Origin of the sequence: Segatella copri (assembly GCF_009494835.1) — a bacterium.
Lineage (GTDB): Bacteria > Bacteroidota > Bacteroidia > Bacteroidales > Bacteroidaceae > Prevotella > Prevotella copri_F.
On record NZ_VZBE01000024.1, the window covers coordinates 1 to 48,617 of the forward strand.

The 48,617-nt window shown below is 46.6% G+C and carries 50 protein-coding genes and 1 tRNA gene; 16 read left to right on the forward strand and 35 right to left on the reverse strand.

Annotated features, from left to right (window positions below; genetic code table 11):
• Positions 1-71 precede the first annotated feature (71 nt).
• Positions 72-1,085 (reverse strand): GGGtGRT protein, encoded by a 1,014-nt coding sequence (locus tag F7D47_RS04205; protein ID WP_022121816.1) that lies wholly within the window; start codon positions 1,083-1,085, stop codon positions 72-74.
• 15 nt (positions 1,086-1,100) lie between these two features.
• Complete coding sequence (locus F7D47_RS04210; RefSeq protein WP_006849036.1) at positions 1,101-1,802, reverse strand: iron-sulfur cluster assembly scaffold protein; 702 nt, start codon at positions 1,800-1,802, stop codon at positions 1,101-1,103.
• 241 nt (positions 1,803-2,043) lie between these two features.
• Here F7D47_RS04210 and F7D47_RS04215 point away from each other — a divergent pair, with 241 nt between their 5' ends.
• From F7D47_RS04215 to F7D47_RS04260, 10 genes are all read left to right on the forward strand, one after another.
• On the forward strand, positions 2,044-2,553 hold the full coding sequence (locus F7D47_RS04215) for a DMP19 family protein (protein WP_119227298.1): 510 nt from the start codon (positions 2,044-2,046) through the stop codon (positions 2,551-2,553).
• 25 nt (positions 2,554-2,578) lie between these two features.
• Entirely contained in the window at positions 2,579-3,058 is a 480-nt protein-coding gene (smpB, locus tag F7D47_RS04220) for an SsrA-binding protein SmpB (RefSeq protein WP_006849038.1), read from the forward strand.
• Between the two features lie 3 nt (positions 3,059-3,061).
• Positions 3,062-5,845 (forward strand): methionine synthase, encoded by a 2,784-nt coding sequence (gene metH / locus F7D47_RS04225; protein ID WP_153086523.1) that lies wholly within the window; start codon positions 3,062-3,064, stop codon positions 5,843-5,845.
• Between the two features lie 35 nt (positions 5,846-5,880).
• Positions 5,881-6,501 carry an HAD family hydrolase gene (locus tag F7D47_RS04230; protein ID WP_153086524.1) on the forward strand — a complete coding sequence of 207 codons (621 nt, stop codon included), beginning with the start codon at positions 5,881-5,883 and terminating at the stop codon, positions 6,499-6,501.
• Between the two features lie 108 nt (positions 6,502-6,609).
• Positions 6,610-7,470, forward strand: a complete 861-nt coding sequence (gene map / locus F7D47_RS04235) for a type I methionyl aminopeptidase (RefSeq protein ID WP_153086525.1) — start codon at positions 6,610-6,612, stop codon at positions 7,468-7,470.
• A 16-nt stretch (positions 7,471-7,486) separates the two neighbouring features.
• Positions 7,487-8,512 carry a tRNA (adenosine(37)-N6)-threonylcarbamoyltransferase complex transferase subunit TsaD gene (tsaD, locus tag F7D47_RS04240; RefSeq protein ID WP_006849042.1) on the forward strand — a complete coding sequence of 342 codons (1,026 nt, stop codon included), beginning with the start codon at positions 7,487-7,489 and terminating at the stop codon, positions 8,510-8,512.
• A gap of 5 nt (positions 8,513-8,517) precedes the next feature.
• Positions 8,518-9,030: a CinA family protein gene (locus F7D47_RS04245; protein ID WP_022121811.1), complete on the forward strand. Its 513-nt coding sequence runs from the start codon at positions 8,518-8,520 to the stop codon at positions 9,028-9,030.
• Positions 9,031-9,177: 147 nt separating this feature from the next.
• The gene (gene rpmB, locus F7D47_RS04250; protein ID WP_006849044.1) at positions 9,178-9,441 is read left to right on the forward strand and encodes a 50S ribosomal protein L28; all 264 of its coding nucleotides are present in this window, start codon (positions 9,178-9,180) and stop codon (positions 9,439-9,441) included.
• A gap of 5 nt (positions 9,442-9,446) precedes the next feature.
• Positions 9,447-9,635 carry a 50S ribosomal protein L33 gene (gene rpmG, locus F7D47_RS04255; protein WP_006849045.1) on the forward strand — a complete coding sequence of 63 codons (189 nt, stop codon included), beginning with the start codon at positions 9,447-9,449 and terminating at the stop codon, positions 9,633-9,635.
• Positions 9,636-9,678: 43 nt separating this feature from the next.
• The gene (locus tag F7D47_RS04260) at positions 9,679-9,837 is read left to right on the forward strand and encodes a DUF4295 domain-containing protein (RefSeq protein WP_006849046.1); all 159 of its coding nucleotides are present in this window, start codon (positions 9,679-9,681) and stop codon (positions 9,835-9,837) included.
• A 206-nt stretch (positions 9,838-10,043) separates the two neighbouring features.
• Here F7D47_RS04260 and hrpB read toward each other — a convergent pair whose 3' ends face one another.
• From hrpB to F7D47_RS04320, 12 genes are all read right to left on the reverse strand, one after another.
• The gene (gene hrpB, locus F7D47_RS04265) at positions 10,044-12,620 is read right to left on the reverse strand and encodes an ATP-dependent helicase HrpB (RefSeq protein ID WP_153086526.1); all 2,577 of its coding nucleotides are present in this window, start codon (positions 12,618-12,620) and stop codon (positions 10,044-10,046) included.
• A 6-nt stretch (positions 12,621-12,626) separates the two neighbouring features.
• Positions 12,627-13,400 (reverse strand): hypothetical protein, encoded by a 774-nt coding sequence (locus F7D47_RS04270; protein ID WP_153086527.1) that lies wholly within the window; start codon positions 13,398-13,400, stop codon positions 12,627-12,629.
• A 63-nt stretch (positions 13,401-13,463) separates the two neighbouring features.
• Positions 13,464-14,606 (reverse strand): glycosyltransferase, encoded by a 1,143-nt coding sequence (locus F7D47_RS04275; protein WP_153086528.1) that lies wholly within the window; start codon positions 14,604-14,606, stop codon positions 13,464-13,466.
• Positions 14,607-14,681: 75 nt separating this feature from the next.
• Positions 14,682-15,839, reverse strand: a complete 1,158-nt coding sequence (gene lysA / locus F7D47_RS04280) for a diaminopimelate decarboxylase (RefSeq protein WP_022121799.1) — start codon at positions 15,837-15,839, stop codon at positions 14,682-14,684.
• Positions 15,840-15,978: 139 nt separating this feature from the next.
• Positions 15,979-17,301: an aspartate kinase gene (locus F7D47_RS04285; protein WP_117586361.1), complete on the reverse strand. Its 1,323-nt coding sequence runs from the start codon at positions 17,299-17,301 to the stop codon at positions 15,979-15,981.
• A gap of 27 nt (positions 17,302-17,328) precedes the next feature.
• Positions 17,329-18,045, reverse strand: coding sequence for a cell division ATP-binding protein FtsE (locus F7D47_RS04290; RefSeq protein ID WP_022121797.1), 717 nt, complete (start codon positions 18,043-18,045; stop codon positions 17,329-17,331).
• 31 nt (positions 18,046-18,076) lie between these two features.
• Positions 18,077-18,724 carry a bifunctional phosphoribosyl-AMP cyclohydrolase/phosphoribosyl-ATP diphosphatase HisIE gene (hisIE, locus tag F7D47_RS04295; RefSeq protein WP_117728361.1) on the reverse strand — a complete coding sequence of 216 codons (648 nt, stop codon included), beginning with the start codon at positions 18,722-18,724 and terminating at the stop codon, positions 18,077-18,079.
• A 44-nt stretch (positions 18,725-18,768) separates the two neighbouring features.
• Positions 18,769-19,548 carry an imidazole glycerol phosphate synthase subunit HisF gene (hisF, locus tag F7D47_RS04300; protein ID WP_118140298.1) on the reverse strand — a complete coding sequence of 260 codons (780 nt, stop codon included), beginning with the start codon at positions 19,546-19,548 and terminating at the stop codon, positions 18,769-18,771.
• A 60-nt stretch (positions 19,549-19,608) separates the two neighbouring features.
• Positions 19,609-20,325: a 1-(5-phosphoribosyl)-5-[(5-phosphoribosylamino)methylideneamino]imidazole-4-carboxamide isomerase gene (gene hisA, locus F7D47_RS04305; protein ID WP_153086529.1), complete on the reverse strand. Its 717-nt coding sequence runs from the start codon at positions 20,323-20,325 to the stop codon at positions 19,609-19,611.
• A 16-nt stretch (positions 20,326-20,341) separates the two neighbouring features.
• Positions 20,342-20,980, reverse strand: a complete 639-nt coding sequence (gene hisH / locus F7D47_RS04310; RefSeq protein WP_117586359.1) for an imidazole glycerol phosphate synthase subunit HisH — start codon at positions 20,978-20,980, stop codon at positions 20,342-20,344.
• 229 nt (positions 20,981-21,209) lie between these two features.
• Positions 21,210-21,746, reverse strand: coding sequence for an FHA domain-containing protein (locus F7D47_RS04315; RefSeq protein ID WP_006846465.1), 537 nt, complete (start codon positions 21,744-21,746; stop codon positions 21,210-21,212).
• A 99-nt stretch (positions 21,747-21,845) separates the two neighbouring features.
• Positions 21,846-22,994: an SPOR domain-containing protein gene (locus F7D47_RS04320; RefSeq protein WP_153086530.1), complete on the reverse strand. Its 1,149-nt coding sequence runs from the start codon at positions 22,992-22,994 to the stop codon at positions 21,846-21,848.
• A 106-nt stretch (positions 22,995-23,100) separates the two neighbouring features.
• Between F7D47_RS04320 and rfbC the strand changes: the two genes are divergently transcribed.
• Positions 23,101-23,655: a dTDP-4-dehydrorhamnose 3,5-epimerase gene (gene rfbC, locus F7D47_RS04325; protein ID WP_153086531.1), complete on the forward strand. Its 555-nt coding sequence runs from the start codon at positions 23,101-23,103 to the stop codon at positions 23,653-23,655.
• Positions 23,656-23,700: 45 nt separating this feature from the next.
• The gene (locus F7D47_RS04330) at positions 23,701-24,504 is read left to right on the forward strand and encodes a DUF4738 domain-containing protein (protein WP_153086532.1); all 804 of its coding nucleotides are present in this window, start codon (positions 23,701-23,703) and stop codon (positions 24,502-24,504) included.
• 120 nt (positions 24,505-24,624) lie between these two features.
• Here F7D47_RS04330 and F7D47_RS04335 read toward each other — a convergent pair whose 3' ends face one another.
• The 5 genes from F7D47_RS04335 to F7D47_RS04355 all read right to left on the reverse strand — a co-directional run bounded on the left by F7D47_RS04335 (position 24,625) and on the right by F7D47_RS04355 (position 30,823).
• Entirely contained in the window at positions 24,625-25,773 is a 1,149-nt protein-coding gene (locus F7D47_RS04335; protein ID WP_022121790.1) for a sodium ion-translocating decarboxylase subunit beta, read from the reverse strand.
• A gap of 123 nt (positions 25,774-25,896) precedes the next feature.
• Positions 25,897-26,382 carry a biotin/lipoyl-containing protein gene (locus F7D47_RS04340; RefSeq protein ID WP_153086533.1) on the reverse strand — a complete coding sequence of 162 codons (486 nt, stop codon included), beginning with the start codon at positions 26,380-26,382 and terminating at the stop codon, positions 25,897-25,899.
• 5 nt (positions 26,383-26,387) lie between these two features.
• On the reverse strand, positions 26,388-27,416 hold the full coding sequence (locus tag F7D47_RS04345; protein ID WP_153086534.1) for an OadG family protein: 1,029 nt from the start codon (positions 27,414-27,416) through the stop codon (positions 26,388-26,390).
• Positions 27,417-27,639: 223 nt separating this feature from the next.
• The gene (locus F7D47_RS04350) at positions 27,640-29,334 is read right to left on the reverse strand and encodes a putative transporter (protein ID WP_153086535.1); all 1,695 of its coding nucleotides are present in this window, start codon (positions 29,332-29,334) and stop codon (positions 27,640-27,642) included.
• Positions 29,335-29,575: 241 nt separating this feature from the next.
• Complete coding sequence (locus F7D47_RS04355) at positions 29,576-30,823, reverse strand: phosphoglycerate kinase (protein WP_022121786.1); 1,248 nt, start codon at positions 30,821-30,823, stop codon at positions 29,576-29,578.
• Between the two features lie 324 nt (positions 30,824-31,147).
• Here F7D47_RS04355 and radA point away from each other — a divergent pair, with 324 nt between their 5' ends.
• The 3 genes from radA to F7D47_RS04370 all read left to right on the forward strand — a co-directional run bounded on the left by radA (position 31,148) and on the right by F7D47_RS04370 (position 34,541).
• Entirely contained in the window at positions 31,148-32,632 is a 1,485-nt protein-coding gene (gene radA / locus F7D47_RS04360) for a DNA repair protein RadA (RefSeq protein ID WP_153086536.1), read from the forward strand.
• Positions 32,633-32,684: 52 nt separating this feature from the next.
• Positions 32,685-33,338 (forward strand): 7-cyano-7-deazaguanine synthase QueC, encoded by a 654-nt coding sequence (gene queC / locus F7D47_RS04365; RefSeq protein ID WP_022121784.1) that lies wholly within the window; start codon positions 32,685-32,687, stop codon positions 33,336-33,338.
• A gap of 78 nt (positions 33,339-33,416) precedes the next feature.
• The gene (locus tag F7D47_RS04370; protein ID WP_153086537.1) at positions 33,417-34,541 is read left to right on the forward strand and encodes a TlpA disulfide reductase family protein; all 1,125 of its coding nucleotides are present in this window, start codon (positions 33,417-33,419) and stop codon (positions 34,539-34,541) included.
• Between the two features lie 80 nt (positions 34,542-34,621).
• Here F7D47_RS04370 and F7D47_RS14870 read toward each other — a convergent pair whose 3' ends face one another.
• The 5 genes from F7D47_RS14870 to F7D47_RS04395 all read right to left on the reverse strand — a co-directional run bounded on the left by F7D47_RS14870 (position 34,622) and on the right by F7D47_RS04395 (position 42,127).
• On the reverse strand, positions 34,622-36,046 hold the full coding sequence (locus tag F7D47_RS14870; protein WP_228113441.1) for an HU family DNA-binding protein: 1,425 nt from the start codon (positions 36,044-36,046) through the stop codon (positions 34,622-34,624).
• Positions 36,043-36,333 (reverse strand): HU family DNA-binding protein, encoded by a 291-nt coding sequence (locus F7D47_RS04380; RefSeq protein WP_006846479.1) that lies wholly within the window; start codon positions 36,331-36,333, stop codon positions 36,043-36,045. Before F7D47_RS04380 ends, F7D47_RS14870 begins: the two co-directional genes overlap by 4 nt.
• 57 nt (positions 36,334-36,390) lie before the next feature.
• The gene (gene rimO / locus F7D47_RS04385) at positions 36,391-37,692 is read right to left on the reverse strand and encodes a 30S ribosomal protein S12 methylthiotransferase RimO (RefSeq protein ID WP_022121781.1); all 1,302 of its coding nucleotides are present in this window, start codon (positions 37,690-37,692) and stop codon (positions 36,391-36,393) included.
• Positions 37,693-37,695: 3 nt separating this feature from the next.
• Positions 37,696-38,649 carry a signal recognition particle-docking protein FtsY gene (gene ftsY / locus F7D47_RS04390; RefSeq protein ID WP_006846481.1) on the reverse strand — a complete coding sequence of 318 codons (954 nt, stop codon included), beginning with the start codon at positions 38,647-38,649 and terminating at the stop codon, positions 37,696-37,698.
• Between the two features lie 244 nt (positions 38,650-38,893).
• Positions 38,894-42,127: a S41 family peptidase gene (locus F7D47_RS04395; RefSeq protein ID WP_153086539.1), complete on the reverse strand. Its 3,234-nt coding sequence runs from the start codon at positions 42,125-42,127 to the stop codon at positions 38,894-38,896.
• 241 nt (positions 42,128-42,368) lie between these two features.
• On the opposite strand from F7D47_RS04395, the gene F7D47_RS04400 reads away from it, so the two are divergent.
• Positions 42,369-42,443 (forward strand) — tRNA-Arg (locus F7D47_RS04400).
• A gap of 317 nt (positions 42,444-42,760) precedes the next feature.
• Here F7D47_RS04400 and F7D47_RS04405 read toward each other — a convergent pair.
• The 11 genes from F7D47_RS04405 to F7D47_RS04455 all read right to left on the reverse strand — a co-directional run bounded on the left by F7D47_RS04405 (position 42,761) and on the right by F7D47_RS04455 (position 48,616).
• Positions 42,761-43,201 carry a ribonuclease H gene (locus F7D47_RS04405; RefSeq protein ID WP_153086540.1) on the reverse strand — a complete coding sequence of 147 codons (441 nt, stop codon included), beginning with the start codon at positions 43,199-43,201 and terminating at the stop codon, positions 42,761-42,763.
• Positions 43,202-43,203: 2 nt separating this feature from the next.
• Positions 43,204-43,884, reverse strand: a complete 681-nt coding sequence (locus tag F7D47_RS04410; protein WP_153086541.1) for a DNA alkylation repair protein — start codon at positions 43,882-43,884, stop codon at positions 43,204-43,206.
• Positions 43,885-43,895: 11 nt separating this feature from the next.
• Positions 43,896-44,654: a carboxymuconolactone decarboxylase family protein gene (locus F7D47_RS04415; RefSeq protein WP_153086542.1), complete on the reverse strand. Its 759-nt coding sequence runs from the start codon at positions 44,652-44,654 to the stop codon at positions 43,896-43,898.
• Positions 44,655-44,755: 101 nt separating this feature from the next.
• A complete protein-coding gene (locus F7D47_RS04420) occupies positions 44,756-45,646 on the reverse strand; it encodes a helix-turn-helix domain-containing protein (protein WP_153086543.1) in 891 nt (296 codons plus the stop codon).
• A gap of 97 nt (positions 45,647-45,743) precedes the next feature.
• On the reverse strand, positions 45,744-46,259 hold the full coding sequence (locus F7D47_RS04425; protein WP_153086544.1) for a pyridoxamine 5'-phosphate oxidase family protein: 516 nt from the start codon (positions 46,257-46,259) through the stop codon (positions 45,744-45,746).
• Positions 46,260-46,261: 2 nt separating this feature from the next.
• Positions 46,262-46,930, reverse strand: coding sequence for an AlkZ-related protein (locus F7D47_RS04430; protein WP_153086549.1), 669 nt, complete (start codon positions 46,928-46,930; stop codon positions 46,262-46,264).
• 41 nt (positions 46,931-46,971) lie between these two features.
• Entirely contained in the window at positions 46,972-47,712 is a 741-nt protein-coding gene (locus F7D47_RS04435; RefSeq protein WP_089542680.1) for a YczE/YyaS/YitT family protein, read from the reverse strand.
• Positions 47,713-47,952, reverse strand: coding sequence for a hypothetical protein (locus F7D47_RS04440; RefSeq protein WP_228113443.1), 240 nt, complete (start codon positions 47,950-47,952; stop codon positions 47,713-47,715).
• Between the two features lie 32 nt (positions 47,953-47,984).
• Complete coding sequence (locus F7D47_RS04445; protein ID WP_153086546.1) at positions 47,985-48,167, reverse strand: YccF domain-containing protein; 183 nt, start codon at positions 48,165-48,167, stop codon at positions 47,985-47,987.
• Positions 48,168-48,191: 24 nt separating this feature from the next.
• Positions 48,192-48,491: a thioredoxin gene (gene trxA / locus F7D47_RS04450; RefSeq protein ID WP_022121765.1), complete on the reverse strand. Its 300-nt coding sequence runs from the start codon at positions 48,489-48,491 to the stop codon at positions 48,192-48,194.
• Between the two features lie 2 nt (positions 48,492-48,493).
• Positions 48,494-48,616: a DUF1653 domain-containing protein gene (locus tag F7D47_RS04455; RefSeq protein WP_153095753.1), complete on the reverse strand. Its 123-nt coding sequence runs from the start codon at positions 48,614-48,616 to the stop codon at positions 48,494-48,496.
• Position 48,617: the final 1 nt, after the last annotated feature.

Genomic DNA, 48,617 nt, shown 5'->3' on the forward strand with positions numbered 1-48,617 from the left:
AGGTCGGAAAACGAAAGTAGGAGGAAAACTACTTCGTTTTCCTCCTACTCGATTTTTGTATCTCAAAGAAATTACTTCTTGTTGATAGCGAGGTCGATAGCTACGGCGATAGCAACAGTAGCACCTACCATAGGGTTGTTACCCATACCGAGGAAGCCCATCATCTCTACGTGAGCAGGAACTGAAGAAGAACCTGCGAACTGAGCATCTGAGTGCATACGACCCATAGTATCAGTCATACCATAAGAAGCAGGACCTGCAGCCATGTTATCTGGGTGCAAAGTACGACCTGTACCACCACCAGAAGCTACAGAGAAGTATGGCTTACCAGCAGCAATACGCTCCTTCTTGTATGTACCAGCTACTGGGTGCTGGAAACGTGTAGGGTTTGTAGAGTTACCAGTGATTGATACGTCTACATCCTCGCTCCAGTTGATAGCAACACCCTCGCGAACGTCGTCAGCGCCATAGCAGTTAACCTTAGCACGTGGACCGTCGCTGTAAGCGATGCGGTTAACAACCTTCAACTCACCTGTATAGTAGTCGAACTTTGTCTGTACGTATGTGAAACCGTTGATGCGGCTGATGATCTGAGCAGCATCCTTACCAAGACCGTTCAAGATAACGCGCAATGGGTTCTTGCGAACCTTGTTTGCCATCTCAGCAATCTTGATAGCACCCTCAGCAGCAGCGAAAGACTCGTGACCAGCCAAGAAAGCGAAGCACTGAGTCTCCTCACGGAGCAAACGAGCAGCCAAGTTACCGTGACCGAGACCAACCTTACGGTCGTCAGCTACAGAACCAGGGATGCAGAAAGCCTGCAAACCGATACCGATAGCCTCAGCTGCATCAGCAGCAGTCTTAACACCTTTCTTGATAGCGATAGCAGCACCAGCTACATACGCCCACTTAGCGTTCTCGAAGCAGATACGCTGAGTATCTTCACACATCTGATAAGGGTCAACACCTGCGTCTTCGCAGATTTGATTAGCCTCTTCCAAGCTCTTGATACCGTTAGCATTAAGAGCAGCAAGAACCTGCTTCTCGCGACGTTCCTGACTTTCGTAACTTACTTTTCTAATCATATCTGTATCTCCTTATTATTCTTTACGTGGATCAATAGCTTTAACAACACCCTGCTCAGCAGTTGTACGACCGTAGCTACCTGTGAACTTCTTGACAGCCTCGTTAGCGTCCATACCGTTCTTGATAGCTTCCATCATCTTGCCGAGGTGAACATACTCATAACCACAAACCTGGCTGTCCTTATCGAGGAACTGCTTTGTGATGTAACCCTCTGTCAACTCGAGGTAACGTGTACCCTTAGCTACAGTACCATAGAGAGTACCAGTCTGTGAACGAAGACCCTTACCCAAGTCCTCAAGACCTGCACCGATAACGAGACCGCCCTCAGAGAAAGCGCTCTGGCTACGACCGTAAACAATCTGGAGGAAGAGCTCGCGCATAGCTGTATTGATAGCATCGCATACGAGGTCAGTGTTCAAAGCCTCAAGAATAGTCTTGCCTGGGAGAATCTCAGAAGCCATAGCAGCTGAGTGAGTCATACCAGTACAACCGATAGTCTCAACAAGAGCCTCCTGAATAACGCCTTCCTTGATGTTCAAAGAGAGCTTGCAAGCACCCTGCTGAGGAGCACACCAACCCACACCGTGAGTATAACCAGAGATGTCTTTGATCTCTTTTGCCTGAATCCATTTTCCCTCTTCAGGAATTGGAGCTGGTCCGTGGTTAGGACCCTTAGCGACAACGCACATGTTGTCTACTTCTTTAGAATAGATCATATTCGCTAAATTTTATATTAATGAATATTATAAGTATAAAGTTCTGTACTTAATTCATATTGTTTTGCTGAAACATCGGTGCCATCACCTCAATTCCGAGCACAAAAGTACAAAAAAAATCCGGAAAATACCTAAAAATGGGTATTCTTTTTAACTCTTTAACCTAATATTTAGATTTTTTCTTGGGTTTATGCACAATTTCATGTATCTTTGCAAACTGAAAATTGCAATTTTGTAGATTATGATCGAAGTAAAGATAAACGATGCCAAGCTTCAGCAGGCTGCCGAGGCAGGCATGGATGAATTCGTAAAGGCTTTCGTGGATGCCATCCGCGAAGCGATTGGTGGCGAACTGACAGCCGAGACCATGGCGCAGCTCAACAGCGACCAGATTACTCTTCTGGCTTGGGATATCCTGCATGAGGAGATGATGGATGGCGGAATGGTTCAGCTCATACATAACGGTTACGGTGCTTTCCTCTGGAAGAACCCTACCGACAAGGCGTTTAAAAACTGGGGATTGACAGAACTCGCCAAACTCATCAAGAAGAGTCATTTCCTGTATAAAACAAACCATGAGGAGATTGAGCGCGATCTGACCGATGAGGAGTTTATGGCGCTCTACGAAAAATTTCCTGAGTTTGATGATTTTGACGATGAGTTCGTTGAGAACGAAGAAGAGTGGACCAGCAAGGTTGCCTTCTACATCGATGATCATATCGACAATTTCTGCGAAATTGTCAAACTATAAACTTATAATACATTATTATATATATATGAACAAGCAAGAACAGGAACTCCGTAAGAAGAGTCCGATACAGATACGCAACAAGAAGGCTTCGTTCGAGTACTTCTTCGTTGACACATATACCGCAGGCATTGTGCTTACGGGAACAGAGATTAAGTCAATCCGTGGCGGAAAGGCTTCGCTGGTAGATTGTTATTGCGATTTCTATCAGGGCGAACTTTGGGTCAAGGGAATGAACATCTCTCCTTATTTTTATGGTTCTTTCAGCAATCATGAGGCTCGCCGCGACCGCAAGCTTCTTCTCACCAAGCGCGAATTGCGCCGTCTTGAAGAGGACAGCAAGCAGCCTGGTTTCACCATTGTTCCAACCCTCATCTTTATCGATAATCACGGAAGAGCCAAGGTGGATATTGCTCTCTGTAAGGGAAAGAAGGAGTATGACAAGCGCCAGACTCTGAAAGAAAAGGAAGACAGAAGAGAGATGGATAGAGCAATCAAGCACTTTTAGACAATGAAGAATTTAAGAGAGATTGTAAAGGAGAAAATTCTGATTCTCGATGGTGCCATGGGTACTGAGATTCAGAAGTATAATCTTACAGAAGAAGACTTCAGAGGCGAGCGGTTCCGCGATTTGCCGGGTATGATGAAAGGCAACAACGACATGCTCAACATTACTCGTCCTGATGTGATATCTGATATTTACCGACGCTACCTGGAGGCTGGCGCCGATATTATTACCGCGAATACTTTTTCGTGCCAGCGCATTTCGCAGGCTGATTATCACCTGGAGAACTGCGCCCGCGAAATGGCATTCGAGGGTGCCCGACTGGCACGTATCGAATGCGATAAGTTTTCTACGCCTGATAAACCACGCTTCGTTGCAGGAGATGTGGGACCAACCAACAAGACTTGCTCCATGAGTCCGGACGTCAGCAATCCTGCCGCCCGCGAGATTACCTACGATGAGCTTTTCACCGATGTATGCGAACAGGTGGACGGACTTATCGAAGGCGGTGCTGACGTGATTCTCATCGAAACCATCTTTGATACACTCAACTGCAAGGCGATGATAGATGCAGCGCTCACCATGATGAAGAAACATGGAGTAGAGTTGCCTGTCATGATCAGTCTTACGGTAAGTGATCTGGCGGGCAGAACGCTCAGCGGTCAGACCGTAGATGCTTTCCTTGCTTCGCTTTCTCCTTATCCTATCTTCTCTGTCGGCATGAACTGCGCCTTTGGTGCTCCTCAGATGAAACCTTTCATCGAGCACATGGCTCAGGTTGCACCTTATTATATTAGTGCGCATCCTAATGCCGGTTTGCCTAACGAAATGGGCGAATATGATGAGACAGCCGAATCGATGGCTCCGCAAATAGCCGAATTCATCGATGAAGGCATCGTGAACATCATAGGCGGATGCTGCGGTACAAGTCCTGAATTCATCGCTAATTACGCCCGTATCGCTGAGGGTAAGAAGCCGCATCAAGTGGTAGAGAAACCTAAGTATATGTGGCTTTCGGGATTAGACCTTCTGCAGGTCGATGATTCCGTACATTTGCCGGTTGACGCCAGCCGGTTTGTCAACGTGGGTGAACGCTGTAACGTAGCAGGTAGCAGGAAGTTCCTGCGTTTGATTAACGAAAAGAATTATGAAGAAGCCATCGGTATTGCCAGAAAGCAAGTGGCTGATGGAGCGGCTGTCGTTGACGTGAATATGGACGATGGTTTGCTCGATGCGAAAGCCGAGATGGTTAACTTCCTGAATATGATTGCTGCCGAACCAGACATTGCGAAGGTTCCGGTGATGATCGACTCTTCCAAATGGGACGTCATCGTGGCTGGCTTGAAGTGCTGCCAGGGCAAGTGTATTGTCAATTCCATCAGTTTGAAGGAGGGTGAGGAAGTATTCCTTTCTCATGCCCGCGATGTGTTGCGCTATGGTGCGGCAGTCGTTGTGATGTGTTTTGATGAGGTAGGACAGGCTACCACTTTCGAGCGCCGCATCGAGATAGCAGAACGTGCTTATCATCTTCTGGTAGACAAGTTGGGCATGAATCCGCTCGATATCATCTTCGACCCGAACGTACTTGCCATAGCTACCGGTATGGAGGAGCATGATAATTATGCCGTTGAGTTCATCCGCGCAACGGAGTGGATTCATCAGAATCTGCCTGGTGCACATGTCAGCGGAGGTGTCAGTAACCTCTCGTTCTCATTCCGTGGCAATACTTATATCCGTGAGGCTATCCATTGTGTTTTTCTGCATCATGCCCAGCAGGTAGGTATGGACTTTGGTATTGTAAATGCCAAAGCCAGAATGGATTACAATAAAATTCCTGAAGAACAGCTTCGGCTCATCGAGGATGTGGTGCTGAATAGGAGAAAAGGTGCAGCTGATGAACTCATCGAGCTTGCGGCAGAGATAAAAGCCCAGGCTGATGCTGCCAAGGCTGCAGCTAAGGCAGGCGGTGTTGCTCCCAAGAAACCGGCTGCTCCTGAATGGCGAAAGGAGAGTGTGGAAGAACGTCTGAAGTATGCGCTGCGCAAGGGAATCACCGATTTCCTGCAGCAGGATATTGATGAAGCACTTGCCAAATATCCTCATGCAGTAAACGTAATTGAGGGTCCTCTGATGGACGGCATGAATCTGGTAGGCGAACTTTTTGGAAAAGGCGAAATGTTCTTGCCGCAGGTTGTCAAGACGGCTCGCACGATGAAATCGGCAGTTTCTATCCTTCAGCCTCATATCGAGGCAGAAAAACAGGGTGGAGCAACAACTGCCGGCAAGATTCTGATGGCAACCGTGAAGGGCGATGTTCATGATATCGGAAAGAACATCGTCTGCGTGGTTATGTCATGTAACAATTACGAAATCATCGACTTAGGTGTGATGGTTCCAGCCGAACAGATTGTACAGAAAGCTATCGATGAAAAGGTAGATGCAATCGGTTTGAGCGGACTTATCACCCCTTCGCTTGAAGAAATGGTTCATGTGGCCCGGGAAATGCAGAAAGCTGGTTTGCGCATTCCTATCATGGTAGGTGGGGCAACGACGAGCGAACTGCATGTGGCTCTGAAGATTGCACCTGAATATGACGGACCGGTCATCTGGGTGAAGGACGCATCGCTCAATGCCGGAATATGTGCCCGCTTCCTCAACGAGACTGAATGTCCTAAGTTTGAGGCGGAACTGAAGGAACGCTACGAGAAACTTCGCCAGAACTATCATGAAGAGCAGGCTAAGATAGCCTCGCTCTCAGAGGCAAGAAAGAACAAGCTGGAGCTGTTCTGACAAGATAAAGAATACAACGTTTTTAGGATAATTATATGATTAAAACTGTGATTTTTGATATGGGTGGTGTCATCATCACCCTCGACGAGAGTGAGGCAGGCAAACGTTTCATTGAGTTGGGTATGAAGGAGTTTGCGGAGAAGATGGACCCTTATAAGCAGGTTGGCTTAAACGGTCAGCTGGAAGAGGGCAAGATTTCCGAGGAGGAATACCGTCGGGAAGTGTGCAAGAAGATTGGCCGCGAGGTAACCTTCGAGGAACTGCAGCATTGCTGGCTGGGCTACATGAAGGAAATTCCAGAACGCAATCTGGTTACTCTCCGCAATCTTAAGAAGCAGGGCTACCGTGTAATCTTGCTCAGCAATACCAACCCTTATGTATCAGCCTGGGTAGACAGCGAGGCATTCTCTGCCGACGGTCATCCTATCGGCGATTATTTCGATGCGATGTATCGTTCTTATGAAGTAAAGTATATGAAGCCGGATGAGAATTTCTTCCGATATGTCCTTTCTCAGGAGCAGATTATGCCAGAGGAGTGTCTGTTTATTGATGATGGTCCCCGTAACTGCTGTGCAGCCTCTGAACTGGGACTGTTTACTTATTGTCCGCAGAATGGCGAAGACTGGTGCGATAAGATTTACGAGCATTTGAAGTAATTATTTGTGGTGATTATTTGCACTAAAATGCAAATAATTGCCATTTTATTTTGTGCTCTGCAATAAAAAATGTACTTTTGCAGTCGCAAATATTAAATACATAATACAATGGTTAAGAAGAAAAGATGGCATTGCTTGCCAGGTCAGCCTCTTACAGAGCTCGACAAGCAGGTAATGTTTTGGGAAAACAAGGGTAAACTTGTTCCTACCCGTGACTTGATTAAAACTCCAGAACAGATAGAAGGCATCCGCAAGAGTGGTGTCGTAAACACCGGTTGTCTTGATGCGGTAGCCGAGATGATCCGTCCGGGAATCAACACCCAGGAGATTGATGATCTCTGCATGCAGTATTGTAAGGATCATAATGCCATTCCTGCGTGTCTCAATTACGAAGGCTATCCTAAGAGCGTTTGTACCTCTATCAACGAAGTGGTTTGCCATGGTATTCCTAAGGAAGAGGATGTGCTCGAAGAGGGCGATATCATCAATGTGGACATGACAACCATCGTAGATGGCTATTACGCTGACGCCAGCCGTATGTTCATCGTTGGCGGCAAGACTACTCCTGAAAAGGAGCAGCTGGTTCGCGTAGCCAAGGAATGTCTGGAAATCGGTATGGAGGTTGCCAAGCCATACTCGTTCGTAGGTGATATCGGTCATGCTATCGAGAAGCATTGCAAGAAGTATGGTTATGGTGTGGTTCGCGATCTTTGCGGTCATGGCGTAGGTTGCCAGTTCCATGAAGAGCCTGAGGTTCTTCACTATGGTCATAAAGGCACGGGCATGCTGCTCGTTCCGGGCATGGTGTTCACCATCGAGCCAATGATCAACATGGGCACCTGGCAGGTATTCCTCGATGCGGACGATCCGTACGGATGGGAAGTAATCACTGGCGATGAGAAACCATCTGCGCAGTGGGAGCACACGCTTGTGATGACAGAGACAGGTGTGGAGGTTTTGACATATTAACGTTAAATGTTAAGAAATGAAGGATATATATATATTAGGTATAGAGAGCAGCTGCGACGATACCTCTGCAGCAGTGCTCAAGAATGGTGTGCTGCTGAGCAATGTAACCGCCTCTCAGGAGGTTCACAAAGCTTACGGCGGTGTTGTTCCGGAGTTGGCTTCCCGTGCCCACCAGCAGAATGTGGTTCCTGTCGTTGACCAGGCCATCGCGCGTGCCGGCATCAAGAAGGAAGATCTTTCTGCCGTAGCCTTCACCCGTGGTCCGGGTCTGATGGGCTCGCTTCTCGTGGGTGTAAGTTTTGCCAAGGGATTCGCCCGTTCGCTCAATATTCCGATGATTGATGTAAACCATCTGCAGGGTCATGTGATGGCTCATTTCATCAAGGAGAGCGATGATGACCAGAGTGCACCTCCATTCCCGTTCATCTGTCTTCTCGTGAGCGGTGGAAATTCGCAGATTGTAAAGGTGAATGCCTACAACGATATGGAAGTGCTGGGACAGACCATCGACGATGCGGCTGGCGAGGCTATTGACAAGTGCGCCAAGGTGCTGGAGTGGGGCTATCCTGGTGGTCCTGTCGTAGATAAGTATGCACGCCAGGGCAATCCGAAGGCTTTCAGTTTCTCTGAGCCTCATATTCCGGGTTTGAACTACAGTTTCTCAGGCTTCAAGACCAGTTTCCTCTACAGCTTGCGCAAATGGGTGGCTGCTGATCCTGATTTTGTTGAGAAGAACAAGTACGATCTGGCTGCCAGCATAGAGTTTACCATCGTTGATATTCTGATGAAGAAACTCCGCATGGCTGTCAAGCAGACCGGTATCAAGCATGTGGCTGTAGCTGGAGGTGTGAGCGCCAATAATGGTTTGCGCAACGCTTTCCACGATCATGCCAAGCGCTTCGGCTGGACTATCTACATCCCAAAGTTCAGCTATACTACCGATAATGCGGCGATGATAGGCTGCGTGGGAACCTTCAAGTATCGTGATGGCGAGTTTGCAACCATCGACTTGCCAGCCTATAGTAAAGTAACATTTAAGTAAGAAATATGGAATTTGAAACAAAGATATTGAGCAAGGGCATCCAGGAGATGCTCTACAATAGTGACAAAACAGTAGGCACAGCAGAGAGCTGCACAGGCGGTCGTATCGCCGAGGCGCTGATTTCTTTGCCAGGTGCCAGCAATTACTTCAAGGGTGGTGTAGTAAGCTATACCAACGAGGTAAAGGAGAATCTTCTGGGCGTGAGCCATGAGGTTCTGGAGGAGCAGACTGCCGTTTGCGAAGAAGTGGCAAGGGAGATGGTGCTCGGCACAATCAAGACCCTGAATGTAGACTTCGCCATTTCAGCAACGGGTGTGGCTGGTCCAACGGGTGGAACTCCAGCCATTCCTGTGGGTACAATCTATGTAGGTTATGGCGATAAGAACGATGTTCGCGTGGTAAAACTCACCGAAGATTTCGGACGCGACATCAACCTTGCAATTGCCACAAATACAGCGCTTAAAGGCATGCTCGAATTCTTGAAAGAACATGCTGAAGAACTTAAAAAAGAGGCTTAAATTGCTAATTTAAGGCTATCAAATATTAATAATCCTTAAAAGACAGCGTTCTTTTAGGGATTATTTTGTTATTACCAAATTATTTTGTAATTTTGCACTCTGTTTGGAATAGGTATCAATTAACGAATTACAAAATTAAAGATAGAAATGTCTAAGATTTGTCAAATTACAGGTAAGAAGGCACAGTTAGGTTGCAATGTGTCTCACTCAAAGCACCGTACAAAGAGAAGCTTTGATGTTAACCTCTTCAGCAAGAAATTCTACTATGTAGAAGAGGGTTGCTGGATCAGCCTCAAGATCAGTGCTGCTGGTCTTCGTCTTATTAATAAGGTAGGTCTCGATGCTGCTTTGAATCAGGCAGTAAAGAAGGGCTACGTAGATTGGAAGGACATTAAAGTTATAGGAGAATAAATATCATGGCAAAGAAAGCAAAAGGTAATAGAGTACAGGTTATCCTCGAGTGCACTGAACACAAGAACAGTGGTATGCCAGGTACAAGCCGTTACGTGACTACAAAGAATCGTAAGAACACTCCTGAGCGTCTTGAGTTGATGAAGTACAACCCAATCCTTAAGAAGATGACTCTTCACAAGGAGATTAAGTAAGCTTAGCTTACAAGTTTAATAATTTTATCAATTTAAATAGACTATGGCAAAGAAAGCGGTCGCTACCCTCCACGAAGGTAACATGGATGGTCGCGCATATACAAAGGTTATCAAGATGGTTAAGAGCCCTAAGACTGGTGCATACGTTTTCGATGAGAAGATGGTACCAAACGAGGCTGTTAAGGATTTCTTCAAGGATTAATTTCCTTGCAGATGATGCATCGTTGAATTTAGATTACATCAAAATTCAAATATAAAGATAAAGGTCGCTACCCAGATAGGGGAGCGACCTTTTTTTTCTTCTTTTTCTTTTCTAAGGTCAAGAAAACAGCTTTTGGCCTTTTACAATACTACTTGAAGCTTCTTTCATCGTCTCTTACGAATCTTCTTAGCGTTTGCTTCCTCTTATCATCGTTTGACACCTCTCACGGCCTGGCTCTCTAACGGATTCTCCGGCCAAAAATGCTTAGGGTATCGGCGCTTCAGTTCCTTGCGGACTTCGAAATAAGTGCCTTGCCAAAAACTTGCGAGATCCTGAGTAAGCTGAACGGGCTTGAAACCGGGAGATAACAACTCAAGCAGAAGGGGCTGTCTGCCTGCATCGACAGTGGGAGTTGATGTCATTCCGAAACACTCCTGAAGCCGCACACTCAGAACCGGGGCTTCGGCCCCCTGGCGGTAATCGATGCGGATGTTGCTGCCCGATGGCACACGGATGTGGGTGGGAGCAAGGCGGTCTATCTCCTGCTGAAGGTCGTAAGGAAGGATGTTCCAAAGGATTTCGCACAGGTTGAGTTTCTTCAGCTCTGTAACAGAAGTCTTCATCTTACCACCTTCTTCGAGATAGAAAGGGAGCCACGCTCGGGCTGTTGTCAGGAGATGCTCCGTTGACAGGTCGGGAATCTCCTTTTCTGGATGCCATTCAGCTACTTGCGCCACGCGCTGTTGCAGACGATGAACCGATTCGTTCCAATCGAACATGCTGAGTCCGTCTTTTCTGGCAGCTTCGCAGATAATATTAGAAACAGTCTCTCGGCTGGCATTCTGTATCGGCTTGCTGTCTATGACGAGTGCTCCTATCCGTGTTTCCTGTTGCATCTTTACTGCCAGCGCTTTGCTGTCCCAGGAAATATTCTCGCAGGTTTGTGCCGGCAAGTTCTTCCAGTTGACGGGGGCTGAGAGAAATACCCTTCCTTTCCGTCCCTGCCCAGAATTGGATGATGAGGTTGAAGATAGGTTGAGTGATGCGATGGCAAGCCATTCGTTTGCTGCCATGCTGTCGCACGGGTCGATGAAAATCGTGTTGCCATTCGACATCTTGAAGTTGCCCGCATGGTCGGTGGCATGGGCGATGCGCTCAGGGTAGGCTAGGGCGATGAGATGGCCCACTTCCTCAGCATCAATTGGCTCGTTGTCTTCCCTGATACGCAGCATCTTCCTGTATTCCTGGGCAATCTGAGCGATACGGTTCCAACGCCCCAGATTCTTCTTGCAGCGTGCGGAACGGAGGATAGAAAGGCGGAGCGTCATGTCTGAATCTTCATTTTCGCCCATCGGGTCTTTCTCTTCCAGCAGAGCAGCAATGTCGCAGGCAAGGGCTTGGCTCGCCGGAGAATCGCTGCTGATCATCATCTTGGCAATGCGCGGATGACAAGGAAGTTGAGCCATTCTGCTGCCTTCTGCGGTGATGCTGCCACTGAGAGCGTGAGTATCATGATCAGGAGTGAGGGCGTTGAGCGACATAAGAAGTTGCTGTGCCAATACGAGGTTGCCCTTGGGAGGAAGGGTGAGCCAAGGCAGCAGTTCCGGTTTGTTTTCGCCGAAAGCAGCAATGTCGAGAACCATGGAAGAGAGATCTGCATCCAGTATTTCGGGCAGCCGTTGTTCTGGCATCAGATGTTCCGAGGTCTGTGTCCAAAGCCGGTAACATACGCCTGATGTGATTCTGCCCGCACGCCCCCTTCGTTGCGTAGCCATGTCCTGACTGATACGAACGGTTTCGAGATGGCTCAAGCCTGTACGGGCATCATAAACCAGTTTTCGGCAGAGTCCGGAATCCACAACGATTCTTACTCCTTCGATGGTGAGAGAAGTTTCGGCTATAGGAGTGGTCAGTACGATTTTCCGTTCACCCGGTTTGGAAGGAGCGATGGCGAGCCGCTGCTTTTCTGGCGAGAGGTTGCCATAGAGTGGATAGATTTCCGCTGAAGGTAAGGAAGAACTAAGCATTTCTTCACATTTCATGATTTCTCCCTGTCCCGGCAGAAAGGCAAGAATGTCACCTTCCTGGTTTCTGAAAGCCTGACAGATAGTAGCTGCCATTTCCTGAGCTACCTGATATCTGTCGATGTCGTGGTCTGCATAAATGGTTTCTATCGGAAACATTCTGCCTTTACTCTCGATAAGCGGAGCCTGAAGTGCCTGACAGATGATAGAAGCATCGATTGTTGCTGACATGATAATGAGCTTCAGGTCGGGGCGGATGATTTCCTGTGTTTGCCGGGCCAGCGCTAACGCCAGATCGGAATTGATGCTGCGCTCATGAAACTCATCAAAGATAAGGCACGAAACGCCTTCGAGTGTAGCATCATTGACCAGCATTCGGGTGAGAATGCCCTCGGTAAGGACTTCGATGCGTGTATCATCCGAAACCTTGCTTTCGAATCTTACCCGATAGCCGATGGTTTTGCCCACGGGTTCTCCCAGAATCTGCGCCATCCGTTCGGCTATCTGGCGCGCTGCCAGACGGCGCGGTTCGAGCATCAGAATCTTACCCTGACTTTTAAGATGATCATGGATGAAGCCTTCCAATGCCTGATCACTCATGCCCCGCAGAATGGTGAGCGGGAGGAGGGTAGATTTACCGGCTCCAGGAGGAGCTGTAATAACAAGGTTAGCCGACTCCATCAATGCTTCATTGACAGAGTCGGCTATCTGGTAAGCTGGCAGATGACCAGCCTGCTGTTCTATTCTATCTAAGTTCATTTCTTCTTATTTCACAAACTTCAGAATCTCTTTACTCTTTCTGCCCTTTTTGGCAGGAATCGGCATGAAGCCTTCTGTGAGTCCTGTTTTATCTGTCATGGTCTGGAAAACGGAGGCGGCATAGGAAGAGAGTTTCTTCTCTGCCAGTTCTTGCTTGATAGCATCCTCATCATAATCATCAGCATAGAGGAGAGTGTGTAAATCGTCAAGATATTTTTGCGGAATATTCTGATGCGGCATGCGGCTTTTTATCTGCATAATCTGTGCGATGATTGCCTGTTTGGTTTGGGCAGCGATGGCTTCTGCCTTTTGCTGCTCGAAGACTGCCAGCGTCTCCTCATCCGTCTCCTGCCAGTTTTGCATCATGGCTTCAGTGTTGGTAAGATGACTGTAGCCTGCATAGCGAATCAGGGCGATACGCTTGTTCCAACCTTTCTTTTCCAGATAGTTTTTCTCCATAGGGGTAGTAGCTACTATGAGGTTGGCTTTGGCGTACATGGCTTTCTGATACATAGACTGTTGCAGTGAACGCTTCAAGTAAGGGTTCTTGCAGTTTCTCTCAGAAATATCACCTAGTGGACAAACGATGTAGGGAATGTCCATCTGCTTTGCTTTCTTGGCTATCTGGGCTCCCTGCCATGTCCATGCTCCTATAATCAACACAATGTCGGCATCAACCAGGTTGTTGGTGATGTCGAGCTGCTTATTCAAGGCTTCGATGTATGGAAGATACATCTTCAGCAACTTCTTATGGTTGGAAATGAACAAATATACTTTCATCGTTCTGTCGGTTATTTTTAACTGTTATTATTCTGATAGACTGTTACTTCCTTTTTACCCTGTTTAGAGTTTATGAGAAGTGAAATCGTTTTTGTCAGCCCGCCAATAGCGCAATTTGGTAGCCAGATTTCTCCAGATAATTCCATATTCGAAGAATGGCAGTTTGAACATCGCTATTCCGTCATCAAAGTGTTTGATGGCCTTGTTGGCTATCAGCATTCTCACGATGAACAGCAGGAGAAAACTGAAACCTGCGCATCCTGTAAGAATCCAATTCTTCATGAGGATAGAGTAGGCTGCAACGGCCAGTGTTGCTATCAGGCTGAGATGTGGCATGAGATGGTCAAAGAACATGAGGGTTCGCATGGAACCGGCTCTTTCCAAACTCTTGCGTGAAGCCTGCAGATAGAGGTGGGCATTGTGCCAGCTCTTGTTCGATGGTGCTTCGCGGATGAGCCATGCATCGCAATCCAGTTCTGTAGCTGTATCGCCATAAAAGGCATACTTGTTGACGAGAAAATCGTATTCGCCGCGAACATATTCCAGGTTGCCCTGATAGCCCTGTTCCTTCATGAAGTCGCTCTTGCGGAACGCTACGTTTGGCATGTGGCTGCGATAACCATAGGTCTGCTGGGCACGACGCAAAACATAGTAAGCCTTGCGGATGCTGTCGAAACGGCGTACGCTCTTGGTTTCCTCATCAAGGGCTACATATCCCAATACCAGATGGTTTGGGTCCTGACATTGACGGACCATGGTTTGCAGCCACTTGTCGTTGCTTGGGCGGCAATTAGGTTCTGTCAAAATAATCCATTCATGTTTGGCTGCCTTCACACCCAGTGTAATCTGCAATTTCTTGCGGCTCATGTAGCGTGAACTCTCAGGAATGTAAGTATAATACAGATGAGGGTTCTCGGCTGCTGTTCGCTTCAGAAAATCCTGTGTCTCGCCATCTGTACTCTGGCAGACTACGATTACCTGATAGTCGGCAGCGTACTGCTGACGCAGGAACATAGGGAGATTCCTCTCCAATTCAGCAAGATTATCGTGTGCGGTAATGAGTATACTGACAGGAGGTTGATTCTCTGCCGTTTCTGTTTTTTGAAAGCGCAACGAGCGCAGAAATGGATTTATCAGCGATCCGAGAACCGCCAATAAAACCACCACTGCGCCTGCTATTATAGTAGTTGTACTAATGATCATCATATTCTTTTTCTCGTAATATAGAAAGCTAGAGAAAGGAGAATCCTATAAACTCTTAACTTTTAACTTTCAACTATATTAAAAGTCTTCTGTAATATACCCCTTTGGCAACTGGCGACAGTTATACTGGCTCGCCATGATCTCACCATAGGCTCCGGCTGAGCGGAGGGCGATGAGGTCGCCGCGATGGGCTTTGTTGATGTCGACAGCCTTGCCGAAGACATCGCTTGATTCGCAGATAGGACCTACTACGTCGTAAGTTTCTACAGGTTCATCGCTTGAGATGTTCTCAATCTTATGGTAAGCCTGATAGAGTGCTGGACGGATGAGGTCGGTCATTCCTGCATCCACAATGGCAAACTGCTTGGCTGTGCCCTGCTTGATGTAGAGTGTCTTGGTGATGAGAGAACCCATCTGACCCACTACAGCGCGACCCAACTCGAAGTGAAGCTTCTGACCATCGCGCAACTTCAGTTTCTTTGCGTATGTATCGAAATAATCCTTGAAATTAGGGATTGGCTGGCGGTTTGGATGATTGTAATCAATGCCCAGTCCGCCGCCCACATTGATGTTCTTCACAACGATGTGATGCGCTTCAAGCTGGTTCTGAAGTTCGTTGATACGGTTGCAGAGTGCCTCGAAATCACCCATATCGAGAATCTGGCTTCCGATGTGGAAGTGCAGTCCGAGGAACTGGATGTTCTTCATCTTGGCAGCCTCTTCGATTACGGCTTCCATGTCGCGCATGGCAATTCCGAACTTGTTTTCTGCCAGACCTGTTGTGATGTTAGCGTGCGTATGGGCGCCGACATCCGGATTGATGCGGAAACAAACCTGCGCAATCTTATTCTGTTTTTCAGCCAGCTCGTTGATGATTTCCAACTCCGGAATGCTTTCTACATTGAAGCAGAAGATGCCTTTCTCCAATCCGAGGTTGATTTCCCAATCGCTCTTGCCTACACCAGCGTAAACAATCTTGCTGGCTGGGAATCCGGCTTTGATGGCTGCCTGAATTTCTCCTCCGCTCACACAGTCAGCTCCTAAACCAGCCTGACAGATGATATTGAGCACCTTAGGGTTGGCATTTGCCTTTACGGCATAGTGCACTTCAAATCCCTCGTGCTTGCCAGCCTCTTCATTGATGTTTTTCAATGTCTGGCGCAACACATTGGTGTCGTAATAGTAGAACGGAGTCTGTATCTCCTGAAACTTATCTATCGGAAATGTACCTTTCATTTCACTTAATCTTAAATTAATACCTTATTATAGTTAAATCAGAATATCCAATTTATAGTAAATCAGAATATCCAACGAAGAGTGGATAGGAAGCATTACATACGAATTCTTCACTTTTCACTCTTCGTTTTCATCTGCATTACTTCTTCTCGAACAATACGTTGCTCAAGTTCTGTAATGCCTGCTTCTTATCTTTCTCTCTGATGAGGAATGAGATGTTGTAGTTAGAACCACCATAAGAAATCATGCGTACAGGAATGTTCTTCATCGCATCGGTAGCGATGGTCTCGAAGCCAACGTTGCTCCAGTCCAAATCACCTACAACGCAGATGATGCACATATCAGAATCTACAGTTACTGTACCATATTTCTTCAGCTCGTTTACGATGTCGTTAAGATGAGAATCATTATCAATACTCATGCTGACACCCACCTCAGAAGTGGCAATCATATCAATTGGAGTCTGATAGCTCTCGAAGATTTCGAATACCTTGCGGAGGAAACCTGTAGCGAGCAACATGCGGCTACTCTTGATCTTGATGGCTGTGATGTTGTCCTTGGCAGCAACAGCCTTGATCTTGCCGCGTACGATGACATTGTCGATGATTGTACCGTCGGCCTTAGGATCCATGGTGTTCTTCAAGCGTACAGGGATGCCTGCATACTTAGCTGGCTGAACACAGGTAGGGTGGAGAATCTTGGCACCGAAGTAAGCCAACTCAGCAGCCTCCTCGAAGTTCAACTGGCGGACAGCTTCAGTGTGCTCTACGACACGAGGGTCGTTGTTGTGCATTCCGTCGATATCGGTCCAGATCTGAATTTCGTCAGCTGGGAGAGCTGCACCGATAAGAGATGCGGTGTAGTCGCTACCGCCACGCTGCAGATTGTCAACCTCGCCGTATGCGTTGCGGCAGATGAATCCCTGAGTGATGTAAATCTGATAGCCCTGGTTCTGCTCCATGATAGCAGCCAACTTCTCCTTGATGTACTGAGGATCCGGTTCTGCGTTCTTGTCAGTGCGCATAAAGTCTAATGCGCTGAGCAATACGGCCTTTACGCCCTGTTCCTTCAAGTAGTTTACAACCATGTTGGTGCTCATCATCTCGCCCTGAGCCACGATGCTCTTCTCCTCGAAAGAAGTGAAGAGGTCTTTGGTAAATGAGCGGAGATAGTTGAATTCGCCCTGCAAGAACTCACGAGTCGTATTTTTCATCTCCTCGGTAGAGTAGAGTTCTTCTACATGCTGCATGTATTTCTTCTCCAAGTTGTTGATTACCTCGTTGGCGCCCTCTGGATTCTTCTTGTAAAGATAGTCAGAGATCTCAACGAGAGAGTTTGTTGTACCGCTCATCGCAGACAATACGATGAAAGTTGGTTCACCTGATTCTGTAACCAAAGAGGCTACTCCCTTCATGCGCTCTGGTGAGCCTACAGAAGTACCTCCGAATTTCATTACCTTCATAGTCGTAATTTTATTTAATTATTTCACTTAATTATCTTCTCCATCCTCTGTGAGGTCGATGTGGTTGTACTCGTTGGTTACGTCGTAGAGCACACCTTCCTTACAGCGGTAAACGATGCCTGGGAATTTGTCGAGCATCGGGATGTTATGGGTTGTCATCACAACAGCTGTGCCTTGTTTGGTGATGTCTTTCAGCAGACTCACGATGTTGCTGGCTGTCTCTGGGTCGAGATTGCCTGTAGGCTCATCGGCGATGATGATTTTTGGATTATTGAGAATGGCGCGGGCGATGGCTACACGCTGCTGCTCACCACCTGAGAGCTCATGAGGCATCTTGTCGATTTTATCAATCATGCCTACTTCGTTGAGCACCTCTTCGATACGCTTTTCTCTGTCTTTTTTGTTTTTCCAGCCTGTTGCCTTGAGTACGAATTCAAAGTTCTTGCGAACGGTGCGGTCGTGTAGCAGCTGGAAATCCTGAAAGATGATTCCCAATTCCTTACGCAGAGCCGGAATCTCCTTTCGCCTGATAGTTTTGAGGTCTCTGCCGAGAATTTCAGCCTTCTCGGTTTCGCCTTCTACAAGGTCTAGTTCGCAATAAAGTGTCTTTAATAGCGAACTTTTACCAGAGCCGACTTTTCCAATAAGGTAGGCGAATTCTCCTTCGTCAATATGGAAATTGATGTTTTGGAGCACGCACTTGTCGGCCTGATATATGCTGACGTTCTGATAATCTATTAACATCTTCTATTTTTTTCTCCTTAATGTTAGTTTGTTATTTCATTTCGCCCTTGCTCTTGGCAACGCGGCGTTTCTTATCCCATTCCGGATCGTGACGCATCTGAAGTTCTTTCACAACATCTTCTATTCTCAAGCCTTTGCTTGTGAGCAGAACGATGAGGTGATAGAGAAGGTCTGAACTCTCGTAAACGAGTTTCTCGTTGTTGCCATTTGTGGCTTCGATAATGGTTTCAACAGCTTCTTCTCCAACCTTTTGTGCCATTTTGTTAACGCCTTTCTTGAAGAGGCTGGTAGTGTAGCTTCCCTCTGGCATTTCTTCGTGGCGCTTGTTGATGAAGTCCTGAAGCTCTGAAAGGAAGAGGATTGGGTTGAGTGTATTCTCTTCTGCCCAGCAGGTGTCTGTACCTTTGTGGCAGGTTGGACCATCAGGGTGAACCTTAACCAGCAAGGTGTCGTTATCGCAGTCGTTCTGAATGCTAACGAGATTCAGGAAGTTGCCTGATGTTTCACCTTTTGTCCAGAGGCAGTTGCGTGAACGGCTCCAGAATGTTACCTTTTTGGTTGCTATTGTCTTATCGTATGCTTCCTGATTCATGAAGCCAAGCATCAAGACGTTCTTTGTAACTGCGTCTTGGATGATGGCAGGAACCAGTCCGCCTAATTTTTCGAAATCTATTTCCATTTTATCTTGTTTTTATTTTCTTACATTATTATATTCCCCGTGTTCTATATTCTCACGTTGATTCCTTCTTCTCTCAGGTATTTCTTGAGGTCAGGAATGGCAATCTCGCCAAAGTGGAACACGCTGGCTGCCAGGGCAGCATCTGCCTTGCCTTGGGTGAAAGCATCGCGGAAATGCTCCATCTTTCCAGCACCTCCTGAGGCGATGATAGGAATGCTTACTTCTTCGGCAAGACGGGCGAGGGCCTCGTTTGCGAATCCCTGTTTCACACCGTCATGATCCATACTGGTAAAGAGAATTTCACCGGCACCCCGGTCGGCTACTTCCTTAGCCCAGTCAAACAATCCTAGTTCCACCCGTTCTCTTCCGCCTTTTACATAACAGTGCCAGCCGTCAGAATCGAGACGTGCATCAATGGCGCATACGCAAACCTGTGAGCCATAATGGTTGGCAATTTCATCGATGAGCTCCGGATGTCGGATGGCAGCACTGTTGATGCTTACCTTGTCGGCTCCTGCGTTGAGCAGGCGGTCAACATCTTTGAGTTCATTGATTCCACCTCCCACAGTAAATGGGATGTTGATTTCGGCAGCCACACGGGTTACCATATCCGTAAAGGTTTTGCGCTCTTCGAAACTCGCTGTAATATCTAGGAATACGAGCTCATCGGCTCCAGCATCGCTATAAGCTTTTCCCAGTTCTACCGGGTCACCAGCGCTGCGAAGGTTCACGAAATTGGTTCCCTTTACCGTCTCGCCATTCTTCACGTCAAGACAAGGAACGATTCGCTTAGCTAATCCTTTGTTACTTTGAACTTTGACCATTGAACTTTGAACTTTATGATTACTTAACTCCTAACTATAAACTTTTTGACTGTCAACTATTTAACTATTAACTAGTTTCTTAACATCGATTTTCCCTTCGTAGAAAGCTTTTCCAAATACTACGGCAGGAATTCCTGCAGATTCCAATGCTTCGATGTCTTCGTTGCAACTCACTCCGCCTGAGGCGATAAGATGCAGTTGAGGATAGGCAGCCATTACTTCTTTGTAGAGTTCTATGGCAGGTCCCTGCAGCGTTCCGTCTTTGCTGATTTCTGTGCAGAGAACATAGCGTACTCCTTTATCGATGTACTTTTTCAGGAAAGGAAGGAGATCTTCAGAAGAATCTTCTTTCCATCCGTTGATAGAAATCTTACCGTTTCTTACGTCGGCTCCCAGAATCAGGCGGTCGGCTCCATACTTGTCCAGCCATTGCATGAAGAGTTCAGGATTGGTGACGGCAATGCTGCCCACTGTAACCATGCTTGCTCCCGCAGCAAAAGCTTTTTCAATATCTTCTTCGGTCTTGATTCCGCCACCGAAATCAACCACGAGAGAGGTTTCTGTGGTAATGGCCTTCAACACCGCATCATTTACGATGTGCTTTGACTTGGCTCCATCGAGGTCTACTACATGAAGGCGTTTGAAGCCCATCTGCTCAAACTGTTTTGCAACCTCGGCAGGATTGTCATTGTAAACCTTCTTCTGGTCGTAATCGCCTTTGGTAAGACGAACACACTGGCCATTTATCAAGTCGATAGCTGGAATTAATTCTATCATATTAGTATTTCCTCTTTTATTTTATCTCTAAAAAGTTCTTTAAAATCTGTTCTCCCACTTTTCCGCTCTTTTCCGGATGGAACTGGCAGGTATAGAAATTGTCTTTGTGGAGCGATGCGCTATAAGGAAGAATGTATTCTGCCTTGGCAATGGTCTCCTCGCAGAGTGGCACATAATAACTATGTACGAAATAGGAGTAGGGATGAAGCAGCGCATCAGCGGTAGACTTGTCTGAGTCAGAATCCATTCTGTTCCCGAACCCCTTATAAAGGTCAGTCTTCAAATCATAGATTTCATTCCAGCCCATAGCAGGCACCTTGTCTTCGTGTTTCTGAGGCTGGAATCGCTTTACATCTACATCAAAGATTCCTATACAATCTACGTCACCTTCTTCCGAATGGCGGCACAAGAGCTGCTGTCCTACACAAATGCCCAGGACGGGTTGCTTCAAGTTCTTGATTACTTGATCAAGCTGATGAGCCTTCAGATATTCCATTGCTTCTCTTGCCTGGCCTTGTCCTGGGAAGAGAACGCGGTCTGCCTTTTGGAGCATTTCTGCATCATCTGTAAGTACAGGTTCGATGCCTAAACGCTTCATGGCGTTGACTACGGAATAGATATTTCCGGCATTATATTTTACGATTGCTACATCCATAACCTAACGTAATTCATTTCTATTTCTTATATTCCGATGCAAAGGTACACATTTTCTTTTAATTTAAAGAAAATAAAAGCAAAAAGATTACGAAATATAGTAGATTTCTTTCAGAAAGTTAGAAATATGGCGTGTTTTTACGTTTTCGTTAAGTGAAAAAGGAGCAATTGGATGTAAACCAACATCTAATTGCTCCTTTTGAAGTGTTTATTTTGATAATCGAAACTTCTTAGTTTTCTTCTTCACTGTCTGCTGTGCGGAGAATGATAGAAGTTGCTCCGATGGTGAACAGGGTTCCGTCTTCGATAACGCGGCGTTCTCTGTCGCCCAGAATCTCATTGTCAACGAAAGTTCCTGTATAACTTGGTCCATCACGGAGTACATATTTCAATTTGCCTTTCTTGTCGCGGCTAACGTTGATTACGCAATGGTTCATGTCAACGCTTGGGTCTACGGTTTCGATAGGGCAGTTGATTCCGCTGTTCTTCATGTAGCGGCCGATGATGTTGTCGCCTAACTGCAGCGGGATGACCTGTTTGTAAGCGAATACGTTCTCGATGACAACGATAGAACCGTATCCCTTCTCGTTGGCATTCTCGTCAAGTTTTTCCTCCTTGCGAGTTTCGCGGAGCTTGGAAACTCCCATTCGGATGCCAAACTGCTTATTGCAATTAGGACAAACGAAAACGAGACTCTGACCTGCCTGATACTTGGTCTCATCGAAGGTGATAAAATTATCGCATTTAGGACAACGTACTCTTTTCATATTCTTTTTCTTACTTTTCTGTCTTTATTATAATAATGTGTTGTAGAAGTTCCCGATACTCCTTGCTCTTTGTTCTAGCTATAAACTCTTAACTATCAACTATTCTTTCACTTTCGTAATCCAGCCGTCAGTAAAAGCATCATAGTTGTGTAAACGGTTGAGAGCAGTATAAGCTTCGCCCTCGGTAGAGTATGTTCCGTATATAACTTTCACATTATTATCCGTAATCAACACTCTGGCTTCCTTGAATCCCTTGTTCTGGAGGAGTTCAGCATAGCAGGCAGCATTGCGCTTGGTAACACGACTTGCCAAAACGATGCTGTAGTAAGAAGAAGCTGTTTGCAATTCGTTGTCCTGAGTCATGTTGACAGACTTGGCAGGAATGCTCTCTTCTGCCTGTGATTCTGTACTAAGTACCAGTTCTTGAGGTTGCGCAACCTTATTAATCTCCTTAGGCATGATGCGGTTCAGCATGCCTGTATCGATTTGGCTCTTCTGAACGGTTGGGGTTCCCAATGGAGAAGAGTAGGTGAAGAATGCAATGAGAGCGATGCAGGCTGCTGCAATATTGCGCAACCAGCTCTTCTTGATGCTGATGAATTCGGCATTTGATTCTTCTTCTTCGTTAACGAACACAGAATTGTTGACAGAGAGTCCACTCTCCATCTTCTGGTTACTATCCTGATTCTTGACTTCGCTTTCTGTACGATTGTTTTCTACTGTCTTTGCTGGCATTTCAATGATTGAAGCAGCAGAATCTTCAGCCTTCTGAACCTCTTCTGCAGAAATCTGCGCGAGTGGGAGCATGTTTAAGCCACCTAAGCCATACAACTCAGGTGTAAGAATGCCTGCCTCACATGGTTCAAAGGTGTAGTTTCCGTCTTCGTTCAATATGATGGTGCCAATATCATTCAGTTCAAATTTTCCTGAATTCTCCAGAGCCTGGCGCATCTCTGTCACCTCATCAGCAATGCGGTTCAAAGCTTCCGGATAGCTGATGTCGTATGCTTCAACATACGAAAGTGCAAGGAGAGAATCGTTCATCTGGAGCTGTGGGTTAAAGCCAATAGTTCTCAGCGGTGGCAAAAACATGCTGTCTCTGCCATCGTAACGCGCATCTACATGATGAGCCATGAAGCCACCAAATCCTGGGACAATCACGCAATCGTTGCTCAAAAGTAGGATCTCTATATGTCTTTCTAGTCTATTCACGTTTGCAAAGGTAGTGATTTTTTCGGAAATGACCAACAGAAAATAGAGAAAATTTTCGATGAAATCATAAAAAGTCTAATTTGTTTTGTCGTTTCGGGAAAAAGTATTACCTTTGTGCCTAAAATAAATAAGGTATAAATCAATGAAATATACAGAGACAGAAATTGAAGGAGTCTGGCTGATAGAACCTCGGGTATTTGAAGATGCTCGCGGCTATTTCTTTGAAGCTTGGAAGCAGGCTGACTTTGATGCTCACGTTGGAGGGCATGTGGAGTTTGTGCAAGACAATGAATCTATGTCGGCTCGTGGTGTGCTCAGAGGTTTGCATTATCAGAAAGGTGAATTCTCGCAGGCTAAGTTGGTGCGTGTCATCAAAGGCCGCGTGCTGGATGTAGCTGTTGACTTGAGAAAGGGCAGTAAGACTTTCGGTAAATATGTAATGGTTGAACTGAGTGGAGAGAACAAACGCCAGTTTTTCATTCCTCGCGGTTTCGCCCATGGTTTCCTGGTACTGAGCGATGAAGCAATCTTTACTTATAAGGTTGACAATGTTTATGCTCCTGAACATGAAGCCAGCATTCATTGGGATGATCCTACCATTGGAATCAAATGGCCTATTGATGGAGTTGAGGTGCTTACGTCAGAAAAAGACAGAACCAAGGCAAAGTCTTTCGAAGAGGCTGATTATTTCGAGTAAAATTGGCACAGACTTTTACCGATTAATTTATTTAAAGAACTCATCATGAAAAAGATAGTTAATTTATGGCTGCTCAGTTGTATCTTGACTCTTGTTGCTTGTGGGCAGAAGGTCGAAAAGCAACAGGAAGTGAAGGAAGATACTGCGGCTAAGAAAATGTTGCAAGGCATTTGGCTGAACGATGACGATGAGGATGATGTGGCGTTCCGCGTAAAAGGCGATACGATTTATTATCCTGATTCAACCAGTCAGCCTGTCTATTTCTACATTGCTGGCGATACGCTTGTAATGAAGGGTGCTAATATTGCAAAATATCCGATCGTAAAACAGGCTGAGCATATTTTCCAGTTTAAAGTGCAGAATGGGGATGTGGTTAAGCTGGTGAAGACGGAAGATAAGTCTTATTTGCAGCAGTTCATCCACAACCATGTTTCCGTGGCGCTGAATCAGAATACGCTGATTAAACGTGATACTGTGGTTGTAAGGGGCGATGAGAAATATCATCTCTACGTACAGGTTAACCCAACAAGTTATAAGGTCTACAAGAGTTCTTATAATGATGATGGTGTTGAGGTAGACAATGTTTATTATGATAATATTGTGAACTTGCATGTTTATCATGGTGCCAACTGTCTGTTCTCTCGTGATTTTCATAAGAAGGATTTCGATAAGCAGGTTCCTGCTTCTTTCTTGGACCAGTCTATATTGAGCGACATCGTATTCAATAAGATAGATGAATCTGGCATTCATTATCTTGCTGTTCTGGCAATGCCTGACAGCAGTTTGAGTTATCAGGTTGAGGTTATCATTTCCTTTGAAGGAAAAATGAGAATGCGGGTTAAGAGCTAAAAAAAGAAATAAAAAAGTCGCCCTGAAAGGGAAAGCATTGGATGTAAGATGCTTTGTCCTTTCAGGGCGATTCTATTTTTTATGTGCTTATTCTGGAGGGATAGCTTGGTGGCTCAACTTTTAATTGAAGAATCCCAGCAAAGCTCCGGCTGCAACGGCAGAACCGATGACTCCCGCAACGTTTGGTCCCATGGCGTGCATGAGAAGGAAGTTGTGGCGGTCGTATTCCAGACCCAGGTTGTTGGAGATGCGTGCACTCATTGGTACGGCACTCACTCCGGCGTTTCCGATAAGTGGGTTCAGTTTCTTGCCTTTTGGTAAGAATAGATTCATCAGCTTGACGAATAAGATTCCGCTTGCCGATGCGATGATGAAAGCAAGAGCACCGAGAGCAAAGATTTTGATGGTGTTTAATGTCAGGAACTCTGAAGCCTGGGTAGAACAGCCTACGGTCAGGCCGAGGAGGATAACGACAATATCATTCAAGCTGCTGCTTGCTGTCTTGGCGAGTCGGGTTGTCTTTCCACTCTCTTTCAGAAGATTTCCGAAGAACAGCATTCCTAATAATGGCAAACCGGATGGAACGATGAAGGTGGTGAGAAGCAGACCGATGATAGGGAAGAGAATCTTTTCTGTCTGTGAAACCTGACGTGCCGGTTTCATCTTGATGACGCGCTCTTTCTTGGTTGTAAGCAGTCGCATCAAAGGTGGCTGGATTACAGGCACCAGTGCCATGTAAGAGTAGGCGCAAACCGCAATGGCTCCCATGAGGTTCGGACTCAGCTTGCTGCTCAGGAAGATGGCGGTTGGTCCGTCTGCTCCTCCGATAATGGCAATGCCAGCTGCCTGGTTAGGTTCGAATCCCAGAGCCAGTGCAATCATGTAGGCGCCGAAGATTCCAAATTGGGCAGCGGCTCCAATCAGGATGAGCTTCGGGTTGGAAATGAGCGCAGAGAAGTCGGTCATGGCTCCAATGCCCAGGAATACGAGTGGCGGGTACCAGCCCTGTTTCACTCCCTGGTAGAAGATGTTCAGAACGGAGTTGTCTTCGTATAAACCTATTTCGAGTCCTGCATCGGCACGGAATGGAATGTTGCCAAGAATGATTCCCAATCCGATAGGAACCAGGAGCAGTGGCTCGAAATCTTTCTTGATGGCGAGCCAGATAAAGAGTGCTCCCACCAGAATCATGATGAGGTTTCCTGCCGAGGCGTTGGCAAAGCCCGTGAAGGTAAGAAACTCATTGAAGTTTTGTATGATGAAATCCATAATTTACTTTGAACTTTGAAAGTTGAACATTGATTTACTTTGAACTTTGAAAGTTGAGCATTGAACTTTATGATTAGTCTTTTGATTGGAAGAGTAATCATTAGCTTTTGTCTAAACAGCTTATTACGCGATCGTAACAAGCGTGTCTCCTTCCATTACTGCGTCTCCCTTGTTCACGTTGATGCTGGTAATGGTTCCCGAAGTTTCTGCATCGATGTTGTTCTGCATCTTCATGGCTTCGAGAACGACAACAGTATCGCCTGTGTTCACCTTGTCACCGACTTTCACCTTGATTTCGTTGATAGTGCCAGGCAGAGGGGCTACCACTGGCTTGCCTGCAGCAGGAGTTGCCTGTTTGCTTGATGAAGCAGAATCAGAACTTGCTGCAGAACTGGAACCTGCAGCAGAACCTGCGCTTGCAACAGAGCTGGCAGAAATGTTGTTTTGTCCATCACTTAACTTTACTTTCTGCTTACTGCTCTTAACCGGCTGTTTCATTTCCACTTCGAATGGAATTCCATTCACGGTTACATTGGCGATATTGCCTTCAATATCCTGTATTTCAACGACGTAATCTACGCCTTTAACTTTATATTCGTACTTTGCCATAGTTTCTATATTTTAACGTTGTTATTGTTGTTGTTGAATTTCGGAGCATTCCATCTGGTCTGTTTTGGCTTGATGGTGATAATGCCGGATTCTACATCATGAACATCTTCCAGGTATTCCTGTAGTGCAAGAGAGATGACTGCCATGTAAATCTCCTTATCAATACCCTTGGTTTCTAAACCATCTTTCAGAATCACGTTGGTCTTATGACTGAGGCCTTGAGTAACCTCGATGGTCTTCTTTCCTGTCTTATATAATAAGGTGGCGTGCTTCTCTGTAGCACGGGCGATGCGCTGTTTGTGTTTCATGTAGGCTCCGAAAACCCAGAACACGATGAAGAGGAGAGCAAGGCAGGCAAATACGATTCCCATTGAAAGTACGGCGATTCCTATTCCGTATGGGTCGCTTTTCTTCAATTGCTGGGCTTTACTCAAACCTGTGTTTTGAGGCAGATAGCCTGGAGTTACTGATCCGGCAATGGCTTTCTCCCATGTCTTGAAGTCCTTACTCAGTTCAAAACTCTCATCGGCAGCCAACACTGGCACGCTTACGGAGTCTATCAGGTCAACGGCATTTCCGTCATAGAGTGCTATCCAGTTGGGCATCTTTTCTTGTAGAATAAGATTGAGATGAAAAGGTCCCGAGTTGGAAGAATTCTTTGCCTTCCAATGTTGTCCGTTCCTGCCATCCTGGTACCAGGAACTGCTGTCGAAGATAACGATGCTCTTCTTGCCTCCCAGTGTGGTTCGTGGTTCATTGTTAGGCAATGGACACATCAACTGTCGGCGAGCTTCAGGCGACATTTTCTTGTCGAGAACCCTTCGGTCGGTGGTTAGGAACATACCACGCACATTATACGTGGTAAAGGAGGAATTGCTCAATTCCACCCATGGTTTGTGCTGCCCGTACTCATCTACAAGATTGGTACGGTTGTCGGTCATCACCTCCGTAATACGGATACTTTTGGCTCCTTGACTCCAAGCGGGCAAGGATGTGATGACTAGCATGGTTATCAGAAATCCCAATTTCTTCATACGCTTACTAACGTTTATAGGGTTATTGTTTCATATTTCGAAAAAATCTGCATCATATAGGAACGATAGCTGTTCCTAGAAGATTCATTAGGTTTGTTTCTTGTGCTCAAAGGTACGAAGAATTTCTGAAAAGACAACAAAAAAGGTGCACAAATTTTTGTCTTTGTGCACCTCTTTTATAATTTATAACTATTTCCAGTTGTTTTGTTAACTTTTGTAAGTCTTACGCTCCGCAGAAGAACAGCACCACTATCTGGGCTGTAAAGATACGGAGGAACATGCTCAATGGATAAACCGTAGAGTATCCTACAGCTGGAGCCTCTTTAGAGCAAGAAGCATTTGCATAAGCCAATGCAGGAGGGTCTGTGTAAGTACCGGCGAGCATACCCATGATGGTGAAGTAGTTGAACTTAAACTTCAGGCGGGCAATTGTACCGATGATGAGGATAGGAATAACGGTGATGAGGAAACCGCATCCCACATATTTCAAACCGTCACCCTGTACTACTGTGTCCCAGAATCCGGCTCCAGCCTTGATTCCCACACTCGCCAGGAAGAGTACAAGTCCTATTTCTCGCAGCATCATATTAGCCGAAGTCGTCGTATAAGTTACCAGCTTCATGCGATAGCCGAAACGGCCTATGAGGATGGCGATGATAAGCGGACCTCCGGCAATACCCAGCTTCAAAGGCACCGGCATTCCCGGAATGGCAAATGGGAGAGAACCGAAGATAATACCTACCATAATGCCTACGAAGATAGTGGCAATGTTAGGCGCATCGAGGCGCTTTACAGAGTTACCCATGATTTCAGCCACACGGTTCACATTCTCTTCAGGACCTACAACCAGAATCTTATCACCTACGTGGAAGTGGTGGTTTCTACCTGCAAAGATGTCCATTCCCTGACGGGAAATACGGGTTACGTTAACGCCGTATACGCTGGAGAAGTGCATCTTACCCAAGGTCTTACCGTTCATTTCCGGACGGGTAACGATGATACGGCGAGAAACAAAGTGCTGTACTTCATCCTTCTCGCGGTCCCATTCAGCTTCAACCTCTGGTCCGATAAAAGCCTTGATGGCTTCAGCATCAGCCTCTGCACATACAACGAGCAATTCGTCTCCAACCTCAAACTTAGTCTTGCTGTTAGGAATGCTTACCTCGCCATTGTGGAGCAGTCGTGAACATACAATGTCACGGTTCAAGAATTCTGAAACTTCTCTCAGCGTTCTGCCTGTAATATAAGCATTTTCCACACGCAAGTGCATGTTATGGGCCTTAGCGTGTGGGTTGGCAGCATCTTCTTCGTTAAGCTGTTCTTCCTCATCAGCAGTATTAATCTTACAGATGTACTTGATAAGGATAGTAGCACCGATAATGCCCACTACACCAAGAGGATAAGCACAAGCATAACCATTGGCAATACTTGGAGCGCCATTAGGGAAGACGCTGAGCAAAGCCTCGTTGGCTGCACCAAGACCCGGAGTATTGGTAACCGCACCATAGAGTGTACCTATCATCATAGGCAGGTTGTTAGGGTTGCTCGTATCAAAGAAGAGATAATAGCAACCAAACATCACGAGGATGTTGAGCAGAATAGCGCTAGCCGAAAGCATGTTGAGCGTAACACCACCTTTCTTGAAACTCTCGAAGAAGCCAGGTCCTACCTGGAGACCAATCATGAAGACGAAGAGGATCAGGCCGAAGTCTTGCACGAAAGTGAGAATTTCCTTTGGACCGGTGAAGCCAACGTGGCCAGCCAAAATACCTGCGAAGAGAACGAAGGTGACACCTAACGAAATGCCGCCAATCTTTAGTTTTCCGAGGTAAACACCAATAGCTATCACGATAGCGTAGAGTAGGGCGATGTGAGCTACCGACTCGGTATTGGTGAAGAGATTAACAATCCAATCCATGTATTCGTTTTAAAATCAGAAAATTATATTCCTGTAGTTTACCAAATTATTTTAGAATTTATGTTTTCTGTTGCTTGTTTTAAATGAAAGATACAGTTCTGTTTATAGAGAGAATCTGTAGATTATTAGGGATTCAATTAAAACTGAAAATTGGAGGACATCACATAGGATGCCCTCCAACCTATTTTTTCTTGTAAAAAATCAAGCCCTTTTTTCAAATGGCTTTCTTTTTGACATGAGATTACTTCTCGATAGCTGCTACACCTGGCAATACCTTACCCTCGATAGCCTCGAGGAGAGCACCACCACCTGTAGAGATGTAAGATACCTGATCAGCCAAACCGAACTTGTTGATACAAGCTACAGAGTCACCACCACCGATGAGTGAGAATGCACCTTCCTTAGTAGCCTCAGCGATTGCGTCAGCGATAGCCTTAGAACCACCAGCGAAGTTGTCGAACTCGAATACACCTGCAGGACCGTTCCAGAGGATAGTCTTGGCACCCTTGATGGCAGCTGCGAAAGCCTTGCGAGTCTCAGGACCTGCGTCCATACCCTCCCAACCGTCAGGGATGTTGTTAGATGGGCAAACCTGAGTATTGCAATCGTTCTTGAAGTCGTCACCGCAGATAGAGTCTGTGCCGAGTACGAGGTTTACACCGTTCTCCTTAGCCTTCTTGATTACGTCGAGAGCAACGTCGAGCTTGTCATCCTCGCAGATAGACATACCGATCTTGCCACCGAGAGCCTTAGAGAATGTATAAGTCATACCACCGCAGAGAATCAGGTTGTCAACCTTAGTCAACAGGTTCTCGATGATACCAATCTTAGTAGAAACCTTAGAACCACCCATGATAGCTGTGAATGGGCGCTTGATGTTGCCGAGAACTGCGTCAACAGCCTTTACCTCTTTCTCCATCAGGAAGCCGAGCATCTTGTGATCCTTGTCGAAAGAATCAGCGATGACAGCTGTAGAAGCATGCTTGCGGTGAGCAGTGCCGAATGCGTCCATTACATATACGTCAGCGTAAGAAGCCAACTTGGCAGCGAACTTCTTCTGACGCTCCTTCATCTCAGCCTTAGCAGCATCGAATTCTGGAGTACCCTTCTCAACGCCAACTGGCTTGCCTTCCTCTTCTGGGTAGAAGCGGAGGTTCTCGAGCAAGAGAGCCTCACCTGGCTTCAAGGCAGCAGCCTCAGCATCTGCGTTACCGCAGTCCTTAGCGAACTTAACGTCTACGCCGAGAGCGTCTGATACGTTCTTAACAATCTGAGAGAGAGAAAGCTCTGGTTTAACCTTGCCCTTTGGCTTACCCATGTGGCTCATCATGATGAGCGCACCGCCGTCTGCAAGTACCTTCTTCAATGTAGGAAGGGCACCGCGGATACGAGTGTCGTCTGTTACATTACCATTTTCATCCAATGGCACGTTGAAGTCAACGCGCACGATTGCCTTGTGACCGGCAAAGTTAAAATCTTCAATTTTCATTTTACCTAAATTTTATTTAGTTTATGTACTAATTTATTGTTCTAAACCTTTCTGCTGGTTTCAAAAACCGAAGGCAAAGATACAAATTATATTTGAATCAGCAAAATATAGTAGCGGTTTTTATGATTTTTAGTAGATGAAATCGTCTGTTTGCTATATCGGGTTTGCAAAATTCGTGTTTTGCGCTTCCTTCTGCCTGATTTGTTAAACAAAATGGAGAGAAATGAAATATATTCTTAACAAATTACTTTTTTTTTGGATTTTTCGATAATAAATAGTACCTTTGTGCGCAGTTAAAACGTTATTACATATAAATGAGATAAAATGGCGAAAGATAAGATTGCTTTTGTGTGCAGCAATTGCGGACAGGAAAGTGCCAAATGGATGGGCAAATGTCCTAGCTGCGGACAATGGAATACATTTAAGGAAATTCGTATTGCTGCTGATTCCGGATCGCAGGCTGCGAAGAATGCCGGAATGACCATGCGTCATGGTGGGGCTGCCACGATGTTTGGCGGGCAGCACAGCGAGCATGATGCTGCGCCGATGAAGCTTCGCGATATTTCTGCGATTGATGAACCGCGCATCGATATGAGGGACGAGGAGCTGAATCGTGTGCTGGGTGGCGGAATGGTTCCTGGCAGCATTACGCTCCTGGGCGGTGAACCGGGAATCGGTAAGAGTACGCTCACCTTGCAGACTATTCTGAACATGACTGACCGCCGCATCCTGTATGTGAGCGGAGAGGAAAGTGCCCATCAGATTAAACTCCGTGCCGACCGGTTGGCTAAAGGACAGGCGATGCTCAGAGAGGGTTCTTCTGCAGACATTCTGAAAACGGCTTCTCTTTCATCAGAAGGAGCCTTTGATCATATTACGGTCCTCTGTGAAACGCAGTTGGAGAAAATCTTCAGCCATATTCAGGAAGTGGCTCCACAACTGATAGTTATAGATTCTATACAAACTATTGCTACGGAAGAAGTAGACAGTTCGCCGGGTTCTGTTTCCCAAGTTCGTGAGTGTGCAGCCTCCCTGCTCCGATTTGCCAAGACGAGTGGCATTCCGGTTATTCTGATAGGACATATTAATAAGGAGGGAACGCTTGCCGGACCAAAGATTCTGGAACACATCGTAGATACGGTGATTCAGTTTGAGGGCGACCAGCATTACATGTACCGCATCTTGAGAAGCATCAAAAACCGATTCGGAAGTACTTCTGAGTTGGGAATCTATGAGATGATGCAAGGCGGACTCCGACAGGTGAGCAATCCTTCAGAGTTGCTGCTTACTGAAGATCATGACGGGCTTTCGGGTGTTGCCATCAGCGCAGCCATCGAGGGTGTCCGTCCGTTCCTGGTAGAGACGCAGGCTTTGGTTTCAACAGCAGCCTATGGAACCCCGCAACGTTCGGCAACGGGCTTTGACCAGCGCCGTTTGAACATGCTCCTGGCGGTTCTAGAGAAACGTGTGGGGTTCAAGCTGATGCAGAAGGACGTGTTTCTGAATATTGCCGGAGGATTGAGAGTAACCGATCCTGCCATGGACTTGAGTGTGTTGGCAGCCGTATTGAGCAGCAATGTTGACACACCTATCGAGCAAGGGTGGTGTATGGCAGGCGAGGTAGGTCTGAGCGGCGAAGTCCGTCCGGTGAGCCGCATCGAGCAGCGTATTGCTGAGGCAGAAAAACTGGGATTCCAGCACATCATCATTCCGAAATACAACAATCATGGTTTCGACCATAAAAAATATAAGATAGAAATTCATCCCGTAAGGAAGGTGGAAGAAGCATTCCGCTGCCTGTTCGGGTGAAGTAAAAAGTAATCATATAGTTCAAAGTTCAAAATTCAAAATTCAAAGTAAAATGAAGGATTCAGTAATCATTGTGAGCGGTGGCATGGATAGCATCACGCTGCTCTATGATAAGAAAGACGAGATTGCACTCGGCATTAGTTTTAACTATGGAAGTAATCATAACGAGCGTGAAATTCCCTTCGCCAAGATGCATTGCGAGCGTTTGGGAATCAAGCATATTACGATAGATTTGGGTTTCATGCATCAGTATTTCAAGAGCTCTCTTCTTGAAGGTGCCGATGCAATTCCTGAAGGTCATTATGCTGCTGATAATATGAAGAGTACGGTGGTTCCTTTCCGTAATGGAATCATGCTGAGCATTGCCATCGGCATTGCTGAGAGTAATAATCTGAAGAAAGTTTTCATTGCTAACCATGGTGGCGATCATACGATTTACCCAGACTGCCGTCCGGAGTTTATCAAGGCGATAGATGAGGCTGCCGAAGCAGGAACGTTCGTTGATGTGCGCGTGGTGGCTCCTTATACGAATATTACCAAAGGGCAGATTGCTGAGATTGGTAAAAAGTTGGGCATTGACTATGCTGAAACCTGGAGCTGCTATAAGGGCGGTGAGAAGCATTGTGGCAAATGCGGAACCTGCGTTGAGCGCAAGGAGGCTTTGGCCGAGGCGGGTATTGAGGATACTACTGAGTATGAAGAATAAGGATAACGACGAATCAGGCGTTCTTCGTTCCCTATATATATAATAAGGTGTAATCAGAATAAATATAATAAAAGAAAAATGAAAACAGCGATTTTATCTGCGGCTCTGATGCTTGCATCAACCGTTGCAATGGCTCAGAAGAGCAACTTCCAGTTGAAGGTGGATTTGAAGAATTTCAATTCCGATTCTGTACTTGTTTACAAGGGCAGAAATGTTAAGATGGATACGGTTTTGGTGAAGAATGGCAAGTTTACCTATTCTGCAAACCTTGATAAGGCAGCCGGATACGTTTTCCTCTCACCTGAAGCTTATCGTGGTGCTGGTCAGTTTATGTTCAACCTGCCTTGTGTTCCTGGCGAGAAGGCTGAAGTTAAGGGCGATGCAAAGACCCGCTTTGATATTTCGGGTTCTAAGTTCTATCAGCAGTATCATGAAGTAGATGTTCTGCTGGAGAATGCTAATAAGGAGTTGAGAGATTACGAAGCTTCCCTGAACCAGAGAATCAAGAATGGTGAGACCCAGCAGACCATCATGGCAGAGTATGAGCAGAAGGCTCCTGCCCTGCAAAAGGCAAAGGACGATAAGATTTTCGATTTCGTAAAACAGCATCCTGATTATGAGGCTTGTGCTACTATCATAGAGCAGTTTGATGATGTCAGCAAGATGGAGAAACTGCTGGGCTTGCTCTCTGAGAATGTGAAGAACGGCAGAATGAAGGCTTTCTACCAGCCAATGATTGATATGGCTAAGAAGCGTGCTGAGGCTGAGGAGAAGGCTAAGAAGGTGCAGGCTGCCGGTGTTGAGGCTCCTGACTTCACGCTGAAGGATATTAAAGGAAATGATTTCAAGCTTTCCAGCCTTCGCGGTAAGATTGTAGTTCTCGATTTCTGGGGTTCATGGTGCGGATGGTGCATCAAGGGAATGCCTAAGATGAAGGAGTATTACGAGAAGTACAAGGGCAAGTTTGAAATTCTTGGTGTAGATTGTAATGATACAGAGGCTAAGTGGAAGGCTGCTGTTGAGAAGCACCAGTTGCCATGGATTCATGTTTACAATCCGAAGGACAGTAAGGTTCTCAGCGATTACGCTGTTCAGGGTTTCCCTACAAAGATTGTGATTGATGCTAACGGTAAGATTATCAAGACCATCGTTGGTGAGGATCCTGCTTTCTACACTTTGCTTGATGAAGTGTTGGGCAAGTAATGTTAACATAAAACAATGTCGCCCTGTAAGTGCAAAATTACATTTGCTCTTACAGGGCGATTTTTTGTTTGTTCAGTATTTTATTTCTTTTTCTTCTTCAATTCCAGTTTCGGAATCTTGATTTTCTGTCCGGCTTTTACGGTGTTTTTACCATTCAGGGCTTCTACGTAGCATTCCATGCCGGAACCTAAATAGCGGGTGCTGATCTGTTCGAGGGTCTGACCGGCGCCAACCGTAACGGTCTGGGCAACTCCTATGATTCGGTAAGCTCCCGTGCGTACGCGAGCATCCTTATCATACTGGGATGATGCTATTTTCGAAGTAGCCTTTTCTTCGTCTTTATCTTTAGCCTTTTCTTTTGCTTCTGCCTTTTCTTTTGCTTCAGTCTGCTTAGCTTTTTCAGCGCTAGCACTTTCCTCATCCGAATTTTCAGCCAGTTTTACTGCTTCTACAGTTTTAGCCATACGGATGCTGTCTTCCATCGCTTTCTGGCGGAGTTTCTGTTCCTGAGAGAGTGGGGCGGCAGCTGGTTTGGCTGGGACTTTCTTGGCTGGAGCCTGATGATACTGGTTTAGCTGCATGGCTAGATGATCACGCTGGGCAGTCATCTGACCATAGTTGAAGGCAAACCATCCCATTCCGCCAATCAAAGCTACTACGATGAGACAGACTGCAACGACCAGATAGCGAGGAATAACAATATGATGAGAATTGGAAGATTCTTCTTCCTCCTCTTCATCTTCAGATTCATCTGATGCAGGTACTGCAGGTTCAACAACTGCTTTCAGGGCTTGCTGTTGCTGGGCTAATTCAAGCTTCTCTTGCTCCAGTCTTTCCTGCTCCAGTCTTTCCTGTTCCAGTCTTTCCTGCTCCAGCCTTTCTTGCTCCAGTCTTTCCTGCTCAAGTCTTTCCTGCTCTTGCTTTTCTTTTTCAAGCTTTTCTTTCTGTATTCTTTCCTGCTCCAGTTGGGCTTGTTTTAATTTTTCCAGTTTAGCTTGTTCAATAGCAATTTGCTTTGCCAGTTCGTCTTCGTCTTCTTTTTCCTTTTCCTTTTCAGATCCGATTACGACAACCTCCGGATTTGGAGTTGCAGTTTTTTCTTCGTCCAGAAAATCGATTACTTGTGCAGGAGCATCTTCTGTCTGTTCTTCTCCAAACTTCTCATCTATTTCATCGAAATCTACGCCGTCATTTACCACCACCGTTTCAAATTGGGCGAATGGCTTGTTTACGATTTCTTTCAGGATGTTGTCAGGCGTGAAGGTGAGTTTGTCTCTGCCTTCAATGGTGAAGCGCTCGCCCGTGTTCACATTGATGCTTTCACGGTCTTTCGTGGCCTGTACCTTAAAGGTGCCCAGCCATTTTATCTTCACCTGCTTGTCGGCATCGAGTCCCTGGTTGCACACATCAAACATCTTCCGGATGAAGAGTTCTGCTTCCACCTGGCTCAGACCGCTCTTATCTGCAAGCAGTTTTCCGAGTGTATTTAAACTGAATTTGCTCATTGCTCATCCCCTCCATTCTTTAGTTTTTCCTTGACCGAAGCAACCGGTCGGAAACCCAACACCAACTTAGGCGGCACCAGCTGGCGCTTCTTGGTAGTAGGATTAACCACCACTCGCTCCATGCGCTTCTTCACTTCGAAGGTGCCAAAATTGGGGATAGAGACAGCTTCTCCATCCTCAAACTCGGCAATCATAGCGTCTATCGCCTTGCGCACCAACTTTTGGGTGTCTTCCTGCGAATAGCCGGTTTGCTGAGCCAGTTCAGCGATGTATTCCTTATTGTTCATATTTATTTAATATGTAGTCAAAATTTCTAAAACTCCAGGCTATGGGGGAGAGAATGATTATTTCACCACCTTGCCATAGAGGTCAAATTCCTCGCTTGCAGTAATTTCTACCTGATAGAAACAACCCACGCGCAGACGCTTCTCATCGGCACGGATCAGAACTTCAGGGTCTACTTCCGGAGAGCAGAACTCTGTTCGTCCGATGTAGTAATCGCCTTCCTTGCGGTCGATGATAACGGTCATGGTTTTGCCCACCTTATCAGCCTCAATCTCAGAGCTGATGTCTTGCTGCAGAATCATCAGTTCGTCCAGCCGGCGCTGCTTTACCTCGGCCGGCACGTTGTCTTCGTAGTGGGTGGCGCTGTAGGTTCCTTCTTCCTCAGAGTAGGCAAAGGCGCCCATGCGCTCAAATCTCTGTTCGCGTACGAAGTCGAGGAGCTCGTGGAAATCCTCATCTGTCTCGCCTGGGAAACCAACCATCAGCGTAGTGCGGATGTGAATGCCTGGCACGCGTTCGCGGATGGCCTTCAGCAGATTGATGGTTTCCTGCTTCGTTACGTGGCGATGCATGCTGGTGAGCATGTGGTCGCTGATGTGCTGGAGGGCAATGTCGAGATATTTGCATACGTTTGGCTTCTCGCGCATCACGTCCAGAAGATCCATTGGGAACTGGTTCGGATAAGCGTAATGCAGGCGAATCCATTTCACGCCCGGAATATCAGCCATCTCGCTGATGAGTTCGGTAATATGATGCTTGCCGTCAATATCTACGCCGTAGTAGGTGAGTTCCTGAGCGATAATCTGAAACTCCTTCACGCCTTCTGCCACTAGTTCGCGCACCTCCTGCAGAATCTCTTCCTTCGGACGGGAAACGTGCTTGCCGGTGATGATAGGAATGGCGCAGTAGGCACAGTGGCGGTTGCAGCCCTCAGCTATCTTGATGTAGGCATAATGGCGCGGAGTGGTGAGATGACGCTGGCCGTTGCAGGATGAAACTTCCGCCTTGCCGAGTTCCTGCAGGAGCTGCTTGTAGTTGAATTTGCCGTAGAACTTATCCACTTCAGGCATTTCTTCTTCCAGTTCCTTCTGGTAGCGCTGCGAGAGGCAGCCCATTACGTAGAGCTTTCTGAGTCGGCCTTCTTCCTTAGCCTGGATAAACTCCAGGATGGTGTCGATGCTTTCCTGCTTTGCATCCTCGATGAATCCGCACGTATTGATGACGGCTATCTCGCCCTGAGGGCGCTTGGAATCGTGAACGCAATGGTAGCCGTTTGCCTCAAACTGCTTCATCAGCAACTCGCTGTCTACGAGATTCTTCGAGCAGCCCAGGGTAATAATATCTATCTGATTTTTCTTCATTTTCTAATTTTTAAAGAGCGAGTCTACGAATTCTGTCTTGTTGAAGAGCTGCAGATCTTCCATACCTTCGCCCAGTCCGATGTATTTTACAGGCACCTTGAGCTGGTCGCTGATGCCGATGACAACGCCGCCCTTAGCGGTTCCGTCGAGCTTGGTGATGGCGAGCGAAGAGATGTTGGTTACGGCAGAGAACTGCTTAGCCTGTTCGAATGCATTCTGTCCGGTACTTCCGTCGAGCACGAGCATTACCTCGTCTGGTGCTTCAGGCATTACCTTCTTCATCACTTCCTTTATTTTCTTGAGCTCATTCATCAGGTTCACCTTGTTGTGCAGTCGGCCTGCCGTATCGATGAGCACCACGTCGGCGCCGTTTGCCTTGGCGCTCTGCAGGGTGTCGAACGCCACGCTTGCCGGGTCGCTTCCCATCTGCTGTTTCACTACAGGCACACCCACGCGCTCACCCCAGATGCAAATCTGCTCTACGGCAGCGGCACGGAAGGTGTCGGCAGCTCCCAGAACAACCTTCTTGCCAGCCTTCTTAAACTGGTAAGCCAGCTTGCCGATGGTGGTTGTCTTGCCCACGCCGTTTACGCCTACTACGAGGATAACGTAAGGCTTATGATCGGCAGGAAGTTCCCAGTCTGCCAGGTCATCGCTGTGATTCTCGGAGAGGAGAATGGCTATTTCCTCGCGCAGAATGCGGTTGAGCTCGCTGGTTGAAACATATTTATCGCGGGCCACACGTTCTTCGATGCGGCGGATAATCTTGACCGTGGTTTCTACACCTACGTCTGAAGTGATGAGTACCTCTTCGAGATCGTCGAGCACATCATCATCGACGGTAGATTTTCCGGCAACGGCGCGCGCCAGTTTGCCAAACACACTCTCCTTGGTTTTTTCAAGTCCCTTATCGAGAGTTTCCTTCTTTTTGTTGCTGAATAATCCGAATAATCCCATAATCTTGTTTTTATTTTGTGCAAAGATACTCATTTTTTTTTATTTTATGGCTTTTTCACTTGCTTTTTCTCCCTTTTCAAGAAAAAAAGTAAAGATTTAGAGGCTTTGATGTCATGATAGAAGGGTTTTTACCGATATTGTGGGGTTAATCAGGTTTAATAAATAATGTTGTCTGCTACAAAAAACAAATCGCCCTGCAAAGGACAAAAGCGGTTCTGCTTCTGACCCTTGCAGGGCGTTCTGTTTATTTCTTCATCATTTCCCTGACGGCTCTTTCGAGCTGGGTATCATGGCCATTGATGAAATCTTCCGGACTGTTGTAAACCTCGATGTCTGGGTTCAGCTGGGTGTTCTCGCCGAACACGCCACGCATGTCGCGGCAGCCTACCTGAGGAATACCGAATACCAGCGTGTTGTCCATCAGCGTTTCCCACCATACGGCTGTCATGGTTCCTGCTACAGGAGCACCGATCAGCTTGCCGATTCCGAGTTCCTTGTAAACCCATGGGAAGCCATGGCCATTGCTGTAATCGTTCTCGCAGATCATGACGCAAGATGGCTTCACCCATTTGTTGAACGGATCGCGGCCAACTACCTTACCGTGAGGCACAAACTCCTGATACTGCTTGCCGTTGAGCAGGGTGCAGAGATCATCGTGCAACCAGCCACCGCCATTATGGCGTTCGTCTACGATTACTGCGTCTCTGTTGCGGTTCTTGTCGCTCAGGAGTTCGCTGTAAACGGTGCGGAAACTCTCCGAATTCATCGCCTTAACGTGAACATAAGCGATGCGTCCGCCCGAAATGCTATCAACGAAAGCGCGGTTGCGGTCTACCCAGCGCTTGTAGAGCAGGTTGTTGAGCTTGCCCTGAGAGATAGCCTTCACCGTAACCTCCATCTTCTTGCCCTTGGCGTTTCTGATGCCGAGTCGTACATTCTTGCCAACCTTTCCGTCGAGCAATGGGAAGTAGTCCATTCCGGCTTTAATCTCCTCGCCGTCGATGCTCTCGATGATGCTGCCGGCTGTAACGCCTGTATTCTTCACATCGAAAGGACCACGCTTGATAATCTCCTGAATCTTCAGGCCGTCGCCCTGATACTGAGGGTCGAAGAATACTCCCAGGTTGGCGGTGGTAAGCGCGCTGTTCGAAGCGTAGTAGCGGGCTCCTGTATGCGAAGCGTTCAGCTCGCCAAGCATTTCGCTCAACATCTCCTGGAAGTCGAAATTGTTGTTGATGTAAGGCAGGAACTTCTCATAGGTCTTGCGGTAACCTTCCCAGTCAACACCATGAATCTTAGGGTCGTAGAACTTGTCTTTCACCTGTCGCCATATATGGTCGAAGAGATACTGGCGCTCCTCGGCTGGCTTATAGTTGAAGTTAGCCTCAAAGCTGATGTCCTTGGTGCTGAATCCGCTCAGATCCACCTTCTTGATGCTGCTTCCGTTGCAGATGAAGAGATTCTTCACATCCTTGTCGGTCTGCAGGTTGCCCTGGCCTACGCCCTTCATCACGAGCTTGGTAGAGCCGTCCTTCAAGTCGTGCTGCCAGAGGTCGTAATCATCCTCGAAGGCTGCCTGGTAGTAGAGCTTGTCGCCGTCTTTAGAGAGCACAGCATCGCCCATGTGCGAAGAGTTTGCGGTGAGGCGTACGATTCTGTCGCGGCAGTTTTCGATGTCCAGCTCCAGTGGCTTCACTTTTTCCACCTCTATCTTTCCGGTCTTCTTCTGCTTTTCGTCAGCCTTCTTTTTAGCTTCTTCCTTCTTTTCGTCTTCCTTCTTCTCCTTTTCGTCCTTGTTGGCGTCAGCCAGTTCTATCTCTTCCTTGCTCATGTTGAAGCGGTTGTAGGCGTCCAGGTCGAAGAACATGATGTAGGCATCGTCTTCTGCTCCCCAGCTTCCATGACTGCGGTAACCGGCTCTGTCGCTCTGGAAGAGCATTGCCTTGCCGTCGAGCACCCATTTGCCGTTGCTGTCGCTGTAGCCGGAATTGGTCAGGTTGTGAACCTCTTTGCCGTCAGCCTTTACCAGCGCAATATCCTGGTTGTTCCAGCCACCGTTGCCGATATAGGTTGAAAGGAGCCATTTGCTGTCTGGCGACCATTCGAAAGCGATGTCTCCATCGCTGTAAGAGTAGACGTATTTGCCATCGAGCACGGTGCGGATTTCCTTCGATTTCAGATTGACGATGCGGAGTGCTGCACGGTCTTCGAAGAAAGCCACTTCCTTGCCGTCAGGAGAGTATTGCGGATACTGCGATGTAATGCCTGTTTTCACCAGCTGCTCTTCCTCGATATCGGTAGCGTAGGTGAAGTTCTTCTCTTTCTCGTTCTTGATCTTAGACTGGTAAATCTGCCATACGCCGTTGCGCTCGGCTGCATAGACCAGAGCTCTGCCGTCTGGCGAGAAGCTCAGGTCGCGCTCCTGCTGCGGTGTGTCGGTAATGCGCTTGGTAGTGGTATATTCTACAGAAGTTACGTATACGTCGCCATGCATCACGAAAGCCACTTCCTTGGCGTCTGGCGAAACGGAAATCTCTGTAGCTCCCCAGCTTTTAATCTGACGTACGAGGCTTGGAGCATCATTATCTGTTGTAATGGAGATGTTTACCTTCTGAGGCTCTCCACCTTCTTTCACGGTGTAGATTTCGCCATCATATCCGTAGCAGAGCAGGTCGGCGCTGGATGCAGTGAGGAATCTTACCGGATTGCCTTTGTGGTGGGTAATCTGCTTGTCGCTTGAACTGTTGAGGCTGCGGCGGTAGATATTGAATGTGCCGTCCTGCTCGCTCAGATAGAAGAATGATTTCTCGTCTGATGTCCATACTGGTGAGCGGTCTTCGCCGGCAAAGGTAGTCTGCTTGGTAAACTTTCCGTTACTCTTCAGCCAGATGTCGCGAGCGATAGGTGATTTCTGGTGTTTGCGCCAAGGGTCTTCGTATCCCTTTTTGTCGTGGTAGAGAATGTCGCCGTTCTTGGCGATGCTGATATTCTCCATGGTGAGGGTAGAGAAGAGTTCCGGTCTTCCGCCCTTGGTGCTTACCTTATATACTTGTGGGAATGTGTTGTCGCCGAAGATGATGCTCTGGGCTGTAGGCTGCAGACTGGCAGAGTAGAGCACATGGTCGTTGTCTGCAAAGGCGATAGGTGTTTCGCTGCCGCTGTTGGTGGTGAGTCGGGTAGGAGCACCGCCTTTTGCATCGATTACGAAGATGTCGAGACTTCCTTCGCGGTTAGACTGGAAGGCAATTTTCTTGCTGTCAGGGCTCCATACAGGATGCGAATCGAAGGCTGCATGGGTTGTGAGCTGTCGTGCTTCACCGCCGTTGACAGAAACACTGTAGAGGTCGCCTTTATAAGCGAAGGCGATGGTAGTGCCATCAGGCGAGATGGCTGGGTAGCGCATCCAGAGCGGATGATCTTCTGCGCTGGCAGAGAGTGCTGCTGAGAGCAGGGCTACTGAAAAGATTAACTTTTTCATTTGCGTATGTTTTATGTTTGAATATGCGTTATAAAAATCTCTTCTCTTTTGGGGCCAGAATGCTGTTTCTTGCTCCTAACGGATGCAAAGGTAGTTATTTTTTGCGATATTTAAGCATAAAAAAAGAAAAAAGTGAGAAAAAGTTTGGTGTATTCAAAAAATATATGTACCTTTGCAGCCGCAAATAAGAAAAGTGGCTGATTCCTTTACTGGTTAGCTAGTTTGCGTTTTGAAAAGTGTTGGTTCCGTAGCTCAGTTGGATTAGAGCAACAGCCTTCTAAGCTGTGGGTCTTGGGTTCGAACCCCAACGGAATCACAAAATAAGCAAAATAAAACTTATTTGTACAAAATTAGCATGGGAGAACAATGGTAGTAAGTTACTTATTTATAGGTACTTACCTCTGTTGTTCTATTTTGTTTTTAAATATATTTTACAGTTTACCCTCTTTTATGTACTCTTTTCGTAAATAGCTGTTAATCAATATGTTATGAATTTGGTGTATTGAGAAATCATCCATGTGTGTTACAAATGTGTTATCAAAAAGCGCTAATGTGTTACCAGAATAGAGAAGTTGAAATCCTTAATGACCTTAATGACCATGGCCTTAATGACCGGAAAACGGCCCTAAACATTTATTTGTTTTTCTGATGAAATTCCTTCCTTGTCTTAGCCATTGCTTCTGTAGCCCTATCGTGGGTCTCTATCAGCAGTGGACTCTTGTGATATTGCACGATTTTGACTCCGACTGAGTTGTGCCTTTTCTTTACCTCGATGCATTGAATGATCAAGTCCGGATTGGCTGATTTAGCCGTTGGAGTCTTGTCAAAGTTCTGAATATAGGCAGCGTTGGTCAGGAAGAGAATGTCGGAACCTTCCGGTATTTCCTGCATTACTTTCACCATGAGGGTTAGTATCATGCGGAATTCCGTGGTGTGTAGGTCGCTGATTACATCACGGCTGATGATATTGCCGTTATGCTCAATCACAACGGCAGCACCACCAGCTCGCTCTTTATGGCCATAATCACATGAGCCACCTATCCAAATGTAATATGTAGAAGTATCTTGTGTCATAATTATTTTATCTTCAATGTCCGCAGATATTCCTTCTGCTCGGGCGTGATTCTGTAGCTCTCGATGGCCTTCTGGATAGTCTTGTTGTGCGTCCAGGGAGCAAGGAAGCGTTGCTCAATGTAGGGAATCGCCTGGTCCCATTGCTTGGCAAGGGCGGTGGCGAAGAACCAGGCTACCATCATTTTTACGTAATACTCTTCGCTCTTTACTGATGCAGGAATTTCAAGATATTCTGCCTTGAAGTCTTTATCAAGGTAATGAGACATAAGTGTCTCTATTCCAAAACGACAAGTATAAACGTGTGACGATTTACTCCAAGTCTTAATCTTCGCCAACAGTTCCTTCTTGTGTTTGGCAAATACCTTCGGAGACATGATGTCGCACACTGCCCAGTTGTCCACGAAAGGCAGGAAGCTGTCAATAAGACGAATGCATTCATCGTAGTCCTTCACCTCGGAAATGAGGAGACCGTGAAGCATGTTCTCATCGTAGTATTCGTGAGGAAGCTGATGAAGAAATTCCTTGCATTCTGCCTTCTTTGTAAACTCTTTTGCAAACTTGCGAAGCACAGGCACACGAATGCCTATGAAACTTTCCATAGGCACTCCCGGTGTCAGTTTGGCCTGGAAAGCAGCATACTGCTTATCCTGCATGGCGAACAGTCTTTCTTGAAGTGAAGTCATAAATCTTATTGTTATTTTATCTTGTTATATTCCTCATCGCTCACAGCCTCCTGCCATTCGTTGGATGTGTTCTCGCCAGGTATTTCAAAGGCGAGGTGGGCAAACCAGCTGTCTTTTGCTGCACCGTGCCAATGCTTCACGTTGGCAGGAATATGGATGACTGTGCCGGGGAGGATTTCCTGCGCAGGCTTTCCTTCCTCCTGATACCAGCCACGTCCGGCTACGCCTACCAGCATTTGCCCGCCACCCTTTGTAGCGTGGTGCGTGTGCCAGTTATTGCGGCAACCTGGCTCAAAGGTAACGTTGAAGAAAGGTATCTGACTATCAGATATTTGTGCCAGATAACTGTTGCCTTTGAAGTATTTGGCGTAAGCTGTGTTGGGTTCGCCAACAGGGAATATCATCTCGCGCTGGAAAGCAGCCTTGGAGTCTTCTCCTTTCACATCTTCGTTCCATACCTCCTTTGCCAGATTGAAGGCAGCCCAGGCCTTTGGCCAACCTGCGTAGAAGGCGATGTGAGTAATAATCTCTGCCGCTTCCGTACGGGTAATTCCGTTATTCTTTGCCGACTGCAAGTGATATTTCAGCGAGCTGTCGGTGATTCCTTGGCTGATGAGCGAAGTGATTGTTACCAAACTGCGGTCGCGCAATGAAAGCAGGTCATTGCGGCTCCATACTTCTCCGAAGAGGATGTCGTCGTTGAGGTGGGCGAACTCCGGGGCAAACTCACCCAACTGGGTGCGCCCTGCTGTCTGTACTATTTTCTTCATTGTATCATATTTTTAAATTTTTCTCTATATTTTCAAATTCTTCTCCAGAAAACATCTTCGATGTAAAAAATAACAGTTATTCTATATATGCTTCATTATATTTAAGCAGTTTTGCGGTACTCGCTTGGAGTCTTTCCCGTCTGTGCCTTGAAAAAGCGGACGAAGTGCTGAGAATATTCAAAGCCGAGGCGCTGGCTGACTTGCGTAATGGTTAAGGTTTCATCTACAAGTAGTTGGCGGGCTGCAGAAAGCAGTCGGTCGTTGATCAGACTCTTAGCGGTTCTGCCAGTCTCTGTCTTGACTAATTCGCCGAAATATTTGGTAGAATAGCAGCATTTGTCGGCAAAGTAGGCTACGGTAGGCAGCCCTTCATGCTCCGCTTTCCGGGCAATGTATTCATCGAGCAGAGAGATGAATTTCTTTACTACCGAATGGTTTATCTCCTCGCGTGTGATAAACTGTCGGTCGTAGAAGCGCAGGCAGTAGTTTAGCAGCAACTCGATGTTTGAAACGATGAGTTCACGCGAATGTCTATCTATAGGATGCTGAAGTTCCTGCTTAATCATTGAGAGTACATCACGGAAGATGTTTACCTCGGCAGCGGATAGATGTAGTGCTTCGTTGCTTGTATAGTCGAAGAACTCATATCGGGAGATGTTCTTGCCAAGCTGGGTGCGGTTGAGTAACTCGGGATGGAAAGCCAATACCGTATATTTGGCAAGCGGTACTCCTGGAATGGGTTCAACCTTAATCGACTGACCTGGAGCAAACGAGGTGACGGTCATCTCGTCAAAATCATATTCTGTTCTGCCGTATGACAATTTGCAGCCCTTGTTTTCCTTTAGGAAGAGGGCATAAAGTCCGTAATGGTGCACAGCCTCCTGTATCGGAGAGGTGTTCTCTACACGTGCAATGCTTACCAGAGGATGAAGCGTTTTCACCCCAATGTAGTCGTTGAACTCCTGTATCGTATTAAAGAATAATTCCTTCATAATCCTAAGCCTTTTAAATTTCTTGGGTGCAAAGATACGCACATTCTCCTAAAGAGCTTATACCTGGTTTTCGGAAAATTTTACCATTATCGGAGATTTATTCCATTCTTCCATATTTCATTTCCACGCCTTCCTTATCATATTGCTTGCGCTTGCCGGTTGGTGGCTCAGTAAGTGTGATGCGAACTACAGCCGTGCGTGACAAGGAACGGGCGATGCTCTGGTCGAAAGCATCCATGTGGTGAGGAAGGAAGCGCTCACAGATTAGTCGGAGACCATGAATCTTCTCTGCTTCATCTGTCACGATTTCTGCCTTGCCGAATGCGATGGCTGATTTGAACTGCATGGTGAAACTCCCGTCCTTCGGACCAACCGTAGGCGCACAACGTGTTACGGCTGAAAGGCAAACCTCTGGATGAACCTTGATTGCCTCCAACTTCTTGCCTTCCAAGGCACCATGAAAATACCAATTCACATCATCATCAGATGCGAGCGACAGCGGTAAACCATAAGGCTTGCCGTCTTCGTCAATAAAACTGACAGTTATATACGGAGCCTTGTGCATTACTTCCAAAGCCCACTCACTATCCATTGCTCTTGATTCTTTTCTCATTTTTATCCAATTAATTTAATAATCTGTTTATCCGAAGCATCAGGCAGGATTTCTTTCAGATGTTTGAAAATCTTCTGATAAGACTCTTCGGGAGTGCGGTTGCATTGGCAAGCCTCCCTGCCATAGAGGTCTTCGGGTGTATTGAGCAGCGACCATCCCCAGCCATATTCATGATTGTGCTTGTCACGAGGGTAGATGAAATCCTCGGTCACGATGTAAGTCGCCATTTCCAGTCGGGTGAGATAACCGTCAAACTTGCTTCTCATTCCCTTTCCTGTAAAACCGCAGGCTGCCCGAAGTTCTCTCGTGATGAGACTGCCGGTAGATTGAAGCGTGCTGAGAATGGCTCCTTCTATCGAATCTTCATCCGGGTGGGAGTATTTGCTTCTTCTGTAGTTGCAGAAGTCCGGCCACCATTCCTGGCTGATGAATCCAGCCTTCTTGTTGAAGAACTTTCCGTACATACACGGCATTTCCTGCACAATCTCGCCCTTCCATTTCCATAGCGGCCAGTCCCAACCGCCTTCAGGAAGTCTTACGTAACCGCAATCCTCCGCCACGATGTCTTCGGCAGAGAATCCTTCAATGCCGCTATCGAGGAGGGGGAGGAAGCCGATTTTCTGAATCAGCTCCATCATGCCTGTTGCTGAATATATTTCTGGAAAATTCATGTTCATCTATTTTTATCCGTTGAACTTAAATAATCTTGACGTTACATCTGTCTTCTTATGTATCGTGCCAGTCCGTAAACATATCTTCGGCAACCTGGACGATAGTGGAGCAGGCGGTCGAACCATGCAAGATGTTTGTTGAATAGGCGAACTGTAACACCTACATAGACCATGGCGAAGAGCGTTCCGATGCCCACGATCTCCCATTTCCATGAACCGAGAAGCAGGAAACAGAACAAGACGGCCAAGACCACGAGCGTGATGTCCACCCGAATCTTGGCTTTAGGGAAAGGCCAGCCGGTAACCTTGTGAATGGCAATGGAAATACCCTCGCCAGGCATGGTTACTGAGCCGCATTTCACCTCCATGGCGATTCCGAAACCGAGGATGGTGCAACCGGCAATCTGCACAAGGGCATTGACCAGGATATTTTCTGAAACCATCCACTGTGTAAGCACCATATTGAGGTCTATGAACATTCCGAAGATAAAGCCGATAGCTAGCTGGAAGAGTTGCACCCACTCGAAGTTTCTTCTCAGAATCAGAATCTGCAGCACCACGAAGATCGCATTCATCATGATGGTGTAGCCGCCGATAGTCCATCCTGGGATGTAATCAAGCATCTTTCCTGCCGAAGCCATCACGTAAGGGATGGTGGAAATAACGCTTGAACCTAACTGACTTCGCACACATGCTGCGACTCCGAAAGTCATTACATAGAGCGAAACGAGCAGCAGAATATGCTGCCATACAAAAGATATAACTTCTTCTTTCTTAATCATCTATATTATTTTCTTAATCAATTCGTTCAGTTTATCCTCTCTGATAATTTTCGGCTGAGCCTTGCCAGCGAGAATGAGAATCTTCTTGCCGTTACGATAGATATGAAGCTGTCGTGAGCGAACCGCGGCAGTCAACTCCTCATCGTTCTGCATGGCTTGCAAGATAGGATAATATACTCCCTCAGGTTCAAACAACTTCTTTTGAAGATGCGAGCAGAGGTTTGTTGTATCAATAGTTATTGCCATATTTCCTTCAACTTCTTCTTATCACTTTAAAATCCCAACTCCACATCCTTGCCGAATGGTGCGAGCGAAAGCGCGGCCATCTTGAAATGCTGTTTTCCCCAAGGAATGCCGATAATGGTACATGCAAGAGCCAGACTTCCGGTGAAATAACCGATGGCAGCTTCGAGACCTCCGAAGAGCCACCAAAGTAAGTATCCTATTATGCGCATAAGATTATTCTTTTATATTTTTGATTATATCAAGAATGGATCAAGCGTAGCCAGCAGTTCGGCTTTATCTACCACACCGCTTGTGCGCCACAATACTTCTCCGTTTCGGAAGAGCATCAGCGTAGGCACGGATTGGATGCGGTATTGGCTTGCTGTTACGCCGTACTTGTCCACATCCACCTTGATGATTCGGATACGGTCGCCCAACACACTCTTCACCTGTTCCAGAATGGGGTGCATCGCCTTGCAAGGTTGGCACCAGGTAGCAAAGAAATCGACCAGAACAAGCTGGCCACTGTTTATTACATTATTAAATGTCTCCATAATTATTTATCTATTTCTGTGAAACGATTAAAAGTTCTGCCGTCCCTCGTAACTTTCCCGAAGAACATGTTTTCCGGTCTTACCCAATAGGCTTGGTCTCCATAGAGAGCCTGATAAACCACCATG

Excerpts from the sequence above, each read along its gene's own strand:
- F7D47_RS04205 (WP_022121816.1), bottom strand. The coding sequence starts at position 1,085 with ATGATTAGAAAAGTAAGTTACGAAAGTCAGGAACGTCGCGAGAAGCAG.
- F7D47_RS04210 (WP_006849036.1), bottom strand. The coding sequence starts at position 1,802 with ATGATCTATTCTAAAGAAGTAGACAACATGTGCGTTGTCGCTAAGGGT.
- F7D47_RS04215 (WP_119227298.1), top strand. The coding sequence starts at position 2,044 with ATGATCGAAGTAAAGATAAACGATGCCAAGCTTCAGCAGGCTGCCGAG.
- smpB (WP_006849038.1), top strand. The coding sequence starts at position 2,579 with ATGAACAAGCAAGAACAGGAACTCCGTAAGAAGAGTCCGATACAGATA.
- metH (WP_153086523.1), top strand. The coding sequence starts at position 3,062 with ATGAAGAATTTAAGAGAGATTGTAAAGGAGAAAATTCTGATTCTCGAT.
- F7D47_RS04230 (WP_153086524.1), top strand. The coding sequence starts at position 5,881 with ATGATTAAAACTGTGATTTTTGATATGGGTGGTGTCATCATCACCCTC.
- map (WP_153086525.1), top strand. The coding sequence starts at position 6,610 with ATGGTTAAGAAGAAAAGATGGCATTGCTTGCCAGGTCAGCCTCTTACA.
- tsaD (WP_006849042.1), top strand. The coding sequence starts at position 7,487 with ATGAAGGATATATATATATTAGGTATAGAGAGCAGCTGCGACGATACC.
- F7D47_RS04245 (WP_022121811.1), top strand. The coding sequence starts at position 8,518 with ATGGAATTTGAAACAAAGATATTGAGCAAGGGCATCCAGGAGATGCTC.
- rpmB (WP_006849044.1), top strand. The coding sequence starts at position 9,178 with ATGTCTAAGATTTGTCAAATTACAGGTAAGAAGGCACAGTTAGGTTGC.
- rpmG (WP_006849045.1), top strand. The coding sequence starts at position 9,447 with ATGGCAAAGAAAGCAAAAGGTAATAGAGTACAGGTTATCCTCGAGTGC.
- F7D47_RS04260 (WP_006849046.1), top strand. The coding sequence starts at position 9,679 with ATGGCAAAGAAAGCGGTCGCTACCCTCCACGAAGGTAACATGGATGGT.
- hrpB (WP_153086526.1), bottom strand. The coding sequence starts at position 12,620 with ATGAACTTAGATAGAATAGAACAGCAGGCTGGTCATCTGCCAGCTTAC.
- F7D47_RS04270 (WP_153086527.1), bottom strand. The coding sequence starts at position 13,400 with ATGAAAGTATATTTGTTCATTTCCAACCATAAGAAGTTGCTGAAGATG.
- F7D47_RS04275 (WP_153086528.1), bottom strand. The coding sequence starts at position 14,606 with ATGATGATCATTAGTACAACTACTATAATAGCAGGCGCAGTGGTGGTT.
- lysA (WP_022121799.1), bottom strand. The coding sequence starts at position 15,839 with ATGAAAGGTACATTTCCGATAGATAAGTTTCAGGAGATACAGACTCCG.
- F7D47_RS04285 (WP_117586361.1), bottom strand. The coding sequence starts at position 17,301 with ATGAAGGTAATGAAATTCGGAGGTACTTCTGTAGGCTCACCAGAGCGC.
- F7D47_RS04290 (WP_022121797.1), bottom strand. The coding sequence starts at position 18,045 with ATGTTAATAGATTATCAGAACGTCAGCATATATCAGGCCGACAAGTGC.
- hisIE (WP_117728361.1), bottom strand. The coding sequence starts at position 18,724 with ATGGAAATAGATTTCGAAAAATTAGGCGGACTGGTTCCTGCCATCATC.
- hisF (WP_118140298.1), bottom strand. The coding sequence starts at position 19,548 with ATGGTCAAAGTTCAAAGTAACAAAGGATTAGCTAAGCGAATCGTTCCT.
- hisA (WP_153086529.1), bottom strand. The coding sequence starts at position 20,325 with ATGATAGAATTAATTCCAGCTATCGACTTGATAAATGGCCAGTGTGTT.
- hisH (WP_117586359.1), bottom strand. The coding sequence starts at position 20,980 with ATGGATGTAGCAATCGTAAAATATAATGCCGGAAATATCTATTCCGTA.
- F7D47_RS04315 (WP_006846465.1), bottom strand. The coding sequence starts at position 21,746 with ATGAAAAGAGTACGTTGTCCTAAATGCGATAATTTTATCACCTTCGAT.
- rfbC (WP_153086531.1), top strand. The coding sequence starts at position 23,101 with ATGAAATATACAGAGACAGAAATTGAAGGAGTCTGGCTGATAGAACCT.
- F7D47_RS04330 (WP_153086532.1), top strand. The coding sequence starts at position 23,701 with ATGAAAAAGATAGTTAATTTATGGCTGCTCAGTTGTATCTTGACTCTT.
- F7D47_RS04335 (WP_022121790.1), bottom strand. The coding sequence starts at position 25,773 with ATGGATTTCATCATACAAAACTTCAATGAGTTTCTTACCTTCACGGGC.
- F7D47_RS04340 (WP_153086533.1), bottom strand. The coding sequence starts at position 26,382 with ATGGCAAAGTACGAATATAAAGTTAAAGGCGTAGATTACGTCGTTGAA.
- F7D47_RS04345 (WP_153086534.1), bottom strand. The coding sequence starts at position 27,416 with ATGAAGAAATTGGGATTTCTGATAACCATGCTAGTCATCACATCCTTG.
- F7D47_RS04350 (WP_153086535.1), bottom strand. The coding sequence starts at position 29,334 with ATGGATTGGATTGTTAATCTCTTCACCAATACCGAGTCGGTAGCTCAC.
- F7D47_RS04355 (WP_022121786.1), bottom strand. The coding sequence starts at position 30,823 with ATGAAAATTGAAGATTTTAACTTTGCCGGTCACAAGGCAATCGTGCGC.
- radA (WP_153086536.1), top strand. The coding sequence starts at position 31,148 with ATGGCGAAAGATAAGATTGCTTTTGTGTGCAGCAATTGCGGACAGGAA.
- queC (WP_022121784.1), top strand. The coding sequence starts at position 32,685 with ATGAAGGATTCAGTAATCATTGTGAGCGGTGGCATGGATAGCATCACG.
- F7D47_RS04370 (WP_153086537.1), top strand. The coding sequence starts at position 33,417 with ATGAAAACAGCGATTTTATCTGCGGCTCTGATGCTTGCATCAACCGTT.
- F7D47_RS14870 (WP_228113441.1), bottom strand. The coding sequence starts at position 36,046 with ATGAGCAAATTCAGTTTAAATACACTCGGAAAACTGCTTGCAGATAAG.
- F7D47_RS04380 (WP_006846479.1), bottom strand. The coding sequence starts at position 36,333 with ATGAACAATAAGGAATACATCGCTGAACTGGCTCAGCAAACCGGCTAT.
- rimO (WP_022121781.1), bottom strand. The coding sequence starts at position 37,692 with ATGAAGAAAAATCAGATAGATATTATTACCCTGGGCTGCTCGAAGAAT.
- ftsY (WP_006846481.1), bottom strand. The coding sequence starts at position 38,649 with ATGGGATTATTCGGATTATTCAGCAACAAAAAGAAGGAAACTCTCGAT.
- F7D47_RS04395 (WP_153086539.1), bottom strand. The coding sequence starts at position 42,127 with ATGAAAAAGTTAATCTTTTCAGTAGCCCTGCTCTCAGCAGCACTCTCT.
- F7D47_RS04405 (WP_153086540.1), bottom strand. The coding sequence starts at position 43,201 with ATGACACAAGATACTTCTACATATTACATTTGGATAGGTGGCTCATGT.
- F7D47_RS04410 (WP_153086541.1), bottom strand. The coding sequence starts at position 43,884 with ATGACTTCACTTCAAGAAAGACTGTTCGCCATGCAGGATAAGCAGTAT.
- F7D47_RS04415 (WP_153086542.1), bottom strand. The coding sequence starts at position 44,654 with ATGAAGAAAATAGTACAGACAGCAGGGCGCACCCAGTTGGGTGAGTTT.
- F7D47_RS04420 (WP_153086543.1), bottom strand. The coding sequence starts at position 45,646 with ATGAAGGAATTATTCTTTAATACGATACAGGAGTTCAACGACTACATT.
- F7D47_RS04425 (WP_153086544.1), bottom strand. The coding sequence starts at position 46,259 with ATGAGAAAAGAATCAAGAGCAATGGATAGTGAGTGGGCTTTGGAAGTA.
- F7D47_RS04430 (WP_153086549.1), bottom strand. The coding sequence starts at position 46,930 with ATGAATTTTCCAGAAATATATTCAGCAACAGGCATGATGGAGCTGATT.
- F7D47_RS04435 (WP_089542680.1), bottom strand. The coding sequence starts at position 47,712 with ATGATTAAGAAAGAAGAAGTTATATCTTTTGTATGGCAGCATATTCTG.
- F7D47_RS04445 (WP_153086546.1), bottom strand. The coding sequence starts at position 48,167 with ATGCGCATAATAGGATACTTACTTTGGTGGCTCTTCGGAGGTCTCGAA.
- trxA (WP_022121765.1), bottom strand. The coding sequence starts at position 48,491 with ATGGAGACATTTAATAATGTAATAAACAGTGGCCAGCTTGTTCTGGTC.
- F7D47_RS04455 (WP_153095753.1), bottom strand. The coding sequence starts at position 48,616 with ATGGTGGTTTATCAGGCTCTCTATGGAGACCAAGCCTATTGGGTAAGA.